This is a genomic window from Roseomonas sp. F4, assembly GCF_053891155.1.
Map to the genome: position 1 here is coordinate 166,615 of NZ_JBSSHK010000003.1, position 57,671 is coordinate 224,285.

At 71.1% G+C, this 57,671-nt stretch carries 46 protein-coding genes (2 of these 46 only partly in view); 11 read left to right on the forward strand and 35 right to left on the reverse strand.

Annotation, left to right across the window (positions count from 1 at the left end):
• The 3 genes from ACVFYP_RS13120 to gloB all read right to left on the reverse strand — a co-directional run.
• Positions 1–198, reverse strand: partial view of a cupin domain-containing protein gene (locus ACVFYP_RS13120; protein ID WP_499200632.1) — the beginning only. It extends 252 nt beyond the left edge of the window; 198 of the gene's 450 nt are visible here — the first part of the coding sequence; the start codon lies at positions 196–198; the stop codon falls past the left edge of the window.
• Between the two features lie 3 nt (positions 199–201).
• On the reverse strand, positions 202–801 hold the full coding sequence (locus ACVFYP_RS13125; protein ID WP_499200633.1) for a glutathione S-transferase N-terminal domain-containing protein: 600 nt from the start codon (positions 799–801) through the stop codon (positions 202–204).
• 170 nt (positions 802–971) lie between these two features.
• The gene (gene gloB / locus ACVFYP_RS13130) at positions 972–1,709 is read right to left on the reverse strand and encodes a hydroxyacylglutathione hydrolase (protein WP_499200634.1); all 738 of its coding nucleotides are present in this window, start codon (positions 1,707–1,709) and stop codon (positions 972–974) included.
• 63 nt (positions 1,710–1,772) lie between these two features.
• Between gloB and ACVFYP_RS13135 the strand changes: the two genes are divergently transcribed.
• Together ACVFYP_RS13135 and ACVFYP_RS13140 are read left to right on the forward strand one after the other, a co-directional pair.
• Positions 1,773–2,480: a class I SAM-dependent methyltransferase gene (locus ACVFYP_RS13135; protein WP_499200635.1), complete on the forward strand. Its 708-nt coding sequence runs from the start codon at positions 1,773–1,775 to the stop codon at positions 2,478–2,480.
• A gap of 96 nt (positions 2,481–2,576) precedes the next feature.
• Positions 2,577–3,188 carry a hypothetical protein gene (locus tag ACVFYP_RS13140; protein WP_499200636.1) on the forward strand — a complete coding sequence of 204 codons (612 nt, stop codon included), beginning with the start codon at positions 2,577–2,579 and terminating at the stop codon, positions 3,186–3,188.
• A gap of 6 nt (positions 3,189–3,194) precedes the next feature.
• On the opposite strand, the gene ACVFYP_RS13145 is transcribed toward ACVFYP_RS13140, so the two are convergent.
• From ACVFYP_RS13145 to ACVFYP_RS13155, 3 genes are all read right to left on the reverse strand, one after another.
• The gene (locus tag ACVFYP_RS13145; RefSeq protein ID WP_499200637.1) at positions 3,195–5,684 is read right to left on the reverse strand and encodes a calcium-binding protein; all 2,490 of its coding nucleotides are present in this window, start codon (positions 5,682–5,684) and stop codon (positions 3,195–3,197) included.
• Positions 5,685–5,824: 140 nt separating this feature from the next.
• Entirely contained in the window at positions 5,825–7,000 is a 1,176-nt protein-coding gene (locus ACVFYP_RS13150) for an acetyl-CoA C-acetyltransferase (protein WP_499201270.1), read from the reverse strand.
• A gap of 78 nt (positions 7,001–7,078) precedes the next feature.
• Positions 7,079–8,332, reverse strand: a complete 1,254-nt coding sequence (locus tag ACVFYP_RS13155; RefSeq protein ID WP_499200638.1) for an alpha/beta fold hydrolase — start codon at positions 8,330–8,332, stop codon at positions 7,079–7,081.
• A gap of 550 nt (positions 8,333–8,882) precedes the next feature.
• Between ACVFYP_RS13155 and phaR the strand changes: the two genes are divergently transcribed.
• A complete protein-coding gene (gene phaR / locus ACVFYP_RS13160; RefSeq protein ID WP_499201271.1) occupies positions 8,883–9,464 on the forward strand; it encodes a polyhydroxyalkanoate synthesis repressor PhaR in 582 nt (193 codons plus the stop codon).
• 164 nt (positions 9,465–9,628) lie between these two features.
• Positions 9,629–10,060 (forward strand): helix-turn-helix domain-containing protein, encoded by a 432-nt coding sequence (locus ACVFYP_RS13165; protein WP_499200639.1) that lies wholly within the window; start codon positions 9,629–9,631, stop codon positions 10,058–10,060.
• A gap of 41 nt (positions 10,061–10,101) precedes the next feature.
• On the opposite strand, the gene ACVFYP_RS13170 is transcribed toward ACVFYP_RS13165, so the two are convergent.
• The 3 genes from ACVFYP_RS13170 to ACVFYP_RS13180 form a co-directional block, all read right to left on the reverse strand.
• On the reverse strand, positions 10,102–10,497 hold the full coding sequence (locus ACVFYP_RS13170; RefSeq protein WP_499200640.1) for a hypothetical protein: 396 nt from the start codon (positions 10,495–10,497) through the stop codon (positions 10,102–10,104).
• Positions 10,498–10,526: 29 nt separating this feature from the next.
• On the reverse strand, positions 10,527–12,401 hold the full coding sequence (locus tag ACVFYP_RS13175) for a potassium transporter Kup (protein WP_499200641.1): 1,875 nt from the start codon (positions 12,399–12,401) through the stop codon (positions 10,527–10,529).
• A gap of 66 nt (positions 12,402–12,467) precedes the next feature.
• Positions 12,468–12,917, reverse strand: coding sequence for a MerR family transcriptional regulator (locus tag ACVFYP_RS13180; protein ID WP_499200642.1), 450 nt, complete (start codon positions 12,915–12,917; stop codon positions 12,468–12,470).
• A 95-nt stretch (positions 12,918–13,012) separates the two neighbouring features.
• Here ACVFYP_RS13180 and ACVFYP_RS13185 point away from each other — a divergent pair, with 95 nt between their 5' ends.
• Positions 13,013–15,175 carry a heavy metal translocating P-type ATPase gene (locus ACVFYP_RS13185; protein WP_499200643.1) on the forward strand — a complete coding sequence of 721 codons (2,163 nt, stop codon included), beginning with the start codon at positions 13,013–13,015 and terminating at the stop codon, positions 15,173–15,175.
• A 45-nt stretch (positions 15,176–15,220) separates the two neighbouring features.
• Here the strand turns inward: ACVFYP_RS13185 and ACVFYP_RS13190 are convergent, their stop codons facing one another.
• The 4 genes from ACVFYP_RS13190 to ACVFYP_RS13205 form a co-directional block, all read right to left on the reverse strand.
• Positions 15,221–16,015 carry an amino acid ABC transporter ATP-binding protein gene (locus ACVFYP_RS13190; RefSeq protein WP_499200644.1) on the reverse strand — a complete coding sequence of 265 codons (795 nt, stop codon included), beginning with the start codon at positions 16,013–16,015 and terminating at the stop codon, positions 15,221–15,223.
• Positions 16,016–16,038: 23 nt separating this feature from the next.
• Entirely contained in the window at positions 16,039–17,181 is a 1,143-nt protein-coding gene (locus ACVFYP_RS13195) for an amino acid ABC transporter permease (RefSeq protein WP_499200645.1), read from the reverse strand.
• 108 nt (positions 17,182–17,289) lie between these two features.
• Positions 17,290–18,495, reverse strand: coding sequence for an amino acid ABC transporter permease (locus tag ACVFYP_RS13200; protein ID WP_499200646.1), 1,206 nt, complete (start codon positions 18,493–18,495; stop codon positions 17,290–17,292).
• Between the two features lie 260 nt (positions 18,496–18,755).
• Entirely contained in the window at positions 18,756–19,784 is a 1,029-nt protein-coding gene (locus ACVFYP_RS13205) for an amino acid ABC transporter substrate-binding protein (protein WP_499200647.1), read from the reverse strand.
• 232 nt (positions 19,785–20,016) lie between these two features.
• Here ACVFYP_RS13205 and lhpI point away from each other — a divergent pair, with 232 nt between their 5' ends.
• Positions 20,017–20,946 carry a bifunctional Delta(1)-pyrroline-2-carboxylate/Delta(1)-piperideine-2-carboxylate reductase gene (lhpI, locus tag ACVFYP_RS13210; RefSeq protein ID WP_499200648.1) on the forward strand — a complete coding sequence of 310 codons (930 nt, stop codon included), beginning with the start codon at positions 20,017–20,019 and terminating at the stop codon, positions 20,944–20,946.
• 15 nt (positions 20,947–20,961) lie between these two features.
• Here the strand turns inward: lhpI and ACVFYP_RS13215 are convergent, their stop codons facing one another.
• On the reverse strand, positions 20,962–21,222 hold the full coding sequence (locus tag ACVFYP_RS13215; RefSeq protein WP_499200649.1) for a hypothetical protein: 261 nt from the start codon (positions 21,220–21,222) through the stop codon (positions 20,962–20,964).
• Positions 21,223–21,339: 117 nt separating this feature from the next.
• Between ACVFYP_RS13215 and ACVFYP_RS13220 the strand changes: the two genes are divergently transcribed.
• Both ACVFYP_RS13220 and ACVFYP_RS13225 read left to right on the forward strand, forming a co-directional pair.
• Positions 21,340–22,929 (forward strand): alpha-amylase family glycosyl hydrolase, encoded by a 1,590-nt coding sequence (locus ACVFYP_RS13220; protein WP_499200650.1) that lies wholly within the window; start codon positions 21,340–21,342, stop codon positions 22,927–22,929.
• Between the two features lie 68 nt (positions 22,930–22,997).
• Entirely contained in the window at positions 22,998–23,705 is a 708-nt protein-coding gene (locus ACVFYP_RS13225; protein ID WP_499200651.1) for a ribonuclease activity regulator RraA, read from the forward strand.
• Positions 23,706–23,762: 57 nt separating this feature from the next.
• Here the strand turns inward: ACVFYP_RS13225 and ACVFYP_RS13230 are convergent, their stop codons facing one another.
• The gene (locus ACVFYP_RS13230) at positions 23,763–24,665 is read right to left on the reverse strand and encodes a LysR substrate-binding domain-containing protein (protein ID WP_499200652.1); all 903 of its coding nucleotides are present in this window, start codon (positions 24,663–24,665) and stop codon (positions 23,763–23,765) included.
• 102 nt (positions 24,666–24,767) lie between these two features.
• Between ACVFYP_RS13230 and ACVFYP_RS13235 the strand changes: the two genes are divergently transcribed.
• A complete protein-coding gene (locus tag ACVFYP_RS13235; RefSeq protein ID WP_499200653.1) occupies positions 24,768–25,916 on the forward strand; it encodes a mandelate racemase/muconate lactonizing enzyme family protein in 1,149 nt (382 codons plus the stop codon).
• Between the two features lie 37 nt (positions 25,917–25,953).
• Positions 25,954–26,934, forward strand: coding sequence for a tripartite tricarboxylate transporter substrate binding protein (locus ACVFYP_RS13240; protein ID WP_499200654.1), 981 nt, complete (start codon positions 25,954–25,956; stop codon positions 26,932–26,934).
• Positions 26,935–26,946: 12 nt separating this feature from the next.
• Here the strand turns inward: ACVFYP_RS13240 and ACVFYP_RS13245 are convergent, their stop codons facing one another.
• The 20 genes from ACVFYP_RS13245 to ACVFYP_RS13340 form a co-directional block, all read right to left on the reverse strand.
• The gene (locus tag ACVFYP_RS13245; protein WP_499200655.1) at positions 26,947–28,473 is read right to left on the reverse strand and encodes a formylglycine-generating enzyme family protein; all 1,527 of its coding nucleotides are present in this window, start codon (positions 28,471–28,473) and stop codon (positions 26,947–26,949) included.
• 17 nt (positions 28,474–28,490) lie between these two features.
• Positions 28,491–29,672 (reverse strand): FtsX-like permease family protein, encoded by a 1,182-nt coding sequence (locus ACVFYP_RS13250; protein WP_499200656.1) that lies wholly within the window; start codon positions 29,670–29,672, stop codon positions 28,491–28,493.
• Positions 29,673–29,676: 4 nt separating this feature from the next.
• On the reverse strand, positions 29,677–30,411 hold the full coding sequence (locus ACVFYP_RS13255) for an ABC transporter ATP-binding protein (protein ID WP_499200657.1): 735 nt from the start codon (positions 30,409–30,411) through the stop codon (positions 29,677–29,679).
• Positions 30,408–32,324: a hypothetical protein gene (locus tag ACVFYP_RS13260; protein WP_499200658.1), complete on the reverse strand. Its 1,917-nt coding sequence runs from the start codon at positions 32,322–32,324 to the stop codon at positions 30,408–30,410. The genes ACVFYP_RS13255 and ACVFYP_RS13260 overlap by 4 nt, the downstream gene beginning before the upstream one ends.
• 70 nt (positions 32,325–32,394) lie before the next feature.
• Entirely contained in the window at positions 32,395–33,567 is a 1,173-nt protein-coding gene (locus tag ACVFYP_RS13265; protein ID WP_499200659.1) for an SEL1-like repeat protein, read from the reverse strand.
• A 13-nt stretch (positions 33,568–33,580) separates the two neighbouring features.
• Entirely contained in the window at positions 33,581–36,262 is a 2,682-nt protein-coding gene (locus ACVFYP_RS13270; protein WP_499200660.1) for a virulence factor SrfC family protein, read from the reverse strand.
• Positions 36,255–39,326, reverse strand: a complete 3,072-nt coding sequence (locus ACVFYP_RS13275; RefSeq protein ID WP_499200661.1) for a virulence factor SrfB — start codon at positions 39,324–39,326, stop codon at positions 36,255–36,257. The genes ACVFYP_RS13270 and ACVFYP_RS13275 overlap by 8 nt, the downstream gene beginning before the upstream one ends.
• Positions 39,327–39,357: 31 nt before the next feature.
• Entirely contained in the window at positions 39,358–40,362 is a 1,005-nt protein-coding gene (locus tag ACVFYP_RS13280; RefSeq protein ID WP_499200662.1) for a vWA domain-containing protein, read from the reverse strand.
• A complete protein-coding gene (locus ACVFYP_RS13285; protein WP_499200663.1) occupies positions 40,359–41,663 on the reverse strand; it encodes a DUF2135 domain-containing protein in 1,305 nt (434 codons plus the stop codon). Before ACVFYP_RS13285 ends, ACVFYP_RS13280 begins: the two co-directional genes overlap by 4 nt.
• Before the next feature lie 9 nt (positions 41,664–41,672).
• Entirely contained in the window at positions 41,673–43,451 is a 1,779-nt protein-coding gene (locus ACVFYP_RS13290) for a S1C family serine protease (protein WP_499200664.1), read from the reverse strand.
• 42 nt (positions 43,452–43,493) lie between these two features.
• On the reverse strand, positions 43,494–44,303 hold the full coding sequence (locus ACVFYP_RS13295) for a PEP-CTERM sorting domain-containing protein (RefSeq protein ID WP_499200665.1): 810 nt from the start codon (positions 44,301–44,303) through the stop codon (positions 43,494–43,496).
• 17 nt (positions 44,304–44,320) lie between these two features.
• Positions 44,321–44,830, reverse strand: coding sequence for a hypothetical protein (locus tag ACVFYP_RS13300; RefSeq protein WP_499200666.1), 510 nt, complete (start codon positions 44,828–44,830; stop codon positions 44,321–44,323).
• Positions 44,830–45,471 (reverse strand): YMGG-like glycine zipper-containing protein, encoded by a 642-nt coding sequence (locus ACVFYP_RS13305; protein WP_499200667.1) that lies wholly within the window; start codon positions 45,469–45,471, stop codon positions 44,830–44,832. The genes ACVFYP_RS13300 and ACVFYP_RS13305 overlap by 1 nt, the downstream gene beginning before the upstream one ends.
• Positions 45,472–45,805: 334 nt before the next feature.
• On the reverse strand, positions 45,806–46,921 hold the full coding sequence (locus tag ACVFYP_RS13310; RefSeq protein WP_499200668.1) for an NADH:flavin oxidoreductase/NADH oxidase: 1,116 nt from the start codon (positions 46,919–46,921) through the stop codon (positions 45,806–45,808).
• 17 nt (positions 46,922–46,938) lie between these two features.
• A complete protein-coding gene (locus tag ACVFYP_RS13315; RefSeq protein ID WP_499200669.1) occupies positions 46,939–47,733 on the reverse strand; it encodes a DUF2272 domain-containing protein in 795 nt (264 codons plus the stop codon).
• A 2-nt stretch (positions 47,734–47,735) separates the two neighbouring features.
• The gene (locus ACVFYP_RS13320) at positions 47,736–49,610 is read right to left on the reverse strand and encodes a hypothetical protein (protein WP_499200670.1); all 1,875 of its coding nucleotides are present in this window, start codon (positions 49,608–49,610) and stop codon (positions 47,736–47,738) included.
• 279 nt (positions 49,611–49,889) lie between these two features.
• On the reverse strand, positions 49,890–51,290 hold the full coding sequence (locus ACVFYP_RS13325) for an NAD(P)H-dependent flavin oxidoreductase (RefSeq protein WP_499200671.1): 1,401 nt from the start codon (positions 51,288–51,290) through the stop codon (positions 49,890–49,892).
• Between the two features lie 118 nt (positions 51,291–51,408).
• Positions 51,409–53,643: a polyribonucleotide nucleotidyltransferase gene (gene pnp, locus ACVFYP_RS13330; RefSeq protein ID WP_499200672.1), complete on the reverse strand. Its 2,235-nt coding sequence runs from the start codon at positions 53,641–53,643 to the stop codon at positions 51,409–51,411.
• Positions 53,644–54,020: 377 nt separating this feature from the next.
• The gene (locus ACVFYP_RS13335; protein ID WP_499200673.1) at positions 54,021–55,199 is read right to left on the reverse strand and encodes a DUF5666 domain-containing protein; all 1,179 of its coding nucleotides are present in this window, start codon (positions 55,197–55,199) and stop codon (positions 54,021–54,023) included.
• Entirely contained in the window at positions 55,196–56,038 is an 843-nt protein-coding gene (locus ACVFYP_RS13340; RefSeq protein WP_499200674.1) for a DUF6502 family protein, read from the reverse strand. Before ACVFYP_RS13340 ends, ACVFYP_RS13335 begins: the two co-directional genes overlap by 4 nt.
• A gap of 127 nt (positions 56,039–56,165) precedes the next feature.
• Between ACVFYP_RS13340 and ACVFYP_RS13345 the strand changes: the two genes are divergently transcribed.
• Positions 56,166–57,671: the 5' portion of a glycosyltransferase family 2 protein gene (locus ACVFYP_RS13345; RefSeq protein ID WP_499200675.1), read on the forward strand. Its footprint extends 312 nt past the window's final position; 1,506 of the gene's 1,818 nt are visible here — the first part of the coding sequence; its start codon is at positions 56,166–56,168; its stop codon lies beyond the right edge, outside the window.

A 57,671-nucleotide genomic window follows, 5' to 3' on the forward strand; every position in this document is an offset into this window, starting at 1 on the left:
TTCGGCGGCATCCACCCGGTGCCAGTGGCTGCGCTGCCCGGCTTCCAGCAGGAAATGGATCGCGGTGCCGGCACCACGCCCGCCCTCCGCCGGCACGTCGCGCCAGACCTCGCGGTAATGCCCGCCTTCCGGATGCGGGGCGAGGCCGAGCCCCGCCACCACCTGCGCCGCCGTCAGACGGGGATCAGTCAGGTCCATCGCTCAGCCGGGCGGGGCGGTGCGGGCCAGGGCCGGCAGGCGGGAGACCTCGGCGAACCAATCGGCCAGCCGCGGATGCCCGGCGCGCCAGGGTTCGTCGGCGAAGCGGAAATCCAGGTAGCCCAGGGCGCAGGCCACCGCGACTTCCCCGATATCGGCCAGGCCCTGGGGCGGATCAGCCTCCAGCGTCGCCAGCCCGCGTTCCACCGCCGCCTTCTGGCGGGCGATATAGGCAAGGCGGGTGTCGTCCATCGGCTTGCCGAAGCGCATCCGCCGCGCCACCGCCGCATCCATGATCCCATCGGCCAGGGCATGGCGGATCTGGGCGGAGAGCCGGGCGAGGCTGCCCGGCGGTGGAAACAGCGGCACGGCCTCTCCCACCGTGTCGAGGTATTCGCAGATCACCCGGCTGTCGAAGACCGGCCGGCCGTCATCGGTCACCAGCGTCGGCACCTTGGACAGCGGGTTGTCCTGCAACAGCTCGGCGGGCGAGGCATGCGGGTCGGTCACGATGATCTCGATCCGCCCCTCGATGCCGCGCAGGATGGCGCAGGCCATGACCTTGCGCGCGAAGGGGCTGGCATGGGCGTGGTGCAGTTTCATGAGGCGTTTCCCGATTCAGGCCGCGGCAGAGCGCCGCCGCGCCGCCTGTGCGCCGCAGCATCGCAGGCATCTGTGCCGCAGGGAAATGAAAGCTTGGCGCGACTCAGAGCCTGTTCCGAAAGGTCGGCGGTTGAGGGCCGGACCGACCCGCCGACCTTTCGGACGGGCTCTCATCCCTTGAAGTAGTTCTTCGCCTCGCGCCGCGCGGTGAATTCGGCCAGGTCGCGGGCGCGGAAATAGGGGTTCGCCGCCAGTTCCTGCGCCAGGGTCGTCGGCACGGTGGGCCGCCCCGCCGCGCGCAGCGCCCCGGCTGCCTCGGCCTCCGCCCGCAGCACCTTGTTCTCGGGCTCAACGGTCAGGGCGAAGCGGGCATTGGCCTCGGTATATTCATGGCCGCAGCAGAAGCGCGTCTCCGGCGGCAGCTTGGCCAGGCGGCGGAAGGATTTGTACAGCGCCTCCATGCCGCCTTCCTCCAGCGGCCGCCCGCAGCCCAGCGCGAAGACGACATCGCCGCACAGAAGGAAGTGGTCGGCGGCGAAGTGGAAGGCGATATGGCCGGTGGTGTGGCCGGGCAGGTGCATCACCTTGGCCTCGGCGGCGCCGAAATGCACCGTGTCGCCCTCATCCACCGCCAGATCCAGCTTCGGCAGCCGGTGCGCATCCGGCTTGCCGCCGATGATGCGGGCCTCCGGAAAGCGCGCCTTCAGCTCCGCCACGCCGTTGATGTGGTCGCCATGGTGGTGGGTCAGCAGGATCAGATCCAGCCGGCCACCCGCTGCCTCCACCGCCGCAATGGCGGGGCCGGCCTCGCCGGGGTCGCAGATGGCGATCGCGCCGGTCGGCGCATCGCGCAGCAGCCACAGGTAGTTGTCCTCGAGGCAGGGAACCGCCTCCACCTTCACCGACATGCCGTGACCCTTCCCTGACGGATACCCGGTCCAAACGGGACCGTTCTCTCCTATATCCCCGGCATGACGACTGAGGTCCATGGTTTGCTGGCCTTCTATGCCAGTCCCGGCGGTGCGCTGGCGGCGCGGCTGCTGCGGGAACGGCTGGCCGTGCTCTGGCCGGCCCTGCCTGGGCTGGACGTGCTCGGCATTGGCCATGCCGCGCCCTATCTCGGCCTTTGGGCGCGGGAGGCGGCGCGCTGCATCGCGCTGACGCCGGCCCAGGGGGCGCTGGCGCCCTGGCCGGCGGAGGGCCGATCCGCGGCCCTGCTGGCGGAGGAGGAGCAACTGCCCTTCCCGGATTCCAGCTTCGACCGGGTGCTGCTGGTGCATGGGCTGGAGCAGGCGGACAATGCCCGCCGCATGCTGCGGGAGGTCTGGCGCGTGCTGCGCGACGATGGGCGGCTGATGGTGGTTGTGCCGAACCGCCTCGGCCTCTGGGCGCAGATGGAACGCACGCCCTTCGGCCATGGCCAGCCCTATTCCCCCGGCCAGCTCTCCCGCCTTCTGGGGCGGCACCTGTTCCGGGTGGAGCGGCGGGAGTCGGCGCTGTTCGTGCCGCCCTTCGGCCTGCCCCTGTTCAGCCCCCTGGCGCGGCCCTGGGAGAGGCTGGGCCGGCAGCTTTGCCCGCGCCTGGCCGGCGTCGCGATCGTGGAGGCGGAGAAGGACCTGCACGCCGTCATCCCGGCCGGGGCACAGCCGGTGCGCCGGCGGGTGGTGGTCCCGATCTAACAGCCCATTCGGCAACGGCTTGTTCACCGCCCCGCGCCATAATCACCCACCACGCCATGCGATCGGACGCATCGCCGGCGCCACGGGGATCAAGGCATGTCTGTGACGATCGATCCGACCGACACCATTCGCGACGCCGTGCGGGCGGAGCTGCATCCGGCGCTGGCGGATTTCCAGCGCTTCGTCGATCGCCGCATCGCCGAGCTGAGCGCGGAGCTGCATGCCAGCGTCGAGATCTCCGACATGGGAGAGGAGCGGGTGACGAAGGAGCTCGCCCGCATCCACGATCAGATCGGCCAGCTCGTCGCCGTGCCCGCCGCCGCCACCCGCAACAGCGGGCTGGAGCTGGAGGCGGTGGTGCAGGCCACCGAAGCCGCTGCCAATACCATCATGGAAGCGGCGGAGGCGATCCAGGACTGGGTCGCCAAGGGCGGCAAGGACAAGGACGCGGTGGCGGCGATCGCCGAGCGGGTGAACTCGATCTTCGAGGCCTGCAGCTTCCAGGACGTCACCGGCCAGCGCATCCGCCGCGCCATCCAGCACCTGCAACAGGTGGAATCGATGCTGGAGACGATGATCCCCGGTGACGCGCGGCCGGAAGTGCCCCGCGAGCAGGTGGAGGTGAAGACCGCCATCCGCACCGTCGAAACCCCGGCCGGCGGCGACCTGGCCCAGGCCGCGATCGACGCCCTGCTGGATGATTTTTGACCAGCCCTACAGGATGAAATCGTCCGCCGTCAGCACTGTCTCCGTCGCGAAGTTCAGGCTGATGCTGCTGCCGCCGGAGGTGGTGACGACCACATAGGGATATTCATAGCCGGGCGGGCTGGAGGCGATCTCAAGCGCCGCGAAATCGGCATAGCCAAAGGCGCTGAGGTCGATCAGGTCCTCGCCCTGCTGGAAATCCTGGATGCTGTCCTGGCCATGGCCGGGGGCGAAGCTGAAGATGTCCCCGCCGCCGGCGCCGGCATAGATCTGTTCCCCGGCGCCATCGATGAACAGGTCGCCCTGGTTGGTGCCGACGAAGCTCTCGAAGCGCAGCACGCTGGCGCCCACCTGGCCGTCCAGCGTCAGGGTGAAGGCCTGAAGGTCCAGCACGGCCGCGAAATCCTGCACGTCGATCAGGTCCAGCGTGTCGCGCCCGCCCTCGCCATCGAAGCGGTTGCCGGCGAAATCCAGCGAGATCTCGTCGCCTTCCAGGAACAGGGCGATCTGCAGCAGGTCGTCGCCGCCGCCCAGTGCGATCAGATTGTCCGCCAGCACGATGCGGGCCACGCCCAGCGCGCCCTCCTCGCCATCCGCGCCGGCGATGCCGAGGCGGTTGGTGACCAGGATGCCGCCTTCCTCGAAGGTCCCGACATCGGCCTCCGACCCGCCGAAGCCGCCCCAGCCGCCAAAACCACCCCAGCCGGCATGGGCCAGGGCCTCCAGACGCACCGTGGTCGCGGCCTCGCCACCGGCGCCGATCCGGTTGCCGACCAGCGCCGCCACCGCGTCCCCGCCGTCGCCGCCGTCGCCGGCATCGCCGCCGATATCATTGCCCTCGTCGCGGCCGCCGAAGCTCTCGCCGCCTACATTGTCCTCCGAGCCGCTGCTGCCGAAGCCGGAATCGCCGCCCCAGCCGCCATCGCCGCCGCGACCGCCATAGGCCGCGACTGCCAGCAGCCAGTCCGTGCCGGTCGCCAACTGGGCCTCCAGCCCGCTGATCCGGGCCATGGCATCGCCGCCTTGGCCGCCGGCGCCCCCGGCGCCGCCCTCACTGCCGTCGATCCCATCCGTCAGGTCGATGTCGAAATCGCCCCAGCCGCCATTGCCGCCCCGGCCGCCATCGCCGCCGTGACCGGCCCTCGCGGTCGCTGTCAGCACATGGTTGGCGCCGGGACCGTCATTGCCGAGGAAGCCCAGGATCTCGGCCTGCGCATCGCCGCCCGCCCCGCCGGCGGCCCCGGCGCCGCCGCTGCCGCCCTGGTCGGCGGTGTCGTAGAGCCCGCCGGCGACGTTGCCGTCCTCGTCCAGCACCATGACGTCCCATTCCGGGGCGGAATCGCCGCCCCAGCCGCCATCGCCGCCGGCTCCGCCCTCACCGCCCGTGGCTGCCATGCGCAGCGCTGATTCGTCGCGCCCGGTGAGCGCCCCCTTCAGCCGGGTGCCCGCCCCGTCCGCGATGGCCGAGGCGGCGCCGCCGGCACCGCCCGCGATACCATCCGTGCCATCCTCCCCGCGCGGGGTGATCCGCGTGTGCTGGGGCGAGGTGTAGAGATAGATCTCGGCGCCCGCGGCACCGTCCGTGCCGGCATTGCCGGCGCCGCCTTCGCCGCCCTCGGCCAGTCCCTGGCGCTGGACCCGGTCCGCCTGCTGGCTGCCGGTCAGCACATCGTCACTGTCGAACAGCGTGGCCTGCGCCGCCGCGCCGGCCTGGCCCATGGCGCCATCGGCGCCGATTTCCTGCCGTGTCTCGTCGATGTCGAGCGGCTCTCCCATCGGGCCGAACAGCAGATTGCCGGCATCCAGGCTGGCCAGGCTCGTCTCGCGCAGGGTCAGCCGCACGCCGCCCTCGAGGTCGATCCGCACCACGCTGCCGATCTGCGTGGCCGATCCCAGCAACCCTTCCAGCGTCAGCCCGGCGAAGGCCGAAAAATCGATCAGATCCTCGCCGGCCGCGAAGTCCACCAGCACCACCTGGCCGGCCTGCGGCCCGATGCGGAAGACATCGGCACCCGAGCCGCCCGTCAGCCGGTCATTGCCGCCGCCGCCCTGCAGCGTGTCGGCGCCATCGCCGCCGACGATCGTGTCGTTGCCGAGCCCGCCGCGCAGCAGGTCGTCGCCGCCACGGCCCACCAGGCGCAGGCTGTTGGTCATGCCGGCGGCCTCCACATTGAGGCTGGCGGTGGCGATCCGGGCCAAGGTGATGGTGGTGGCCGGGCTCAGGGCGGCGTCCGCCGCGGCGCCGAGCGTCAGGCTGATGCTGTCGGCGGCCCGCAGCACCACCTGTTCGAAGCCACGCAGGCCGAGAAAGGCCGCGTCATCGACCTCCAGCGGGCCGGCGGCGACGATGCGCAGCGTGTCGCGCCCCGCCCCGGCATCCTGCATCAGCCCGGGGACGAAGAGGTTCGCGGTGCCGACGGTGTAGAACAGGTCGGCGGCCGAAGTGCCGTCCTGTAGCAGCGGCCCGCCGGTCAGCGGGTTGATCCGGAACAGCGCCATTCTTTCCCCCCACCGCCGCGCCCGTTTCGGTTTCGCGGCGTAAGGAGCTTAGGCGTGGGCGGGGCCGCGTCCAGCGCGAAGCTTGCCGAAATGGCACCGCGCGAAACACGGTTTCGCGCGGTGCGGTGCGGGGGGAGCCCTCAGACACGCTCCAGGCACATGGCGACACCCATGCCGCCACCGATGCACAGCGTGGCCAGGCCGCGCTTGGCATCGCGCCGCTGCATCTCGAACAGCAGGGTGTTCAGCACCCGCGCGCCGGACGCGCCGATCGGATGGCCGAGCGCGATGGCGCCGCCATTGACGTTCACCCGCGCCGGATCCCAGCCGAGGTCCTTGTTCACCGCGCAGGCCTGCGCCGCGAAGGCCTCATTCGCCTCGATCAGGTCGAGCGAGGCGATGTCCCAGCCCGCCTTCTGCAAGGCCTTGCGGCTGGCCGGGATCGGGCCCGTGCCCATGATGGAGGGATCGACGCCGGCCGTGGCCCAGGAGGCGATGCGCGCCAGCGGGGTGATGCCGCGCTTCCGCGCCTCCGCCGCCGTCATCACCACGGCGACGGCGGCGCCGTCATTGATGCCGGAGGCATTGCCCGCGGTCACCGTGCCATCCGCGCTGAAGGCCGGGCGCAGCTTGGCCAGGACCTCATAGGTCGTGTCGGGGCGGGGGTATTCGTCATCGCTGATGACGGTATCGCCCTTGCGGCCCTTCACAGTGACCGGGACGATCTCGTCCTTGAAGCGGCCGGCCTTCATCGCCTCGCCAGCCTTACGCTGGCTATTGGCGGCGAATTCGTCCTGTTCCTGGCGGGTGAGCTGGAACTTCTGGGCCACATTCTCCGCCGTGGTGCCCATGTGGTAGCCGTGGAAGGCGTCCCAGAGGCCATCCTTGATCATGGTATCGACCATGGAAAGGTCGCCCATCTTCTGCCCGGCGCGCAGGTTCGCCGCATGCGGCGCCTGGGTCATGCTTTCCTGGCCGCCGGCCACCACGATGGCGGCATCGCCACAGGCGATCTGCTGCGCCGCCAGCGCCACGGCGCGCAGGCCGGAACCGCAGAGCTGGTTGATGCCGAAGGCGGTGCGTTCCACCGGAATGCCGGCGGCGACCGCCGCCTGGCGGGCCGGGTTCTGGCCGGCATTGGCGGTCAGGATCTGGCCGAGGATGACCTCATCCACCTCCGCGCCCCTCAGCCCGGCGCGGGACAGCGCGGCCTGGATGGCGATGGTGCCCAGCGCATGGGCGGGCAGGGTGGCGAAGGCGCCGTTGAAGGCACCGACGGGGGTGCGGGCGGCGGAGGCGATGACGATATCGGACATGCTGGCGGACATGGGCCCTGGGGCTCCTTGGCTCGGGAGACTGGTCGTTGACGCCAGTGTGGGACGGCGGGCCGGCCGCTACAAGTCGCGCAACCATGCCAGCAGCGGCCGCCACAGCGCCGCCTCCGCCCCGCTGCCGGCGGTCATGCCGATATGGCCGCCGGCGGCGACATGCATCCGCACCCGGCCCAGCCGCGCGGCCAGCGCCTGGGCCGAGGCCGGCGGCACGATGCGGTCGCGCGCCGGCACGGCGCAGAAGGCGGGCATGGTGAGCGTGGCCGGATCGACCACCGCCCCGGCCACCCGCCAGGCGCCGCGCGCCGGGGTATTGGCGCCGTACCAGCCGCCCAGCGCCTCCCGCGCCACAGGCGCGGCCAGCGGCACGCCGTCATTCAGCCAATCCTCCAGCGCCACGAAGTTCCGGGCGCGGTCGGAGTCCGGGTCCAGCCGGGCGAAGGCACGGAATTTCTGAGGGATTCCGAAGGGGTCGAGGCCGGCGAACAGGGTCTGGATGGCGTCGGTGGGCAGGGTGCCGCCGGCCTGCATCAGCGGCTCCAGCCCCGGCAGCAGGGCGGCGACGGTGCGGGCGCGGGTGGTCTCCGCGGCATCGCTGTGAAAATTCCACGGCGTGGCGAGCAGGGCCAGGGCGCGCACCCGGTCCGGCCGGCGCAGCGCCGCGGCCAGGGCCAGCAGCCCGCCCATGCAATAGCCCACCAGCACCACCGGCCCGGGCGCGGCCATCAGCGCCCGTTCCAGCCTGCCGGCGATGTAGTCGGTCAGGGTGAAGCCGCGCTCCGCCTCGCCGGGCCAGCCCCAGTCGAGCAGCAGGGGGCGGGTGCCCTGGCCGGCCAGGAAGCGCAGCATCGACCGGCCCTCGGCCAGGTCCAGCACCTGGGCGCGATTGATGAGGGAAGGGACGAACAGCAGCGTCGGGCCGGACCCGCCATAATCCAGCAGCCGCGTGTCGCCTTCCGCCCAGATCGCGGGCGGGTCCGGCAGGGTCCGGCTGTAGGGGTGGCGGCGATAGGCGGCGATGCCCGCCAGCAGCGCCCGATCGGCGCGCAAAAGGCGGCGCAGGATGGCGGCCCGAAAAGCCTCAGGCGGCTGGTTTGCGGCGGCGAGGGCGGCGGCGATCCGGCGCATCTCCACCTGGCCTGCCGGGGAGATCGGGCGCGCCGGGTTCGAGGGAGGCCAGCCGCCGTTCCAACTCATCGAGCCGTCGGCGGAGGGCAGCATCGCCGTGCCCGCCAGCGCCGCCATCCCCCGGCTCGCTCCCAGGATCAGGTGCAGCGGCAGCGGGCGCGGGCCGCGGCGGCGCAGCGGGGCCGTCATGCGGCGGCATGCCCGGCCAGGCGGCCGGCGGGAAGGGTCCCGTTGGAAAAGGCCCGGTGGGAAAAGGACCCGGCGGAAAGGGGGAAGGATAGGGCGGGGCGCGGCCGAAGGGCGGTGCGGTCGCGGCGCGCAGCCAGGCGGCGCCCAGCGAGGCCCAGGCCGCGCTCATCGCCGCCCAGCCCTCCGCCGCCTCCCGGTCCGCGGCGAGGCCGGCGATCTCGCTCTGCCACAGCGTGATCCAATCTTCTGCCAGCCTTTCCAGCTCCGCAGCAGGGTCGGGAGTTCCCTCGGTAGTATCCTTGGGGCCGGTGCCGGACATCAGCCTGTCCCACGGCCATTCGCGCCCGAGTCAGATTTCCGCGACTCAGCACGATTTTCGGAATCATCGGAATCAGGTGTTTCGCACCGCAGCGCAGCGCATGTTAGGATTGTGGCAGCGGCAGGGCCGCCAGGGGAAACAAGACGCATGGCGCAGGATACGATCCAGGCAGGTGCGGGCCAAGCAGGCGCCAAGACGGCGACTGGCCAGGCCGGTGCGGGGCCCGATACCATGGACGGCCCGGCAATGCCGCCCGTGGTGGTGAAGAAATACGCCAACCGCCGACTCTACAACACCGAATCCTCGTCCTACGTCACGCTGGAGGATCTGGCGGTGATGGTCCGGAACGGCCGTCACTTCGTGGTCTATGACGCGAAGTCCGGCGAGGATATCACCCGCGGCGTGCTGACGCAGATCATCGTGGAGGAGGAATCGAAGGGGCGGAACCTGCTTCCCACCTCCTTCCTTCGCCAGATTATCGGCTTCTATGGCGACAGCATGCAGTCGCTGGTGCCGCGCTACCTGGAATCGGTGATGGGCGCCTTTTCCCGGCAGCAGGACCAGGTGCGCAAGACGGTCGAGCAGACCATGGGTGGCTTCATGCCCTTCCCGAACCTGGAGGAGATGAGCAAGCAGAACATGGCGATGATGGAACGCGCCATGACCCTGTTCTCCCCCTTCCGCCCCAGCATGGACCCGCCCGAGGCCCCCTCTGACGCGGCGCGCCTCGCGGCGCTGCAGGCGGAGCTGGAGTTGCTGCGGCTGCAACTGGAGCAGTACAAGGCCGCGGCGCGGCGCGGGGACAAAGGCTGAATCCGGCCTGCTTTGGCCGGACCACGCACATTGTGATCGTCCCAGTATCGTCAGCGCCCCCTTCTGGGCGATAATCGCGGCCTTGTCATGCGCGCCAGAGGCGAACTGCGGGGCATTGTCCCCCGCCGTTAACAGTGATGCGCTGCATTGCAGGAAAGATGAACATGTCAACCATTGAGATTGAGGAAGAGGTCGGGACCGGGCAGGGCGAGGAACGTCCGGGCCAGCGCGCGAGCGCGGCAGATCGGCATGTGGGCGCACGCATCCGCGAGAGGCGGGTGATGATGGGGCTGTCGCAGCAGCAGCTCGCCAAGCTGATCGGCGTGACCTACCAGCAGGCCCATAAGTATGAGCGGGGACTGAACCGCATTTCGGCGGGACGGCTGTTCGAGATCGGCCAGGTGCTGGGCGTGCCCGTCTCCTGGTTCTTCGACGGGCTGACCCCGGACAGCGTCGGGCTGGAAGTGTCTCCGCGCCAGCGCATGTGCCTGGAACTGGCCCGCAACTTCGCGCTGATCGACAATGAGAAGCACCAGGAAGCGCTGAGCCAGATGGCCCGCGCGCTGGCGGCCCAATCCGGGCGCGGCGAGGACTGAACCGAAGAGGCTGAACAGAAGCCCGGGCCGGACCGCCGCGTTCAGCCCACCGCCACCACGCGCCAGGCTGCCGCGCTGCCGTCCGGTTCCTTGATGGTCACGATGCTGCCCGGGCGCAGCCAGCCGGACAGGCCCTGAAGCCGGAAGAGCGGCGCCTCGTCCAGGGATTCGCCGGGGACGGCTAGGCGCAGCGCCCAACCCTCCTCCTCATGCACCACGTCGCCGAACAACGGCGGCGCCTCCGGTGCCTCCCGCCGCGCGGGCCAGGGGGCGGGATCGGCCAGATAGGCGGCTGGATCCGGCTCGCCCTGGGCGTCCAACGCCACCGAGAAGATGATGCGATGCCCCTCATGGCCCTGCGGCTCCGCAGGGCTCCAGGTCATCACCAGCGTCACCTCCACCACATCCGCCCCCACCGGCAATCCTCCCGCGACCATGCCTGTAACGCGGGCCGGTGCTGCCCGGTTCAGATGGCCACCCTAACGCCAAGCTCCACCACCCGGTCGGAGGGGATGCGGAAGAATTCCGTGGCGGGCAGCGCGTTGCGGCTCATCAAAGTGAACAGCCACTGGCGCCAGCGGGGCATCTTGGGCACGGCGGCGGCCACAACCGTCTCCCGACCCAGGAAATAGCTGGCCTGCATCGGCTCGAAGGGAATCCCGATGTCGCGCAGCGCCTCCAGCTCCCGCGGGATATGGGGGCTTTCCAGGAAGCCGTAGCGCAGGATCACGCGGTGGATGTCTGGCGCCAGTTCCGTCACCTCGCGCCGGTTCTCGACGCGGGGAATGTCCTCGTTGATGACGGTCACGAACAGCACGCGCTGATGCAGCACCTTGTTGTGCTTCAGGTTGTGCAGCAGCGCGCCGGGCACGAAATCCGCCTGCCCGGTCATGAACACGGCGATTCCGGGCACCCGGGTGGTGCGGGATTGCGGCAGCCGGGCCAGGAAGGACTTCAGCGGCAGGCTGTCCTGGCGGAAGCGCGCGAACAGCAGGTCCCGCCCGCGACGCCAGGTCAGCATCATCACGAAGATCAGCAGCCCCAGGATCAGCGGCACATAGCCACCCTCCGGGATCTTCAGCGCGGTCGAGATGAAGAAGGCCAGGTCCAGCAGCAGCAGCGGGCCGAAGATGCCGATCACCAGCAGCCAGGACCAGCCATAGGCACGGCGGAACACCAGCAAGGCGAGGCAGGAGGTGCAGACGAAGGTGCCGGTGACCGCCAGCCCATAGGCCGCCGCCAGGCTGTCGCTGTTCCGGAACTCCAGCACCAGGATCACCACGCCGATCAGCAGCAGCATGTTGACCTGGGGCATGTAGATCTGCCCCTGCTCCGTCTCGCTGGTGTGATGCACCGTCAGCCGGGGCAGGAAGCCCATCTGCACGCATTGCCGGGCGATGGAGAAGGCGCCGGAGATCATCGCCTGGCTGGCGATGATGGTGGCCATGGTCGCCAGCACCACCAGCGGCAGCCGTGCCCATTCGGGCGCCAGCAGGAAGAAGGGGTTTTCGATCGCCGCCGGGTCGGACAGCAGCAGCGCGCCTTGGCCGAAATAGTTCAGCGCCAGCGCCGGCAGTACGAAGGCGACCCAGGCGAGCTGGATCGGCCGGCGGCCGAAATGCCCCATATCGGCATAGAGCGCCTCCGCCCCCGTCACCGCCAGCACGACGGAGCCGAGCGCGATGAAGGCGGCCAGGTGGTAGTGGACGCAGAACTGGATGGCATAGGTCGGCGACAGGGCCACCAGCACCTGCGGTTCCTGCACGATCTCGATCAGCCCCAGCAGGCCGATCACGCCGAACCACACCGCGCAGATCGGCCCGAAGATGCGCCCCATGCTGCCGGTGCCGCGCCATTGCACCAGGAACAGCGCCAGCAGGATGCCGAGCGCGATCGGCACCACCGCCTCCTCGAAGGCGGGGGAGATGACCTTCAGCCCCTCCACCGCCGAGAGCACCGAAATCGCCGGCGTGATGATGCCGTCACCGAAGAACAGGCTGGCGCCGGCGATGCCGATCAGCGCCACGATCCAGCGGCCGCGCTCGGTCCGCGCATGGCGCTGCGCGAGCGCCATCAGGGCCAGGATGCCGCCTTCGCCGCGATTGTCGGCCCGCAGCATGAAGACCACGTATTTGATCGTGACGGTCAGCACCAGGGACCAGAAGATCAGGCTGAGCAGCCCCAGGATCTCCCACCGCTCGATGCCATCCGCCGAGAAATGCAGAAGGGAGGCCCGCAGGGCATAGAGCGGGCTGGTGCCGATATCGCCATAGACGACACCCAGGACACCGATCAGGGCCGCCGTGGTGACGGGACGCGCGGCCGCGGGGGTATGGCTCAAAATGTCGCTCCAAGCGCGCAACAGCCGCACGCATAGGCCGGCGCGCCCATGCCACGCAAGCGCGACCTATCGCGGCGGCGGCGCCCTGCCATGGCTGGCATCGGTGCAATGGCCATGGCCGAAATCGGCCAGGGTTTCGATGATGCGGCAATCGCCGACCGACCCGCCCTCGCAACTCGTCGCCATCCGCGAAAGCTCCGCCCGCAGCGCGGCCAGCCGGTGCAGACGGGCGTCGATCTCGGCGATCTGGGCGGTGGCCAGGGCATGGGCCTGGGTGCAATCCGCCCGCGGCTGGTCGGCCAGATCCAGCAGCGCGCGGATCGCCTCGCTGTCGAAGCCCAGCTCCCGCGCATGGCGGATGAAGCCCAGGCGGCGCAGATGCGCGGGGCCATAGGCGCGGTGGCCGCCGGCGGTGCGGGCCGGTGGCGGCAGCCAGCCCTCCTGCTCATACCAGCGGATGGTGGTGGCCTTCACGCCGGTGGCACGGGCCAGGTCGCCGATCGCGTAGCTCTGCATCGCGGAATCTCCTGCTCAGGAGATTGGGGCGGGGGGCTTGAACTTCCAGCCACTGGAGGTCCCATAACAGCGCCCATCGACGAAGGATGCGGCAGATGGGCGCGATGGAACGGCGGAGCTGGCGGGTGGAGGGCATGGATTGCGCCGCCTGCGTCGCCTCCGTGACCCGGGCGGTGGAGCGGCTGCCCGGGGTCAGCGAGGTCGAGGTGAACCTGATGGCGGAGCGGCTGTCCCTGTCGCTGGCGCCGGGCGGGGCGACGCCGGCGGCGATCGTCGGGCAGGTCGCGGCCCTCGGCTTCACCGCCACCACGCTCGGCGATGACGCGACGGCCCCGAGCCCGGGCGCGCACAGCCATCACGACCATGACGATCCCGCGGATGCCCAGAAGCCCTGGTGGGGCACATCCAAGGCCAGGCTGGTCTGGCTGCTCGGCGGGCTGGTCGGTGCCGCCTATGGGCTGTCGCTGCTGCTGCCGGCCCATCTGACCTATCCACTGTTCGTGGTGGCGACGCTGGTCGCGCTTTGGCCCTTCGGCCGTCGCGCCTGGGCGCTGGCCCGTGCCGGGTCGCCCTTTTCCATCGAGACGCTGATGGTGGTCGCCACCAGCGGTGCCACGCTGATCGGCGCGGCGGAGGAGGCGGCAGTGGTCGTGCTGCTGTTTGCCCTCGGCGAGATGCTGGAGAATGTCGCCGCCGGCCGCGCCCGCGCCGGCATCCGCGCCTTGTCCAGCCTGATGCCGCGCACGGCGCTGCGCCTGCGCGCCGACGGCAGTACGGAGCAGGTCGCGGCCGGACTGCTCGCCGTGGGCGATCGGGTGCTGGTCCGCCCCGGCGACCGCCTGCCCTGTGACGGCGTGATCGAGGAGGGGACCTCCGCCTTGGATGAAAGCCCGGTGACTGGCGAAAGCCTGCCGGTCAGCCGTGGGCCGGGGGAGGCGGTGGTGGCCGGCGCCATCAATGCGGAGGGCGCGCTGCGCATCCGCGTCACCCGCGGCGCCGCCGACAACACCATCGCCCGCATCATCCGCATGGTGGAGGAGGCCACCGCCAGCCGCGCGCCGACGCAGCGCTTCATCGAGCGGTTTTCCGCCTGGTGGACGCCGGGGGCGATGCTGGTCTCGGCGCTGGTGATCCTGCTGTCGCCGCCGCTGCTGGGCTGGGACTGGGGCACCAGCCTCTATCGCGGCCTGGCGGTGCTGCTGATCGCCTGCCCCTGCGCGCTGGTGATTTCCGTGCCCGCCGCCATGGCCTCGGGCCTTTCGGCCGGGGCGCGGCGCGGGCTGCTGGTCAAGGGTGGCGCGGCGCTGGAGGCCATTGGCGGGGCGCGGACGGTCGCCTTCGACAAGACCGGCACGCTGACCGAGGGCCGGCCGCGCGTCACCGACCTTCTGGCCGCGCCGGGCATGACGGAGGCGCAGTTGCTGGGCTGGGCGGCGGCGGTGGAACAAGGTTCTGCCCATCCGCTGGCCGCCGCCATCCTGGCCGAGGCTGTGGCACGCGGCGTGATGGCACCCCTTGCTCGCGAGCATGCTGCCATCCCGGGCAAGGCCGTGACCGCGCTGGTGGAGGGCCGCCGCATGGCCATCGGCAGCCCGCGCTATGCGGCGGAGAAAAACGTGGATTTCGGGGCGTTGGACGGCGAACTGCCGCGGCTGGAGGGGGAGGGCAAGACCGTCGCCGCGCTGCTGGCCGGCGACCGCCTGCTCGGCCTGATCGCGCTGCGCGACGAGCCGCGCCCGGATGCGCAGGCCGGCATCTCGGCGCTGCGGGCGCAGGGGCTGCGGCCCGTGATGCTGACCGGCGACAATGCCCGCACCGGCGCCGCCCTGGCCGGCGCGCTCGGGCTGGAGGTGGAGGCGGAACTGCTGCCGGAGGACAAGCTGCGCGCGATCGCTCGGCTGCGGCAGGACGGCGCCGTCATCATGGTGGGGGACGGCATCAACGACGCGCCGGCGCTTGCCGCCGCCTCGGTCGGCGTCGCCATGGGCGGCGGCACCGACGTGGCGCTGGAAGCCGCCGACGCCGCTGTGCTGAAGGACCGTGTGACGGGGGTGGCGGAGCTGGTGGGCCTGTCCCGCGCCACCATGGCCAATGTGAAGCAGAATGTGGCGGTGGCGGTCGGGCTGAAGGCGGTGTTCCTGGTGACCACGCTGGCGGGCCTGACAGGGCTGTGGCCTGCCATCCTGGCCGATACCGGCGCCACCGTGCTGGTCACGCTCAACGCGCTGCGGCTGCTGCTGTGGCGGCCCGCCGCGTGATGCGCAGGGCCCGCCTCACCCCAGGGGGTAAGGCGGGCCGGACGCTCAATGCCCGCGCAGGATCTGGCTCAGGAACAGGCGCAGGCGGTCGGTCTTCGGGTCGTTGAACAGGGCTTCGGGTTCGCCGCTTTCCACGATCTCGCCGCGGTCCATGAAGACCACCCGGTCGGCAACCTGACGCGCGAAACCCATCTCATGGGTCACGCAGATCATGGTCATGCCGGTCTCGGCCAGCATCACCATGGTGTCCAGAACCTCCTTGATCATCTCGGGGTCGAGCGCGCTGGTCGGCTCGTCGAACAGCATGATCTTGGGCTTCATGCACAGCGCGCGGGCGATCGCCACGCGCTGCTGCTGGCCGCCGGAAAGCTGGCCCGGATACTTCTTCGCCTGTTCCGGGATTCGCACCCGTTCCAGGTATTCCATCGCCAGATCCTCGGCTTCCTTCTTCGGCATCCGGCGTACCCAGATCGGCGCCAGAGTGCAGTTCTCCAGGATCGTCAGATGCGGGAACAGGTTGAAGGACTGGAACACCATGCCGACCTCGCGCCGGATCGCGTCCAGGCTGCGCAGGTCGTCGGACAGCTCGATCCCATCGACGATGATCTTGCCCTGCTGGTGCTGTTCCAGCCGGTTGATGCAGCGGATCATGGTGGACTTGCCGGAGCCGGAGGGGCCGCAGACCACCACACGCTCCCCGGTGGCGACGGAGAGATTGATATCGCGCAGCACATGCAGCGCGCCGAACCATTTATTGACGTCCTGCAGCAGGATGGCCGGCGGGGCGTCGGCCCGCACCGCGGAGGCGAAGCGGCCTTCGGTTTCGATGGTTGCACCCATGTTCAGCTTCCCTTGGTACCGGTTCAGCGGCGCCGATGTTGGTTGAGATCGCGTTCCAGAGCCTGGCTGTACTTCGACATGGCGAAGCAGAAGACCAGGTAGATCGCGCCGACGAAGACATAGACCTCCACGCCGAAGCCCTGCCAGGCAGGCTCGACGATCGCGGTCTTGCCCGCCGTCAGCAGGTCGAAGATGCCGATGATGAGCACCAGACTCGTGTCTTTGAAGAAGCCGATGAACGTGTTCACCAGCGGCGGAATCACCAGCCGCAGCGCCTGCGGCAGGATGATGAAGCCGGTCTTCTGCCAATAGGACAGGCCCAGCGCGTCCGCGGCCTCATACTGCCCGCGCGGCAGGGTCTGCAGCCCGGCGCGCACGACTTCCGCCAGATAGGCGCCGGCGAAGAGCGTGATGGCGATCTGCGCGCGCAGCAGCTTGTCGATGTTCATACCCTCCGGCAGGAACAGCGGGAACATCACGCTGGCCATGAACAGCAGGCTGATCAGCGGCACGCCGCGAATCAGCTCCACATACAGCACGCAGAGCGTCTTAATGGCCGGCAGGTTCGACCGTCGGCCGAGCGCCACCAGGATCGCCAGCGGAAAGGCGAAGGCGAGGCCGAAGGTGGACAGGATCAGCGTGATCGGCAGCCCGCCCCAACGCTCCTGCGGCACATAGCTCAGGCCGAAGACGCCGCCCCACATCAGCACGCCGATGACGGTCAGCGTGACGACCCAGATCGGGACCAGCACCCAGGACCAGAAGCGCCGCATGGCGGAGACGATGTACAGGCCGATGAACAGCGCGCAGACCAGCAGCGGCCGCCAATGCTCGTCATAGGGGTAGGTGCCGAACAGGATGAAGCGGTGCTTCTCCCCGATCACGGCCCAGCAGGCGCCGGAGCCTTCCAGGTCGCGGCAGGCCTGCGTCTGCGGGATGTTGCCCTGCATCGGCACCGACCAGATGGCGTTCAGGAAGGCCCAGTCGATGAAGCCGATCGTCCAGCGGATCAGCAGATAGGCCATCACCAGCGTCAGCGCGGAGCTGAGCCAGGAGGAGAACAGATTGGCCCGCAGCCAGGCCACGGCGCCGATGCTGGCCATCGGGGCGGTGCGAGGGGCGGCTTCCGGGTTGGCGGTGGCCGCATTCAGCGTGACATCGCTCATGCTCAGCGCTCCACCAGGGCGATGCGGGCGTCGTGTCCAGCCGCAGGCTGGATGCGCCAGGACAGGAATAGTGCGCCGGAGGCGGCGCTGCCTTGCCGAGCCATGGTGCTACCGCTCCACCAGCGCGATGCGCGCATTATACCAGTTCATGAACAGGCTGATCGACAGGCTGATGGTCAGGTAGACCGCCATGATGATGGTGATGCCCTCGATCGCCTGGCCGGTCTGATTCAGGGTGGTATTGGCGATGCTGACGATGTCCTGGTAGCCGATGGCCACGGCCAGCGAGCTGTTCTTGGTCAGGTTCAGATACTGGCTGGTCATCGGCGGGATGATCACCCGCAGCGCCTGCGGCAGCACGATGCGCTTCAGGATATCGCCTCGGCGCATCCCCAGCGCCTGGGCGGCTTCCCACTGCCCCTGATTCACCGCCTGGATGCCGGCGCGGACGATCTCCGCGATGAAGCCGGCCGTATAGGTCACCAGGCCGATCAACAGGGCGAAGTATTCCGGCGTGACGGTCAGCCCGCCCTGGAAGTTGAAGCCCCGCAGTTCCGGGATGTCCGGGGTGAAGGGCGCGCCATGCGCCAGCCAGACCAGCAATGGCAGGCCGAGCATCAGGCCGAGCGCGGCGGGCCAGAGCTTTCGCGGCTGGCCATCGGCATATTGCCGGGCGCGCAGGGCGCGGCCGACCAGCAGGGTCAGCACGAAGCCCACCACCAGCGCCAGCAGCGCCATACTGTGTGCAGGCAGCCATTCGATGAAGGGCAGCTTCATGCCCCGGTTGGACAGGAACACGCCCTCCACCGGGTTCAGCGCCCGGCGCGGCACCGGCAGGGTCTGCAGGATGGTGTACCAGAACAGCAATTGCAGCAGCAGCGGCAGGTCGCGGATGACCTCCACATAGACACCGGCGATCTTTGACAGCAGCCAGTTCTGCGACAGCCGGGCGATGCCGACCAGCGTGCCGAGGATGGTGGCCAGCACCACGCCGACCACTGCGATCTTCAGCGTGTTCAGCACGCCCACGGTCAAGGCGCGGCGATAGGTGTCGGTGGGGTCGTATTCGATCAGGCTCTCACCGATCGGCAGCCCCGCCTCCCGCCCCAGGAAGCCGAAGCCGGTGGCGATGCGGCGCACTTCCAGATTGTGCACCGTGTTGGACCACAGCCAGTAGACGATCGCCACGACGACGCCGACGACCAGCACCTGCCAGACGATGCCGCGTAGGCGTTCGTCGGACCAGGACAGGCGAAGCGGGCGTCGGGGCGGCCCGGCCTTGCTCAGGCGCGGATCGACGGTCGAGGAGGACATGCGGCATCCCTGTAAAGGATCGTGCTCCGGCAGGTTGGCTCCCGCCGGTGATATCGGGTCGAGGGACGTGGGGTCCCGGTGGAGGAGGGAGGGGGTGGCATGCCTGGCCGGCCATGCAAAAGCGGGGCCGCCGCCCCCTCAGAGCCTTGTACTGATCGCGTTAGTCAGACTTTTCGGCGATTCCGCCTCAAGCCATCACGCTCGGGCGGCCAAAGGCCGCCCGGGCAGGTTGTCGCGCGGCCGGGGCCGCGCGCAACGGTTCAGCGCAGCGGCGGGGCGTATTGCAGGCCGCCATTGGTCCACAGCGCGTTCGGGCCGCGCTGCAGGCCGATCGGCGCCAGGTTGCGCTCGAAGATCTCGCCGTAATTGCCCAGCGTGCGGATGATGTTGACCATCCACAGGTTGTCGACGCTGAGCATCTGGCCGAGCTCACCGCTGCGGCCGAGCATGCGCTGCACGTCCGGACGCGCATCGGACTGGGCCGCCTGCTGCACGTTGGCGGCGGTGATGCCCAATTCCTCGGCACCGACCAGACCGAAATGAATCCACTTCACCAGGTCGGCGAAGCGCTGGTCACCATGGCGCACTGCCGGGCCAAGCGGCTCCTTGCTGATGACATCCGGCAGGATCAGATGGTCCGCCGGGCGCGGCTGGGCCGAGCGGGTGGAGGCCAGGCCGGAGACGTCGGTGGTATAGGCATCGCAGCGGCCGGCGACATAGGCGCCCACCACTTCTTCCAGCCGCTCGATCACCACGGGGGTGAAGCGGATGCGGTTGGCGCGGGCCCAGTCGGTCAGGTTCTGCTCGGTGGTGGTGCCGGGCTGCACGCAGATGGTGGCGCCGTTCAGGTCGCGCGCGGTGCGCACGCCGGCGGCGGTCTTCACCATGAAGCCCTGGCCGTCGAAGAAATTGATGCCGGTGAAGTCGAAGCCCAGCGAGGTGTCGCGGGACAGCGTCCAGGTCGTGTTGCGGGACAGCATGTCGATCTCGCCCGACTGCAGCGCCGTGAAGCGGTTCTGCGCGGTGGTCGGCACGTAGCGGACCTTGTTCGGGTCGTTCCACAGCGCCACGGCGACCGCGCGGCAGTAATCCACGTCGAAGCCGCGCCAGACGCCCTGGCTGTCCGGCTGGGCGAAGCCGGCGAGGCCGGTGTTCACGCCGCAGATCAGCGTGCCACGGGCGCGGATCGCGTCCAGAGTCGGTGAACCGGGTGCCTGCGCGAGCGCCGGCGTTGCCATCATGGCCACGCCGCCGAGCACGGCCGTCAGGGCCAGGCGAAGAGCTTTCATTCCGAGCACTCCCATTATTGTCTCAAGCCTCACTGTCCGGCCGATACGCCGGCGCGATGTTCCCCGCGGGAGACATGCTGCGCCAGCCCCGGGCCGGGATCAACGCGCAACATGGCACGCCGAGGCACTTCGCCTAGGGTGCCGATCAAGGCCTGTCAAACGCGGCCGCTTCCCCGGATGCCCGGCAGGCGCCAACCTGTCGCCGACACGGCGTGGGTTGGGATGTAACTGAATGCGTATCATTTCGGCTGACCAGATACGGGCGGACCTGCCCTGGGCGGAGCTTGAGGCAGCGCTGGAGACGATGTTCCGCCAGGGCTGCGATGCGCCGCTGCGCCACCGCCACCCGCTGCCCGCCGTGCACGGGGCCGCCGAAGGGATGCTGCTGCTGATGCCCGCCTGGTCGCGTCATTACACCGGCGTGAAGATTGTGCATGTCGCCCCCGGCAATGGCGCGCGCGGCCTGCCGGCGGTGCAGGCGGTCTATCTGCTGTCGGATGCCGAAACCGGCCAGCCGCTGGCGATGCTGGATGGCGGGGAGCTGACGGATCGCCGCACCGCCGCCGCCAGTACCCTGGCGGGCCGCTTCCTGGCCCGAAAGGACAGCCGGCGCCTGCTGGTGCTGGGCGCCGGCCGCGTCGGCGCGGCGCTGGCGGAGGCCTGGTGCGACCGCTTTGCGCTGGAGCATGTCGCCATCTGGTCCCGCAACCCGGCCCATGCCCAGGCCCTGGCGCAACGGCTGGCGGCGCATGGCCTGCCGGCGGTGGCGACCGGGAACCCGGACCCGGCGGGCTATGACATCGTCTCCGCCGCCACCCTGTCCGAAACGCCTCTGGTGCGGGGTGCGGCAGTTTCGCCCGGCACGCATGTCGACCTGGTCGGTGCCTTCCGGCCGACCATGCGGGAAAGCGACGGCGCGCTTCTGGCCCGCGCCACCCTGGTGCTGGACACTCGCGCCGGCGGGCTGGCGGAGGCTGGCGACGTGGTGCAGGCGATCGCCGAGGGCGCGATCACCGAAGCCCATGTCGCCGCCGATCTGGCCGAACTGTGCCGTGGCGAACACCCCGGCCGGCGCGATGCGGCGGAGGTCACGCTGTTCAAATCCGTCGGCTGGGCCGGCGAGGATCTGGCCGCCGCCGTACTCGCCTATCGGGCGGAATAGCGCCCCACCGGGGCTTCAGCGCCGGCGCAGCCGCTCCGGCGCGATATCCACCGGGCCGCCGCGCAGCTGGGCCTGTTCCATGCGCTCGCCCGGCTGGGTTTCGCCGGGCTGGATCGGGTCGTCGATCTGGCCGGCGGCACGATCATCCACGTCATCGGTCACGGCATCCTGCGCATCGCCGGTCTCGCCCTCACGCACCCTTTCGCCGCCGGGCAGGGTCGGGCGCAGCGCGTCCTCCGCGCCTTTTGCTTCGCCCATCCGGTCCTTGTCGTCCATATCCCGCGCTCCTCATCCCGAGGCAGCCTCAACGCCCGGGGGCATGGCCGGGTTCGCGGCAGGGAACCCAGGGCCGGGAAACAGGCTTTTCACAGGCGAAACGCGCGGAGCGGATGCATGACGGCATGGTGGCAGGGTGCGGTGATCTACCAGGTCTATCCGAGGTCCTTCCGGGATTCGGACGGGGACGGGGTGGGTGACCTGAGCGGCCTGCTCGCCGGGCTGGACCATATCGCCAGCCTCGGCGTGGACGCGCTGTGGCTCTCGCCGATCTATGTCTCGCCCCAGGCGGATTTCGGCTACGACATCGCCGACCACTGCGCCATCGACCCGGCCTATGGCACCATGGCGGACTTCGACGCCCTGGTGGCAGGCGCCCATGCGCGCGGCCTGAAGGTGATGCTGGACCTGGTGGTGGGCCATACCAGCTTGGAGCATCCCTGGTTTATCGAAAGCCGGGCGCGGCGGACCGGTCCGCTGGCGGATCGCTACATCTGGGCCGATCCGCGGCCGGATGGCACGCCGCCGAACAACTGGCTGTCCGTCTTCGGCGGCCCCGCCTGGCGCTGGGAAAGCCGTCGCCGGCAATACTACCTGCACCACTTCCTGGCCGAGCAGCCGGCGCTGAACCTGGCCGAGCCCGCCACGCGGGATGCGGTGGGGGAGATCATGCGCTTCTGGATGTCGCGCGGAGTCGACGGCTTTCGCATCGACGCGCTGGACTTCATGCATCGCGACCCGGCGCTGCGCGACAATCCCGCGGCCCCGCCGAAGCCAGAGATTCCGTCCAAGCTTTTCGGCATGCAGCTGCACCAATACGACATGATGGGGCCGGAGACGCCGACCATCCTGCGGCATTTCCGCGCCACGGCGGATGCCTTTCCGGATCGCGCGCTGCTGGGGGAGCTGTCGTCGCAGCCCGGCGCCCATGCGCGGGTGGCACGCTCCACCGGGCCGGGGCTGTTGCACATGGCCTATACGCTCGCCCCGCTGCGCGGCGCCTTCGACCATACGATCGCGAGCCTGCTGGTGCAGGCGGCGGCCAATCCGGATGGCTGGGCCTGCTGGTGCTTCAGCAACCACGACGTGGTGCGCGCCGCCAGCCGCTGGGCGCCGGGCGGCGTGGCGCAGCCGGCGGTGACGCGGCTGCTGCTGGCGCTGCTGCTGACCCTGCGCGGAAGCATCTGTCTTTACCAAGGCGAGGAGCTCGGGCTGCCCGAGGCGGAACTGCCCTTCGAGGCGCTGCGCGACCCCTTCGGCATCGCCTTCTGGCCGGATTTCGCCGGCCGCGACGGGTCCCGCACCCCGATCCCCTGGCAGCGGGAGGCCCCCCATGCCGGCTTCACCACCGGCACGCCCTGGCTGCCAGTGCCGGAGCCGCATCTGCCCCTGGCGATCGATGCGCAGGAGGCCGATGCCGAAAGCCCGCTGCACTTCACTCGTGCGCTGTTGAAACTGCGCCACGAACATCCGGCGATGATCACCGGCGACCTGGTGCCGCTGGATCTGCCGGCGCCACTGCTGGGCTACGACCGGGTGGATGCGGCCAGCGGCGCGACGCTGCGCTGCCTGTTCAACCTCTCGGCCAATCCTGCCCCGGTGCCGCCGGCGCTGCTGGAGGGCGCGCGGCCGCTGGCGGACCATGTCCTGCCCGATCCGCAGGGCACGCTGCCCCCCTGGGGCGTGGCGCTGGCCCGGATGCCGTAGGGCGGGTGGTCTGGACGGCGGGGCCGGACCGCGCTTCAAGCTTCGGCATCGAAGCACGGAGCCTATCCATGACCCCCGCCCAGCGCGACGCCCTGATGGGTGTGACCACCGCCACCCTGACCACGGTGCTGCTCAAGAAGGGCGTGCGCTTCTGCTACATCGCCGGCAGCCGCCCGCTGGTGCCCGGCCCGACGAAGCGCATCGTCGGCCCCGCCTTCACCCTGCGCTTCACCCCGACGCGCGAGGACTTGGCCACCGTCGATAGCTGGGCCTCCCCCACCTCCACCCGCGCCGCCATCGAGGCGATGCCGGAAGGCGCCGTCGCCGTGGCGGATGCCATGGGCAGCACCGCCGCCGGTATTTTTGGCGACATCTTGTGCGCCCGCATGGCCAAGAAGGGCGTCGCCGGCCTGGTCACGGACGGCATGGTGCGCGACGGCGCCGGCGTGATCGGCACCGACCTGCCGGTGTTCTGCCAGGGCTATGTGGCCCCGGCCTCCGTCGCCGCGCTGAATTTCGTGGGCTGGCAGGAGACGATCGGCTGCGGCGGCGTGACCGTGGTGCCGGGCGATATCGTGGTGGCCGATCAGGACGGCGCCGTGGTGATCCCGGCTGCGTTGCTGGATGCCGTGGTGGATGCGGCCGTCGAGCAGGAGCGGCTGGAGGCCTGGATCATGGTGGAAGTCGGCAAGGGCGTCGCCCTGCCTGGCCTGTACCCGGCCAATGCCGAGACCAAGGCCCGCTACGAGGCCGACAAGGCCGCCGGCCGGGCGTGAACGACGGGACGTGAACGACGGGACGTGAACGACTGGGCGTGAGCCACTGGGCGCGCGTCACGGCGCGCGCCCTTCCTCCGCCACCACCCCATCCAGCACCGCCACAAAATCCTGCTCCAGCCGCGACGGTGCGCGGTGACGCGGCCGGAGCAGGCTGACGGCCAGCCGCGTGCGCGGCAGCAGCTTGCGCACCACCAAACCCAGCGACCGCGCCTCCCGCAGCCCCACCCCATCCAGCACCGCGATCCCCGCCCCTTCCCGCACCAGGGCGCAGGCGATGGCCGATTGCGAAACCTCCATGGCGATCCGCCCGCTGCGCCCGGCCTCCGCCAGCGCCCGGTGCAGTACCGCGCCCACCGGCTGCTGCGGACCCAGTGAGATCAGCGGCTGGTCCAGGATATCCGCCAGATGCAGCGCGCGTTTCGCGGCCAGCGCATGCCCCGGCGGCAGGGCGCAGCCGATTTCCGAGGTGAACAGGCTGCGCGCCTCCGTCCTGGCATCCGGCGTGGTGCCGAGGATCAGCGCCAGGTCGGCGCGGTGGTCCGCCACCAGATTCACCGCCTCGATCGCCGTCACCGCCCGCAGCGCCAGAAACACCTCCGGCCGATTGCTGCGGAAACGCGCGATGGCGCGGGGCAGCAGGGTGGTGGTCAGCGCCGGCACCGCCACCAGCGTCAGCAGGCCGGAGCGTCCGCCGCGCAGATCCTCCGCCAGCCGGCCGAGATCATCCAGCGCGGTGAAGGCGCCGACCAGCTCCGGCAGCAGCGCATGCGCCTCCGCCGTCGGCACCAGGCGTTTGCGCTGGCGCAGGAACAGGGCGAAGCCCAGCCGCTCCTCCGCCTGTTGCAGCATCTTGCTGGCGGCGGGCTGCGACATGCCGAGGGCCGCGGCGGCGGCCGTGACGCCGCCCTGCTCCATCACGGCGCGGAAGACCTGCAATTCGCGCAGATTGAGGTTCATAGCCATATGCCTATGATGTCAGCAGCTATCCGTATTTGACAGCATGATCCCTTCGCCGCAGCTTTCGGGCCGAGCGCACCGCAAGCAGCGCCGGGGAAACGCATGAAAATCACCCGCATCCAGGGCTTCCATGCCGGATTCGCGCCGATGCCGGCGCTCGGCAACGCCTCCACCTTCATCCGCCGCCGCGACTTCCTGCTGGTCCGTATCGAGACGGAGTCGGGCGTGGTCGGCTGGGGCGAGGTCTTTGCCTCGCCCTTCGCCGCCGCCGCGCTGATCAAGGCGAAGCTGGCGCCGCTGCTGCTGGGCCAGCCGGTGCGGGAATACGGGCGGCTGTACCAGGCGATGCTGGGCACGCTGGGCTATGATCGGCGCGGCCCGGCGATGATGGCGGCTTCCGCGATCGACATGGCGCTGCATGACGCCGCCGCGCGCAGCCAGGGCATCAGCGTGGCGGCGATGCTGGGCGGGGCGCTGCGCCAGCGCATGCTGGCCTATGCCAGCGGCCCCTTCATCGCGGAAGGCGCTTCGCCCTACGGCGCCTATCCCGAACAGATCGACGCCCTGCTGCGCCGGGGCTTTCGCGCCATCAAGCCCCGCGCCGGCTTCGACCCGCGTGCCGATGGGGTGATGACCAGGGCGATGCGCCAGCAGGTGGGCGACGACGTCGCGCTGATGGTCGATATCAACCAGGGCTACGGCGTCGGCTCCGCCATCGAATCCGCCAAGCGGATGGAGGAGGCCGGGCTGCTCTGGATCGAGGAGCCTTTGCAGCCGGAGGACATCCCCGGCTACCAGACCGTCGCCCGCGCCGTGCCCTGCGCCATCGCGGGCGGGGAGGCTTTGGCCAGCCCGGCGGCCTTCCGCGACTTCCTCGCCGCCCGCACCTTCTCCGTCCTGCAACCCGACCTGACCGTCTGCGGCGGCTTCACCGGCTTTCGGAAGGTCGCGGCGCTGGCCGATGCCTATGACCTGCCGGTGATGCCGCATGTCTTCGGCACGCTGGTGAATTTCCACGCCGCCTTGCAGATGGCCGCCCTGCTGCCGGCGCGGCGCGGCGGCGGGCCGGCGCCCTATCCCTTCATCGAATACGACGCGACGCCCAATCCCTTGCTGACCCTGCTCGGCACGCCGCAGCCGGATGCGGAGGGGATGCTCGCTTTGCCGGAGACGCCGGGCATCGGGCTGGAACTGGACCCCGAGCGCCTCGCCCCCTGGCTGACCGACCAGTGGAGCCTGAGCCGCGACTGATCCGCCCCAATCAAGAAAAACACGGAGGAAACCGCCGATGACCATGATGACGATGCGTCGCCGAGTCCTGCTCGGCACCGCCCTGGCGGCCGGGCTGGCCGCGCCAGCCCTGGCACAGACCTACCCCTCCCGCCCCGTCCGGCTGGTCGTGCCCTATCCGCCCGGCGGCGCCACGGACATCACGGCCCGGCTGCTGGCGCAGGAATTGTCGCAATCCCTCGGCCAGTCCTTCGCGGTGGAGAATCGCGGTGGTGGCGCCAGCGTCACCGGCACCCAGGCCATCGCCACGGCGCCACCCGATGGGCACACGCTGGGCGTCATCGACAGCGCCTTCGTGGTCAATCCGGGCCTGCTCGGCAGCCGCCTGCCCTATGACACGCGGCGGGATTTCAGCTTCGTCTCCGTCCTCGTCCGCTCGCCGCTGGTGTTGGTGGTGCCGGCCAGCGCGCCCTGGCGGGATGTGGCGGCGCTGGTGCGGGAGGCGAAGGCCAAGCCGAACGAGCTGACCTTCGGCTCCGCCGGCAATGGCACGGCGGTGCATATGGCCGGCGAGCAGTTCCGCCTCGCCGCCGATTTCACCTTCCTGCACGTGCCCTATCGCGGCGGCGGGCCGATGATCACGGACCTCATCGCCGGCCGCGTCCACATGGCCTTCGGCACCATCCCCGCCATGGCGGAACATGTGCGCGGCGGCAGGCTGCGCGCCTTGGCCATCACCGGCGCCACGCGCGCCGCCCTGATGCCGGAGGTGCCGAGCATGGCGGAGGCCGGCTTCCCGCAGGTGAATGCCGCCTTGCTGAACGCCCTGATCGGCCCCGCCGGGCTGCCGGAGCCTGTGGTGGTCCGCCTGGCCGAGGCCGCCCACCGCGCCATCACCAGCCCCACCACCCGCGCCCGGCTGACCGAGCTGGGTTTTGATACCGTGGGCAGCACGCCGGAGGCGGCGCGGACGGACCTGCTGGCGGAGATCGCGCAGTGGGACGAGGTGATCCGGGCGGGCGACATCAAGGTGGATTGAGGGCCGGCCCACTCAATCCGGGATGCCGACCAGCAGGCGGCGATAGGCCTCTTCGCGCGGCACGCTGCGCCCGGTTCGCGCCGCCTCGACCTCCGCGGCGAACATCGTGGCGAAGTCGCGCAGCCGGTCGAAGCCAGGCTGCGTGGTGGCTTCCTGGCGCCAGACCTGAAGCTGCGCCTCCACCAGGGCCTGCGGGGTATCGACCTGCTGCAGGACCAGGCTGGCCAGGATGGTGAAGACAGAGTCGCGCACACTGTCCATGCTCGCGATGGTTTCCCGCAATACCGGGTTCGGCCGGTTGCCGGCGTTGCGGAGCTCCGCGCGCAACTCGGACCCGGTGTGGTGGTAGGTGCGCATCACGCGAATCAGCGCGGCGCCGGCGCCGATGGCGCTGCGGGCGCCACGCTCCTCGGACTGCACGCGCGCGGCGCGTTCGCCTTCCACCGCCGCGCGCAGCGCCGCTAGGCGCTGGCGCTCCGCCGGGTCCACCGCCGCCTGTTCCAGCTGCTGCACCATTCGACGTGGATCCGCGCCCGGCTCCGGGCCTGCCTGACCGACCTCCTCCTCCCAGTTGCTGCGCAGGCGGGCGATGGCGCTGTTGTCCACGACGACGGGCAGGCCGATCGCCATCCGGAAGCCCAGGCTGGGCAGGCTGGTCGGCGTGCCATCCGGGCGGAACGGCGCGCGTTCCACCCGCTGGCTGGTGCGGATGCGGTCGGGCGCGATGTTGATGTCGCCGCCACGGGTGACGAGGCCGCCCGCCCGCCCGCCGGCACGCCCGCCCCGCGTCAGGCGGAACGGGTCCATCACCATCTCCTCGGCATTGCCGAGCATATCATACAGCCCCAGCCGGTCCGGCTGCAGCAGCCCGACGGGCACGGGACTGGACCGCGTGCCGGTGCGTCGCAGCTGCGCCCAGTTGGTGACCGGTCCCTCCATCGGCGGCAGCCGGCCGCGGAACTCGGCGTCGGAGACGGTCGCACCGCCGCGCACGGCATATTCCCATTCCGCCTCGGTCGGCAGCCGCAGGAAGCCGCGCACGCCGCGTTCCGCGGGCATGGCGTTGTTCGGGTCGCGCAGCACGTGCCGGGTCGCGGCCTCGGTGAAACGGATCGCGTCGAACCAGGACAGGTTGGTCTGCGGCAGGCGGCGCTGGCCGGGGCTCAGCCCATGCAGCGCCTCGCAGCCGCGGATGACGGCGGTGTACTGGCCGGCGGTGACCTCATACTTCCCGATCCAGTAATGCACCTCCGCCTCGCTGCCGAAATTGCCGGCGACGAAGGCCTCCCGCACGAATTCGAAGAAGGGCGATTCCGCATCCTCGTCGCCCAGAATGGCGCGGCGGTCCGCCAGCAGACTGCTGGAGAGCGGGGTCAGCACGCGGCGGAACACCAACCCCTGGCCGCAGGGCAGCGACAGCACCAGGTCACCCTCCGGCGCCGGGCGGGGGTTCCAGTCCGGCGCGGGCTCCTGGGACCGTGCGGGCAGGGCCATCAGGCCCAGCATTGCCGCCGCCATCAGAATCACCTTCCGCATCATGTCGCTGCCCCGCCTTCTCATCCGTCCCGCAACCCTTCCGACGGCGCAATCCGCAGTACCGGACGCACGGCGAGCCCGCCGGCCAGCAGCCCCAGCAGCAGCGCCCCCAGCGTGGCCGCGGCCAGATGCCAGGCCACAACACGGGCGAGGGTAGGCACGCCCTGCGCCTCGGCGAACAGCGCATTGATGATGGCCGCGCCGCCGGCGGTGGCGCCAGCCGCCAGCGCACAGCCCGCCAGCACCACAAGCCCCGCCTGGACCAGCGGGAACAGCGCCAGTCGCGCCGCCGGCATCCCCATCAGCCGCAGCAGCGACAGCGATCGCCGCTTGCGCACGACATTGCTCCACAGCGCCGCCGCCAGCGCGCCCGCCACGCCGAGGCTGGCGCAGCCGACCAGGACCAGGAACAGCAGCGTCAGGTTGCGGTCGATGCGGAAGGCGAAGGCGATGCGTCCCGCGTCGCTGTCCACCTCCATCCCCTGCGATTCCAGATGCCGTTGCAGCCCGGCCACATCGGCGACGTCACGCGCATAAAGACGGAAGGAGGCAAAGGTCCGCTGTGCCGGGATGTCGGTGGCACCCTCCCGCTCGCCCAGATCCTCCAGCAGCCCGGCCAGGCTGGCGGTGCCGAAGACATGGCGCTGGTCGCTGGCGCCGGCCGGGGCGATGGCGGCCACGCGCAGGCGCTGTTCCACGCGGCGCGCGGCAGCGCCGGCGCGGGGGGGGATGGGACGCCACAGCAGCAACTCGTCGCCCGGCCGCAGCCGCGCCTCCTCCGCCACCCGGCGGCTGACCACCACCTGCCCCTCCGTGACCAGGGCGGCGGTGGCCCCCAGCAATGGATCGCCGCGGCCGGAAGCCATGATATCCGCCTGGCGCGCCCGCAGCGGGTCGTCGGCCCGGGCATATTGGATGGCGGAGCCGAAGGTGCGGACGCGCGGCACGACGAAGGCCACATCCGGCCGCGCGCGCATCGCCTCGAACCAGGCGGGGGACAGCGCTCCGTTGCCGCGCAGACGCAATTCCACCGCCCCGGGATCGGCGCGCAGATCCGCGATCATGCGCTCCACCAAACCGGTCTTGAGGCTCAGCAACAGCAGCAGCGGCAGCAGCACCGCCGCCACGGTCAGGGCGGCGCAGGCGAACAGAAGTCGGTCGTGCAGCGCATCCGCGATGGCGAGCCGGATGACGAGGCGCATGCGCTCAGCCCGCCACGATGCGGGCGGCGGCCCCATCGGCGTCACGAAAGGCCTCGAAGCGCAGCACCGGCAGGGCCAGGCGCGCCACCGCGGCGTGGTCGTGGCTGGCCAGCACCAGCGCCGCGCCGGCGGCCGAGGCCTCGGTCAGCAGCAGGTCCATCACCTCCATCGCCAAAGCCGGGTCCACGGAGGCTGTCGGCTCATCGGCCAGCAGCAGCGCCGGGCGGTGCACCAGCGCGCGCGCGATGGCGGCGCGCTGCCGCTGCCCGACGGAAAGCGCCGCCGGCAGCTTGCCCAACTGATCCGCGATGCCGAGCCGCGCTGCCAGTTCACGCACCCGCATCTGTACCGGCCCTGGCGGCGCGCCGCCGCCGAGTTTGGCCTGCAGCGCGATATTGTCGCCGATGGTCAGGAAGGGCAGCAGCGCGCCAGTCTGCAGCACATAGCCAACATGCCGCGCCCGCCAGGGATCCAGGCTGCGCCCGCCCTGGCGCCAGGCCGCGGCCGCATCCAGCGCCGGCTGGGCGGGGCTGAAGCGGAACAGCGCGGCACGGTGCGGGGCGGAGGCCAGGGCCAGCAATTCCAGCAGGGTGCTCTTGCCACTTCCGGAGGCGCCGAGCAGCGCCAGCCGCGCGCCACGGTGCAGCAGCAGGTCCGGCACTTCCAGCCGGAAGCCCTCCGTCCCGCTGCCGCGCCGCATCACCACTTCGCGCAGCTCCAGCAGCGGCGGGTCATTCACGGCAGAAGGTCCAGCGGCACTAGGAACATCTGCTCCCCGGTCTCCCGCGCGTCGCGCGGATTGGGCGGCCACCAGAGCTGCGGGGCGTTGTTGAACTCCTCATAGGCGCGGATGCGGGAATCGAGCTCGTTCAGAATCTCGTCGCGCTCACCCGGCTCCATCTCCCGCCAATCCTCCCGCGTCAGCGTGGCGATCAGGCTGCGATAGGGCAGGCCGTCGATGAACTCGCCCAGCAGGTCGCCCAGCCGTTCCAGCCCGCGCTGGCGTAGTTGCTCCGGGTCGCGTGCCAGGGCCGCGGCGGTCTGGCGCAGCCGGTCATACATCGCATCGGTGTCGAGCATGCCGGAGCGCCCGGCCTGGAGGATCGCGCGCAGCGACTGGCCCAGCGTGTTGAGCTGGTTGCGCGTCAGCAGCACCCGCACCTCCAGATTCTCGGGCGGGTTGCCCTGGCGGTAGCGGTCGGTGGCCCAGGCGCGCAGCACATCCGGCGCCGCGACGCGGTCCCGGCGGCCGAGCCAGGCCAGGCGCATGGCATGGCCGATCAGCGCCGCGCTGTCCTCCGGCGCGCGCTGGGCCTGGGCGGTGGGCGGGGGCGCGGCCTCCGCGATGCGGGCCAGGCCGCGGATCACGCCGCGCACCTGCTGGTCCAGCGCCGCCGGATCGCCGTTCTCCACCGGGAAATACTGCGCCCCGAGCGCCGGCAGCGGGGCCGCCGAAAGCTGGCGGTACTGCTGTTCCGCGAAGCGATGGTTGTTGCGGCCCTGCGGCGTCTTCAGGTGCAGCACCATGATCGCCACCTGCTGTTCCAGGGCGAAGGCGCCGAGCTGCGCCGGGCCCATGCCGGTGGCGGAGAAGCGGTCGGTGGAGACACGACTGCCGGCATCGGTGACCAGCACGATCAGCTTGCCGTGGCCCTGGCCCCAGTCCAGCTCCTTGATCGTGCCCTGGATGGCGCCGAAGCTGTCCTCGTTGAAGGACAGGCTGTCGACCTCCGTCGCGCGCATCTCGGCGGCGCGGCGGGCGAAGTCCGCCGGGTCCTGGTTGTCGGCGAAGCGGGCGAAGGGGCGCACCAAGTATTCCAGCCGCGGCTGCGCTTCCAGGCTGTTGCGGAAGCCGACCAGGGCGTAGCGGGTGCGGCGCTGCGGCGTGGCCGTGCCCGCGGCGATGATCTGGTTCAGCGCGCCGCGCACCTGGTCGATATAGGGCTGCATGGACAGCGTGGTGTCGACCAGGAAGGCGACGTCCAGGGTGAAGACCTGCGGGGCCGGCGGCGGCGACTCCCCGACCGGGATCGAGGCCACTTCCAGCGCGCGGAATTCACGGTTGTCCTGGAACACGATGTGGTCCGCCTGGAGGATCGGCAGCAGGTAGAATTGCCGGCGGATGTCGATATGCGTGGCCGGCTCCGACGCCACCACCGGGAAGCCCTCCGGCACCGGCGGCCGTGCGGCGGTCGCGGCCAGTTGCTGCGCCTCCGCGAAGGGGTTCTGGCCCCCCATCAGCGCGATCAGCGGGTCGCGGCGCTCGAAGAACAGGGTTGGCGCGCGGCCGGCCGGGTTCTGGAACACCGCCGTCATGGTGTGCGCCCAGTCGATCGCCTCGGCGGCCGGAATCCAGCCCAGCGTCGCACCCTCCGACGCGCGGCCGACCTCGATCCAGGGCTGGCCGTCGGGGCCGGGCTGGCGCGCGAAGACGAAAAGCGGGCTGAGCGGCGGCAGCCTCTCCCCGGCGGCCGGCGCGCCCGGCCTGGGCCGTGGCACCGCGGCGGGGCGGGTCAGCACGCGCTGGCGCAGCGTGCGCTTGCCTTCCATGAGCAAGGCCATGCGCGGTGTGGTGGGGGCGGGCTGGGCCTGGCCCGAGGCGGGCAGCAGGGGGGCGGCGAGCCCGGCGGCAATCAGATCTCGGCGGCGCATGGCAATCTTCCCTGGCTGTTGCGGAGGGGCACGGGCCGGAAACCCCGCGAAGGGCGGATCGCCACGGCGGCTATTCCAGACCGGCCTGGCGCAGGATGGTGCGCGCTCGGTCGGCGGTGGCGCCTTCACCCTGTGCCTCGCTTCGCAGGCGCTGCGCCAGGGCGTCCCGCGCCGGGCCAGCCTCCGCCACCGCATTGCCGGCGGCATCGCGATACAGGTCGAGCGCCCGCGCCGGATTGGCGTTGGGCACCGCCCCACCTGGCACGAAGCTGGCCGGGTCATAAAGCCGCGCCAGCGCCATCTGTGCCGGGCCGTGACCATTGCTGGCGGCGGTGATGAGCAGTTCCAGCGCCAGGCCCAGGGAGGGCCGCCCACCACGTTGCAGCAGCCCCTCCGCCAGCCGCAGCTGGACCTCCGGCGCCAGCGTCGCCAGCCGCGACCGTGGGCAGTCCGGCGTCAGGATGGTGGCCACATCCAGACAGGCATCGGCCTGGGCCGGATCGGGCTGGGCCGGGACTGGCTGAGGCGCCGGCGTGGCCGCCTGGGGTGGCGGTGCCGGCGAGGGTTGCGGCGCCGCCTCCTCGACCGTCGGCGAATCGCCCCGGCCCTGAAGCCACCAGGCAGCCGCGCCGGCCAGCAGCAGCAGCGGGACCAGCAGCAGCAGCCATCCCCGGCGCGGCGGGCTGGCTGGCCCTGGCGGCGGCCGGTCACCGCCACCCACGGGCGGGACGACCGGTCCGGTCACCCCTGGCCCTGGGCCGGGCGCTGGCGGCCTTTCGATCGGGGGTCGCGGTGGTGGCGGCGGCGGTGGGGGCGGTGGCTGCACCACCGTGCGGTCCTGGCCCGTGCCGTCCTGGCCGGACATCTCCTGCCGGTCGCCGTCATCCAGGCTGGGCATGACGGTGGGTGGCCGGCCACGCGGGATCGCCGGCCAGATCGCCTTGCCCGACAGGCCGCTCGACATCTCCGTCACCGCGACCGGGGTGCCGCGTTGCAGATGCCACGACAATTGCGAGCCGAACATCAACCACAACTCGCCGCCTCGCCGTTCCACCAGCCGTGGCCGCAGCCCGTCCGAGGCCACCGCCCAGCCGCGCGGCCCCAGCATGCCCTCCTTCGCATCGGGGCGCTGGATCAGCACCAGCGCCGTGCCGGGGGTGGTCTCGACCGGGCTGAAGACGATCGCGCAGGTGATGTCGTCATCCCGCCCCGGCAGCGCCTGGATCCGCATCTGGGTGGCCATGCCGCTTTGTCCTTCAGTCCAGCAGACGGAGCACGGCGCCGACCGCGGCATTGTCCTGCTTGTCGAATTCACCGCCCTGGCCCTGGGAGCGCACATTGCGGCCGACCGCGTCCTGCAGCGCCACCAGCCAGTCGAGGCCGAAGCGCTGGCCCGCCGACTCGGCTTCCTCCGGCACTTCGAGTTCGCCGCCGGGCGGCGGCGGCGGGGTGAAGACCTCCGGTTCCTCATCGGCGGCGCGCGGCCTCCGGGGCAGCAGGCGCCCCTGCTCCATCAGGCCCAGATAGCTGACAAGGTCGTTCACCTCCTGCGCCCCGGCGGCGGCGCGGCCGGCGGCGGCCTGTACGAAGCTCAGCGTGCCCTGCACCTGGCCCAGGCGGCGGGCGATGCGGTCGGTCAGGCCGCAGCGCTGGGCGGTGGCGATGACCTCGGCCACCAGCGCATCGGCGGCGGAGGCTTCCAGCCCGAAGGCGCCGCGCTGCACCGGGTCCTGCGCGAAGCGGCGCAGCTGCGCGATCCAGGCGCTGACCAGGCTGGCAGCCCATTCCTGCGTCCGGTCGTTGCCGGCGGGCAGCGGCGGCGGCGGCGCCGCGGTGGCGGCCTTGGGCGGCCGCAGCATCGTCCGGCGCAGCATCTCCAGATTGCTGAGCGGCGCGGCAGTGGAGGCGGGACCAGATCCGCCGGTGGGTCCGGCGGCGTTCCCGGTGGGGGTCCCCGTGGCAGGTGGCGTGGCCGGGCGGCTGAGCGGCGTCGGGCTCAGGATCACTTCCGCGGCCTCGCCCGGCCCCAGCTGCAACTGTCCCAGCAGCAGGCCGAAGCGTCCGGCGAAGATGGCTTCCGCCAGGGCTTCCAAGGCTGGGTTCAGCTTCTCCAGCCGCTGCTGTTCCTGGAGGTCGAGATCGTCGCTGACATGCCAGAGCTGCAACTGGCGGCGCAGCGCCGCACGCAGCGCATCCGTCTGGTTGGCGACCTGCTTGCGCTTGTTCTCCGGCACGCAAACCGGGGCCAGCGACTGGACCAGGTGGCTCATGCCCGCATCGTTCAGCCTAAACACCTCGGACCAGGCGCGGGCGGGATCGGCGACATAGCGGCGGACATCCGGATGCCGGGCGAATTCCGCGCCCCAGCGCCGCAGCTTCTCCTCCACCCCCGGCGCATAGGCGCCTTCCTGCCCGTCTTCCGTCAGGATCGACAGGGACTGCGACTTCTCCGGATTGCGCGCCAGCAGCGTGTTGGTGAAGGGCTGGCCGGGATGCCAGGCATCGAGCCAGCCCTGCGATTCCGACAGCGGCTGGACGATGGAGGCGGTGATCCGCGCCTGCCACAGGTCGTCCGACGGCGCATCCTCGTCCCGCCCCGGCGTCCTGTTGAAATGCATGTCCATGCGGGTCAGCAGGATGAACAGCGAGGTCGGCACCCGCGCGCGGTCTTCCGGCGTCTCGCCATGGGTGCGCGCGATCCAGCCGCGGATCGAGGCGCGGATGGTGCTGTCGAAGGGGTTGTTGCTTTCTTTGATGCAGAGCAGCAGGGCGTTCAGTTCCCGCTCATCGGCGTAGCGGTCGAACAGATAGGCGACCTTGCCGCGCAGGTAGTACAGGCCGAGCTTCATGGGGTCGCTGCCGATTTCCTCGGCATGGTTGCGGCCCATGCGTTCGCGGGCGCCGGGGAAGTCGAGCAGGTCGGTGGTGGCCAGCACCGGCCAGGGCAGTTCCGACATGGTGATCTGCAATTCGGCGATCAGCGCCGTCAGTTCCGGCCGCGTCATCTGGCAACGCTGGCCGCCCTCCGCCATCACCTCGATCGTCGCGGCCTTCTGGTCGTGCAGGTGGTCCAGCGAATCCACCTTCAGCACGCTGTCGGTCTTCGGCACGAGTGCTGCGATGGGCATCCAGGCGTCGCGGGCGAAGCGCAGGTCGCGCAGCCGCCCGACCAGCCGCCGCAGCAGGGTAGTGAAGGGTTCGAAGCGGTTCCACAGCAGCGCATAGACCTCGCAGCGCTGCTCCATCGGCAGCCGCGGCACGAGCATGGCCGCATGGTCCCAGAAGACGCCCTTGAACGTCTCCCGCATCGCATCGCTGCCGCGAAATTCCCGTTCGCAGTAGTTCTGCAGGTCCCACAGGTCTTCCTGCGCCACCTCGCCCAGCTCGGCCCCGCCGGCCTTGCCGCGCAGCGCCTCCAGCGCCTCCGTCACCGCCTGGGGCGACTGGTAGCCGGCCAGCTCCGCGTCGCGGGCGTCGCGGAACCAGGAATTGGCCAGGATCTTCACCAGGTCGATCTCGGTCAGCAGCCGGATGCGCGCCGGGAAGCCGGGCGGGCCGATCTCCGGCCGCATGGTGAAGCGGGTGACGAGCCCGGTGGCCTCCTTGTCGCTCTCCGGGTTGATCTCGGCCAGGAAGGGCCGCGGCCTGTCGAGGCTGGCTGTCAGCTGCTTGCCTTCGGGCCGCGCGAGGGTCGAGATCAGATAGGATTTGCCGGCCTGCGACAGGCCATAGACGCCGACGGCCATCGGCCGGGCGGCGGCGGCGCGCAGCTTGCGCGCCTGCACCGCGGCCAGGCGGAATTCGCGTTCCAGCGCCGGGCGCTGCTGGGCGACGCGCGCCGGGTGGTCGCGAATCCAGGCCAGGGCGCCCTGCGCCGCGTTTTCGGTCTGCTCGCAGCGCGCCACCAGCGCGGCGGTCGCGGGATCGAGGTCAGCCACGGGCGCCCATCCCCAGCATCGCGTCCAGCGTTTCCAACTGGCCGGAGTCCAGCCAATGGCTGCCCTCGTCGCCCGGCGTGGTCTGCAGGCTCAGCACGATGGTGCCGCGGCGCAGTGGCTTGCCGTCCCGGTCCATCACCGAACCCTCCACGATCTTGAATTTTAGCCCGCTGTCGCCGCCGCGCGGATCAGCCTTCTGGTCCCGCCGCAGCCGCACCGTCACGGGCATGGAAATGCCCTGCGTCGTCACGCCGGGGCCGAAGGCAAGACGGTACAGCCGCGTGGCCGGCCAACGCTCCGCCGCGAATTGCCGGAAGCCCAGGAAGCAGTTGCCCGGGAAGGTGACGGATTGCTCCTCATCCACCTCGACATCCGAATCCAGATCGACCTTCCGGAAGAACACCTCCTCCGGCCGGATGCGGCCATTGCTCTCGACCTTGCCGATGTAGCGGGCGGTGGAGCGGGTGCCGAACTTCTCCCGCATCGCGAGGTTGTCGAGCTGCCCGCCGCGCAACAACCGCTGCAACATGGCGCCGACCGCGACGGTGGTCTTCGGGTCCGAGATCCGCCCCGCCGCGTCGGGGAAGGGATACCAGGCGCCGACCCGGTGCTTGTGCATCGGATGCACCCGATGCGGCGGCACCGCCATCGACCCCGTCACCAGTTCCAGCGTCGCCGGCCAGCGGGACCCGCGGCCCGACAACAGAATGGCGTCGCAGTCGAAGCGCTGCACGATCTCGCAGAGCGGGTCGAGCGCCTCCCGCAGGGTCTGGCGCACTGTCTCATGCAGCGCGGCGACCTCGCTCAGCAGCCGCACCCGGTCCAGCCGGAACTGTGGGGCGCCTGCGAGCTGCGCGCGTTCTTCCAGCCATTGGCTGGCACGGCCCGCGGCGCTGTCGCGGTTGCCGCGGCCAGCCGTGTCGCGCGGCAGCTTCGCGGTCCGCCCGCCTTGGCTCGGCGCCAGCAGCTCCGCCAGCGTGCGCATCGTGGTTCCGGCCGGGGACAGCAGGTCCCAGGCCTCGTAATCCGCCATCAGCGCGACCGCGGCTGGCGCCAGCACATGGTTCAGCACCAGGCGCCGGGCTTGCCGTTCCGGCTCGGTCGGCAGCGGGCCGCGAAAGGTGCCGATGACGAAGGCGCGGGCGCGTTCGGGCGTGAGACCGGCCTCCACCAGCGCCTGGGTCAGGCCGGGCATGACGTGGCGCATCACCACGTTCTCCAGCACGTCGTCGCCGGCCAGGCGGAAGCCCTCGCGGAATTCCTCGGTCGGCACCACCACATTGTGGTCCAGCCCATAGGTCTGGATCGCCAGATCGGTGGTGCCGCCGCCGACATCGATCGAGGCGATGCGCAGCGAGGGTTGCGGCGTCGTCTGGCCCGGCTGCGTGCGCGGCCGCCCGGCGATGTTCAGATACAGCGGCGCGTCGCCGCGATAGACCTGCGAGATCTGGTCATACAGGTAGACGATCTGGGTCGCCGTCGCCTCGTCCAGCTTGGCCTCGATGCCGATATCCATGCGCTTCTCACGCACCGCCTCGGCCGCCGCCTCCAGCGAGCGGGGGCGCGCCCCCATGCCGAGCGTGACGTCGCGCAGCAGGTGGATCGCCGCATCGGCGCGGGCGCGCACCGCCTTAACCTCTTCCAGAGGCATTGCCGGCGGCAGGGTCAGCACCAGGCTGACCAGCCGGCGCGGGACCAGCTTTTCCATGCGGCCCTCGCGCACCGCGAAGCTGTTCATCTGCGCGCGCGCCTGCAACAGCACTTCCAGCAGGTAGAAGGTGAACAGGCTGGCGCGGCTGAACAGCGCGCTCATGGAAATCTCGCCGGAGCCGGTGGCCGACAGCACCGCGCCATCCTCGCTGACATGTTCGAGGAAGGCGCCGATCACCAGCCCGTCCGGCGAGGTCGCCAGATTGTAGCGCCAGGGGCTCAGTCGCTTCCGGTCGTCCCACAGGTAGCGCTTCGGGCTCGACAGCCCGGTCTGCCCCTCATTGCCGCGATTGAGGCTCGACAGCCGCACCGCTTCCGGCCCGATCCGCACCGGCGAAGGCCAATCGAAGGCGCCAGTGCGGCCGGAGGCCTCGGACCAGTCATCCTTGCCGAAGCCCGGGCGGGCGAATTCGACGCGGCTTTCGAAGGGCAGGTCGGAGGTTTCCTCCGGCCGCGTCAGCTCCCGCAGTTCCAGCCGATAGGCATCCGTCACCCGGCGCGCCTGGCCGGGCACCTGTTCGATCAGGAAGGCGCAGCCGCGGCTGTTGCCCAGATCCAGCACCAGGTCGACATCGACATAGTTCTGGTCCTCCGTCAGCCGCAGCATGCGGACGCGGGTGAAGGCCCCGCTGGCCTGGAGGACTTCCAGAAAGGTGAGATAGGCCGCCAGGTGTTGCAGCCCGATCGGTGTCTGGGGATCGATGCGGTTCCCCTGGCCGTCACGCTCGCGGTACAGCTCCTCCAGCCATCCGGGCAGCCAGGCTGGATCGCGGTGCGGATCCAGCAGCCAGGACACTTCCTCCAGCGTCGAGGCGAGGACGAAGTCGCCGGATCGCCCGTCGCGCGGCGCCAGATAGGCGCCACCCGCGGGCTGGGTGCCGGTGTCGAAGGCCAGCACGGCGCGATGGCTCTGCCCGCCGGAATCCGGGCGCGTGAGCTCGACGATGCGGATGCGCACCCAGTTCTCCGGCCCCGGCGCCAGCTTGCGGCGGCCCGGTTCGCCCGGCGTCATCACCTCCAGGAAGGGCAGCGGCACCCACTTGCCCAGGAAGGGCGTCAGCGCCGTCCTGGTCGCGAAATCGTAGAAGCGTGGGTCGTCCTGCTGCGATGGCTGCGGATAGCGCCGGCCTTCGGGGCGGTCATAGTAGCGCCGGTTGTCGGCCTCGTTCACCTCCAGCCTGCGCAGCACGACGCGGCCTTCGCCGTCCGGCTCCTCGAACCATTCGGTCTCGATGTTCACCGAGCTGAGCTGGATCGGCAGGTCGATGAACTGGACGCCGCTGTTGGGCACCAGCGCGACGTCGTTGGGGCCGGACTGGTCGGACAGGGCCGGAAGGTCGTTCGCGCTTTTCATGATAGGGAGTGTGCTTCGTCCTCAAGTCGGGTCAAGCCGGACGTGGAATGCAGGCGCGCGGCGGCGGCACGCGCAGAATCTCGGCCATGGCGCGGCCGATATCGCCGCCGGCGGCGGGGCTGAAGACGCGCCCGCCGGTGGTCTCCGTCAGGCAGGCCAGTTGCTGGTTCGCCGCGATGTCCACCACCGAGATCTGCAGGCCGGGATCGGCGGTGCGCGCGGCGCGCACCGCGGCGCAGGGGTCGCCACGGCAGGTTTCCAGCCCATCGGTGATGATGACGACCATGCCCGGCGCGCCCTCCGGCCGGTTGCGCACGGCGGCGGAGGCGCGCTCGATGGACAGCGCCAGCGGAGTGCCTTGCGCATCCGGGCGCAGCCCGCGTAACGCGGCGGTCAGCCGGGCACGGGTGGCATTCTCGTAGCTGCCGACCGGCGTCACGGCGCAGGTTCCCACGGCGGGGTTTGCCGGGTTGACGCTGGCATAGGAAAATAGCTGCACCCGCGCCCGCGCCGGCATGGTCTGTACCGCCGCCAGCGCCGCCTGGCGCGCCTGTTCCATGCGCTGCTGGTCCGGCGGCGCCGCATTCAGCGCGGCCAGCAGCCGCTGCCGTCCGGCCGGCTGATCCAGCGGCCCGGCCTCGGCCACGATCCGCCGCATCAGCGCCTCCTCGGCGGCGGCATCCATGTTGGCGGGGAAGCGCATGGAGATGGAGGTATCGACCACCACCGCGACATCCACCTCCTCCACCGCGGCGCAGAGCGGGCACCAGGCCCGGCGCTGCGCGATCTCGCCCTCCAGCTCGGCCAGGCGGCGGCGCAGCAGCAGCGCCTCCTCCCGCAGCGCGGCGTTGGAAGGCGGCACCGGGCAGGCATTCGCCCGCAGCGTCGCCGGCGTGCCGGCCAGCGCCGCCTGCACGCCGAGCCAGGCCGCGAAGCCCGCCAGTGGCAGGCCCAGCAGCAGCGACGCCACGGCGAGGCTGATGAGGAAGGGGCGCTGGCGGAAGCCGGCGCGCGCCCGGTCGCGGTTCTGGCTCATGGTACCCTGAATTCCGTCGGGGGTGGGCCTTCGAGGGTGCTGGCGACGCCCGAGACCTCTCGCACCTGGCCGGCGGTGACGATCCTCAGGCGGAATGGCACCGGCCCGCGGCGCCGGGCGACGTCGTAATAGACCACCCGGATGCGGTAGGTGCCCGACGGCGGCGGCGCATCCCAGGCGATGTTCTCGACCGGGGTGGTGGAGCGCGCGTCGCCGGCATTCATGTCCAGGTTCAGCCGTCCGCCGCAGGCCGCCGGATTGCCGTGGAAGATCGTGCCGCCGCCCGGGCAGTCCACATGCAGATCGAGATCGGCCACGCTGTCCCAGGACAGGGAGACCGAATATTCGCTGCGTGGCACGCCTTCGCGTTCCAGCCGCCGCTCGATATCGCTGCGCTGCGCAGGCGGGGGAGCCGGTGTCGGGGCGGGCGCGGCTGTGGGGGGCGCGGGCGGTGCCGGCCGTGGGGGCGGTGCCTGGGCGATGCGGCATTGCAGGACGCGCCCGGCATAGGCGCGTTCCAGCTCCGCGATCCGGGCGCGCAGCCGCGCTTCCTCATCCTGCAGATTGGGCAGGCCGGATTCCGGTGGCAGGACGCAGACCGGCGGTTCGGGCAGCCGGAAGGCCAGCAGCACCCCTGCCAAGGCGGGCAGTTGCCAGGCCAGCAGGCCCGCCATCAGCAGCAGCGCGGCGGACAGCGCCAGCAGTCGCAGGGGCCAGGGCCACGCCGGTTCCGGCGGCGGTTCGACCGGGGGCGGCGGCAGCGCCTCCGGCTCCGGGGCCGCCGGCATGACCGCGGGCACGAAGACGCCGAGCAGGTCCGGCACCGGCGGCCGCCCTTCCGGCGCGGCCAGGCCCCAGCCGGCCAGCACATAATGCTCGACCGCCCGGGACTCGCTGCTCGCGGCCGCCTCGGTGAGAATCCAGAGGTCCGACCAGAGGATGCCGCGCGTCGCGGCTTCCAGCACTTCGGCGAGCCGGCGCTGCGCGTCGCTGCCGGCGCGCAGCCGCGCGGCCTCGTTGCGGATATCCGCCAGCAGCGCGCCCACGGTGTCGCGCAGCCTGGCCTGGTCGGCCTCGTCGCGCTCCGAGTAGCTGGAAGGCTCGCCCTCCAGGGTGGTGTGCCAGCGGATGCGGTCCGGTGTCAGGGTCGCTTCGGCGAAGAGGTCGGCATGCTGGCCGAGCGATTGGCTGCGCAGATGCCGGACCAGCTGGCTGCGATAGCCGATGACGGTGCCATCCAGCGCGCGTTGCGGCAGGCGCTCGGCGATCCCGGTCTCGGCGAGGAGGCGTGGCTTGGCCATCACCGGTCCTCAGGGCGCCGCGGCGGCGGGCGGGGCCGGCGCTGCGGGAGGGGCGGGCGGTGGCGCGGCGGCCAGTGGCACGCAGGCGTCGTCCACCGCATCCGCCGCCAGGCTGTTGCCGCGCAGGAATTCCACCAGCGTCGCTGTCGGCAGGGCGTAGTCGACGCGATAGGCGGTTTCGCGATCGGTGCGGATGAAGGTGTTCACCCCTAGCACCCGGCCGCAGCGATCGACCACCGGGCCGCCGGAATTGCCACGATTGATCGCCGCGGTATGGATCATCACCGAATTGCCGCGGAACTGCTGCAGGCCGCTGATCTCGCCCGTGGTGAAATGCGCGGCGGGCGCGCTGCCTTCCTCGCCGCGCAGCAGGCGTTGGAAGTCGTCGCCCACGCCGGTGACGAAGCCCGGGAAGCCCACCGTCACCACCGGCACCAGCGGTGCCGCCGTGGTCGCCAGCCGAAGCGGCGGCAGGGTCCGGCCGGAGATCCGCAGGATGGCGAAATCCGGCTGGCCGAATTCATGGCTCGGTGTGCGCGCCACCACCTCCGCCGGCACTGGCTGGCCGAGCTGGCGGTTCACCACCAGCAGGCGCTCCGCCCCGTCCACCACATGCAGGTTGGTCGCGATCAGGTCGGGGGCGATGGCGAAGCCGCTGCCGGTGCTCAGCCCCTGGCGGCCATCGGCGGTCCGCTGCGGCGCCAGCACCAGCACCACCGATTCGGTCAGCAGCGTGGCCAGGTTGGCCGGCTGTGCCGGCGCGCCGGGGGGCGGGGGCGTGGCGGGGGCGACCGGCTGCCGCTCGATCGGCGGCGGCATCGCCGGCTGGCCCGGCCGCGCCTCCTGCCCCGGAAGGGCCGGCAGTTCGCCTTCCGGCATCAGGCAGACGTCGCCGCGTAAAGCGAGTTCCATCTGCGCGATGCGCTGGCGCAGGGCATCGTTCACGCCTTCCTGCAGGCGCTGCAATTCGGCGTCCAGGCTGGCATCGGGCGGCGGCGGGGTCTGCGCCTGCAGCGCTTCGACCAGCCGAGTCCAGCCGTAATAATAGCCGGCGGCGAGGGCGACCATGGACAGCAGCAGCACGACGAGCACCGCCGCCATCACCGCGCCGGCCGCATGCAGCACGCCCCCCCCGCGCGGCGCCATCGCCGAGGGCGCAGGCGGCGTTGGCGGGGCTGGCGGTGTGCCGCCGCCCGCCGCGATGGCGCTGGCCGGCCGGCCGGCCGCCTGCGGGGCTGGCGCCGCCGCCGACATCGTCGGGGACGGGGGTGCGGCAACCGAACGCCAGGGATCGAAGCTGGGCGGCGCATAGCGGCCGAGCGTCGCGGTGAAGTGCTGCGCCTGCGCCGCCGACGTGCTGCCGACGGAGGGTGGCACGACGCCCCAGTTCACCAGAACCGGCGCGTCGCCGCCCCAGAGCACATCATCCTCGCCGCGGATCAGCAGCGCCGCGCGCAGCAATGGCCCGCCTTCCGCTGTGGCCAGCAGCGGCAACAGGGCCTCGAAGCGCGCCCGCAGCATCGCTTCCGCGCGCTGGCGCTGATGCCCTTCCAGGCTGCGCAATGGTACCGGGTCCTGGATGGCGACGCCGTACCAGGTGATCCGGCGGATCGGCGCGCCAGCGGCCTCGTCGTAATCGGGCTTGGCGAACAGGTCGCCCAGGCTGGCCTGATGCCGCGACAGCAGCGCGGAAAGCCGCTCATGCTGCTGCACCACCGGCATGCCGGCAACCGGCACCAGTGTGAGTTCGCCGACTTCCAGTCCGGTGAGGAGGCGCTCTGAGGCCAAGGCTGAAACTCTCCGGAAGACGATGAGGCGGGGCTGCCAGACCTACAGCAGCAGGGACGGAAGCGGCGGCGGCGGCGGCGGGGCCGCGGGGGGCGTGGCGGGTGGCTCCGGCGGGCGCACCCCGGGGATGTCCACCTGCCGCAGGTTGGCGAAGCGGATGTTGTCGATCCCGAAGCCCTGTGGCTCCGGGCCGACCAGGTGGAATTCCAGCGCGGCGATCACCTCGCTGAGGTCGCTGCTGGCCAGCGCCAGGAATTCGCGGCCGATGCCCCGGTTGGCGGTGCGGCCGAGTTCCCGGCCGCGGCGGTCATAGACGGTGATGGCAGTGCCGTTCACCGCGTTGAAGTACCCGCCGAGCAGCCCGACCGCCGCGACGTCGCGGCTGAACAGGATGGCGATCGGCCCATTGAAGGTCGGCGTGCCGCTGAGCTGGACGTCTTGGACGGAGGGGCTGCTGTCGAACACGACGATGGTTGGCGGCGCGGCTTCGTCGATGCTGAGGGGCGCGCTGGGTGTGCCGCTCAGGCAGCCGGAAAGCGCGGCACCGCGCGGGCAGCTATCGAAGTCGCTCAGGCGGCGGCCGCGCAGATGACCGCCGAAACGCACCGTCGGGTCCTGCGCCGTTCCGCCATAGAGCGAGGGTGGATAGACCGGATTGCGGGTGCCGCGCGGCACCTCGCTGAAGGTGATCCGGCCAGCACCGGGACGGAACTGGGATTCGTTCAGCCGCACCACGCGCGACACCCCCTGCGCCGTGGCGGGAGGCGACAGGATGGACGGGATCATCAGCGCGCCGGCCAGCAAGGCGCGCCGCCCGCTACAACCCTGCTTTGCCTCGCCCGGTCCCGGCACCAATTGCCCCTTCCTGCCTATTCGCGGACCACGGCCCGGCCGATGTCACGGAACGTGCCTTCAAGGGCCTGGCGTCTGCGCTGCACATCGGCGAGCTGCCGCTGCGTCTCCGGTCCCGGCTGCTGGTTGCGCAGGGCCTCCTGCTCCGCCCGCAGCGTCGCCAACTGGCCCTCGATCGCCGCCAGCCTGTCCCGGTTGACGTTGCCCCGGGCGCGGGCCGCCGCGATGTCGCGCTCGATCTGTGTCGTGCGAAGCCGTTCGCTGGCCAGGTCGGACCGCAGCTGGGCGCGCTCCACCTCCACCGCATCGCGGCCCCTCCGGGCCGCGGCCAGTTGATCGGCGGCCAGGCGCTGGTCCGCCTCGGCCTGGCTGAGCCTGGCCTGCATCGAATCCACACGCTGCTGGTAGCTGCCGCTGAGCACGCAATTGCCGACCTGAAGGATGTTGCGATCCGCGCGGGGATCGCAGGGCTGGTTGGCGCAGGCGGCGATCAGCAGCAGCAAAGGCAGGGCGAGGAAACGTGGCATCAGATATTCACCTGGCCGAGGGCGCGCACCATGCGGTCCCGCGAGGCCAGGAGCGAGGCGTTGTCAGCCTCCATCTGCGCAAGCTGCTTTTCCATATCGGCGGTGTTCTGCCCGGCCGTCTTCAGCCGTTCGATCTGCGTGCGCAGTTCCGCGACCTGGCGGCGGCCGCCATCCAGGGCTGCCTGGGTGCGGTCCCGATCGGCCTGGGCGGTGCGGTACACCTCCATCTGCCGCGCATTCAGCGCGCGCCCCGCGGCCACCTGCTGGCGCAGAGGATTCAGGCTGGCCGCCTGCCGGTTGGCGGCGTTGCTGGCGGCCACCGCTTCCGCCCGCAAGGCGGCCGATGCCTGCCGCGCCTCCTGGGTGCGCGCCTGCAATTCCTGCTCGGCATTGGCATAGCCCTGCTGCTGGCCTTGCAGCGCATAGCCGATGACGCCGCCGATGCCGGCGCCGATTCCGGCGCCAATCGCCGCACTGCGGGCATCGCCGCCCAGCAGGGCGCCGAGTCCCGCACCGACGAGAGCCCCGCCACCCGCACCCTGCGCGGCGAGCGGCGCCCGGTTGACGGTTTCGCAGCCACCGAGCAGCACGCCGGCAGCCAGGAGAACCGCGAACCCGGTCGTCGAATTGAACCGCCGCATCCCACCGCCCCCAAAATCATGCCGTTTTCGCATCGCGAGCGGAAACTTTACGCCAACCCAATAAGTTGGCAACCCGAATAGAACGGTTGACGCATCGCAGCGCGGTATGGCGCCCTTGAGGCATGCGGCCCGGCAGGCGTTGTCTTGGGGGATGGATCAGGCAGGCTGCTGCTGGGATGGCAGCGCCGCTGCTGGCGCAAGGGCGCATCCTGCGGGCGAGTGGCCTCGGCGGGCGGCAGGGCGCTGAAGGTCGGCGGCGGTCAAACTCCCCCAACCCGCCTGCGGCGTTGCGGCGCTGCCGCAACCCTTCGCAGGCGTGGGGGAGGGCTCGGAGTCAGCCCAGCGGCGGCATCGGTGCGCCGGTTTCCACGCGCATGCCCATCCGCGCGATGCTGCCCCAGGCGCGGTCGTATTGCGGCGGCGTGCGGATGGCATCCACCCGGCCCAGCGCCACGGCGGCGCGCATCGGCCAGTAGGGGTCGCGCAGTGTGGCGCGGGCCAGCAGCACCAGGTCGGCGCGGCCTTCGGTGATGATCGCCTGGGCCTGCTCCGGCTCCGTGATCAGGCCGACGGCCGCCACCATCACGCCCGCGCCCTGCTTCACCGCCTCCGCCCCCGGCACCTGGTAGCCCGGACCGAGCACGATCTTCTGGGACGGGTCGATGCCGCCGGAGGAAACGTCGATCACGTCGATGCCGAGCGCGGCCATGCGCTTCGACAATTCGATGCTCTCCGCCGTGTTCCAGCCGCCCTCGATCCAGTCGGTGTGGGAGATGCGCAGGAACAGCGGCACCTCCTCCCCCACCGCTGCGCGCACCGCCTGGGCGATGGCCAGCGGCAGGCGGGTGCGGCCCTCGAAATCGCCGCCCCAGCGGTCGTTACGGGTGTTGGAGATGGGCGACATGAACTGGTGCAGCAGGTAGCCATGCGCGCCATGCAGCTCGATGATCCTGTAGCCGGCGGCCAAAGCGCGCTTCGCCGTGGCGGCGAAGGCGGCAGGCAGGTCGAGGATCTCGGCTTCCGTCATCGGACGCGGCGCGGCGAAATGGCCCATCGGCAGATTGCTGGCGGAGACGATCTCCCAGCCCGGCGTCGCCGGCTCATCCACCCAGGCCGGCGCCCGGCTGGCCTTGCGGCCGGCATGGCCGATCTGGATCGCCGGCACCGCGCCGGCATGGGCGATGGCGGCCGCCAGGCGGCTATGCGCGGCGATCTGCCCATCCTCCCACAGCCCGACATCGCCCGGCGTGATGCGGCCTTCCGGCAGCACGGCCGTGGCCTCCACCATCACCATGCCCGCGCCGCCCAGGGCGCGTTGCAGCAGATGCGCCAGATGCCAGTCGGTCGGCTTGCCGTCATCGGCGCAGCAATACTGGCACATGGGCGAGATGCCGATGCGGTTGGCCAGCGTCACGCCACGGATGGTCAGTGGGGAAAACAGATCGGTCATGTGGGCGAGAATCCTGTTCAAGGCGCGAAAGGCGGCAGGCGGCCGAGGCGGCTTTCCATTACCAGAAGAATGGGCGCCCGGCCCGCAGGCGCCGGCGCGATATAGCCCGCCGCATCCGCCGGGTAGCGCGTCAGGGTGACGGTATCCCCCACATTGCCGCCCACCACCTCCACCGCGCCCGGCGGCGTGGTGACGACGATGTCGCAATGCATCGGCCGCGGTACACCCGCCTCCGCCCGCCGTTCCGACCAGTGGCGCAGCCGGTTGCGGCTGCGGTCGAAGCAGACCAGGTCGCCCGGGCGCGGCGCATAGTCACCCGGCGCATGCGGCAGGAAGGGCGCGGTGGCCGGATAGGCCTCGGCATCCGCGATCAGCGCATCCAGGTAGAGCGAATGGGTGGCATTGGGCGGAAATTCCCGCGCATCCACCCCCGCCGTCCGGAACACCCAGGAGATGAAGGCCGCCGACCAGGCCGGGTTCGACCACAGCGTGGTGCCGCCCATGCCCCAGACCGCGGTGGCATAGATCTGCCGATTGTCGCGGATCGCACCCTCGTCATCCTCCACCGCGCGCCAATAGGCGAGCACGCGGGGAAAATTCGCCATGTCCGATTCCGGCGCCGGGCCTTCCGGCGCGGTGGTCCAGGCCTCCCGCACCACGCCGCCCCAGTCGCGCCATTCCCCGATCGTCAGGCGCAGCACCCTTTCGGCGGCGGCGGGCGGATAGGGCAGAGGCGCTGTCGGCGGCGCGGGGGGCGGCGTGCGCGCGGCACAGCCGGCCAGCAGCAGGGCAGCCAGAATCGCGCTTCGCATCGTCAGGCGGACACCGGCTGGCGCAGCATCGTCGCATCGGGCAGCGTCAGGCCCATCACCAGGGCGACCTGACCGGCCGGGTTCGGCGTGCCCCCCAAGGGCGAGGGCTGCACCACCAGCATGTCCCCGCGTGGCCGCACCAGCGGGCGCAGCAGCGCCACCGCCTTGCGGTGCAGCGCCTGGGCCTGGGTCACCGTCTCCATGGGCAAGGCCTCCGGCCGCGCTTCCGCGGCGAGCGCCACGGCGGTGGCGGCGCGGGCCACCAGGCCAAGAGTTTCCGCATGGCCACGCAGGGCGGAGGCGGCGCCGCCTTCCAGCAGCAGGCCTTCCAGCCGCACCGCGCGGCCGGCATCCAGCAACTCAGCCGTGCCGGGCTGCATCGCCGCCAGCGCGCGCCCGATCGGGCCGGCCAGCAGCAGCGGGTCCAGATGCGGCACGGCGCGGGCCAAGGCGAGCAGGGCCAGCGCATGACCGCCCAGCGACGCCGGTACATCGGGCCGGTCCTGGAATCCGCCGCCATGGCGCTGCAGGCCGATCAGCCGTTCGACCAGCGCGGCCAGCGGTGCCTTGGCGCCGGTGCGCAGCCGGGCCTCCGCCGCCAGAACCGCGGCGGCGAGATCCGCCAGCGAGGGCTCCCCTGCCTCCAGCGCCGCCATATGGCGGTCGAACCAGCCCTTCAACTCGGTCACCCGCGCGTCTGGCAGCGCCGCGCGATAGGCGCCGCGATGGGCGAGCAGCAACTGGGTGGCGACGGCATTCAGCGCCGCGCCGCTGGGCGGCAGCGGGTCCAGCTCCAGCCCCGCCATGCCGGCGGCGCCGGCGACGGCCATCATGCGCGCCGCATGGGCGGCGGTCAGGCCCGGGGCGAGCAGCCGGTCTTCCCGCACGACCAGCGATTCACCGGTTCGCAGCCCGACCGGGCCGTGCCGCAGGATCAGCCAGTGCAGAGCCTTCGGTCGTGCGGCGATGGCCTTCGCCGACATCACCTTGTCCGGTGCCGCCGGCCGCAGATGCAGGGTCGGACCACCCTCCGGCCATCCCGCGCGGCCCAGCGCCAGATGTTCCACCGGCTGCTTGTCGGCCCAGACCGTAACGCCCGCCGCCGCCGGCGGGCCGAAATCCCGCCATTCCGCCGCGCCATTGGACAGCCGGCTCTCCGCCATCTCCAGCCCACCGGCGCCGAGCTGGTCCAGCGCGGTGCTGAGTCGCAGCTTGCCGACCCGGCGCGCGGCGGTGAAGGTGACGGTCAGCCCCAGAACCGGCGAGCCGGGCGTGATGGCGTAGTCGTAGCGCAGCGTGCCGACCATCGCCTTGCGGGCGCTCAGCAGGCCGACCTTGCCGGTGATGCGGCTTTCATGGCGCAGGATCACCGCGCCGCCATCCCGCGTCACCGCGCAATCAGTGATGGTGTCCTCGGCATCCACGCCATTGCGAAAGCGGCCACCGCGGAATTCCACCAGATTTCCGGTATGGACCACCGGTGCCGCCGCCTCATCCACCATCTCCTGCCGCAGGATTCCGACGGAGAGGTCGCCGGTGAAGCGGTGGAAGGGGGTGCGGATTTCGAAGTTACGGGGATCGTCGCGCACCACTTCCGTCGCGCCCAGCGCGGCACGGCGGCAGGGTTGCGGCGCATCCGCCATGGCCATGACGAAATCCAGCACGCCATCGGCGAAGGCCGGATCGGCGTCACGGATCTCCGGCTGGGCCAGCAGTTCGGCCGCCTGCGCATTGGGGGTAACGGCGCAGAACCCCGCCGTCTCGGACTCCGCCAGCGCGATCCGCCGCTGCCCACCGACCGTCACCTCCCGCACCAAGGCGCCACGAAGATGGGCAACCAGGCGGTCGCGATCGGTCGCGTGGAGGAGGTTGCGCATGGTTCGGGCTTCATCTCCGGGCGGCGGGAACAGGATACCGTCCGGAGGGGGGGTGCGTGAAGGGCCAGACACAATCGGCAGCGGCCGACGGCCCTACGGTTCTGACCCAGGCTTCATCCCGCCGTCACGGAGCGGACAGCCCCGCTGGCCCAGCATGGTGACGTCCGGGCGGTGCCCCGACGTTTTTCTCCCGGCGGTTCCGCGCGCACGATGGCGCGGACCCTTCAACTGGCCCCGACGCCTTGAGGCGTCGGGGCCTTTCTTTTCAGCCCGCCGAGATCAGCGGCCGGTCATGATCCGCTCGACAAGCTGCTTCGCCGTCGGCACGAAACCGTTGGAATAGAAGGGGTCGCTGGCGAAGCGATAGGCGTTGTGGCCGGCGAACATCAGGTTGCGGTCCAGCGCCCCGTCATGCGCCACATCCTGCAAAGTCTTCTGGATGCAGAAGCTGCGCGGATCGGCCTTCTTGCCCGTGGTGAAATCGGGCTCGTTCTGCGTCCAGTTCGAGAAGCGGCAATGGCTGAGGCAGCCCATGCAGTCGATCTGGTCCTTGAGGATCTCCTGCGCCTTGTCGGGCGTGACGAAGATCAGCGTGTTGTCGGGCGTGCGCATCGCCTCGACATAGCCTTCCGCCTCCCAGCCATGCACCCGGGCACGGTCGTGCTCGGTCAGGTAGACCAGACGCTTGCGCGGGCCGACGCCGTATTCGGCGACATGGTCGCCCACCGGCTCGCTGGTATAGGCCACCTGGTGCTCGTTCCGGTCCTCCAGCTCCCGCAGGAATTCGTTGCGGATGGCGGAGGAGTAGAAGCCGGTGGGGGAGAAGGGCTGCAACGACACGTCGCCCGGCTTCAGCGTCAGCAGGCGCTGCTTCCAGGCCTCGCTGATCGGGCTTTCCTGGGTCAGCAGGGGGCGGGTGCCGAACTGGAAGGCGACGGGGCCGAGATCGGGGTTGTCGATCCAGTCCTCCCACTCCTCCAGCCACCAGACACCGCCGGCCATGATGATCGGCACGTCGCCCAGGCCGAATTCGCGCATCTGCTGGCGCAGCTTCAGCACGCGGGGGAAGGGGTCCTCCGGCCGCTTGGGGTCCTCGGAGTTCGACAGGCCGTTATGGCCGCCGGCCAGCCAGGGGTCCTCATAGACCACGCCGCCCAGCCATTCCCGGGTCTTGGAATAGGCGCGCTTCCACAGCGCGGCGAAGGCGCGGGCGGAGGAGATGATGGGGTAGTAGTGGATCCCATGGTCCCGGGCGATGTCGGCCAGGCGATAGGGCATGCCGGCGCCGCAGGTCAGGCCATGGATGAGGCCACGGGCGCCTTCCAGCATGCCGCGCGCCACACGTTCCGCCCCGCCCATTTCCCACAGGATATTGGCGTGGATGCGGCCCTGGCCGTTGGAACGCTCATGCGCTTCCTTCGCCTGGGCGATGGCGCCGGCGATCCCATAGGCCACCAGCTCCTCATGCCGGTCGCGCCGGGTGCGGCCGGAATAGGTCTGGGGGATGACCCTGCCTTCCGCATCGTAGCTGTCGGCGTTGACGGCGGAAAAGGTGCCGACGCCACCGCCGGATGCCCAGCCGCCGCAGGTCGCGCCATTGGAGACGGCGACGCCCTTGCCACCCTCAACGAGGGGAAGAACGTCCACGCCACCCATGCGGATCGGGTTGATGGCCTTCAAGGATTTGGGCTCCGGGACTCTATGGGTTGCGCTGCGCCACGCCTGGATGACGCATGCGTGACCCGAATATGGCGTTTCAACCGCCGCAGGGGGAGGGGTCCCCCTGCGGTTTGCTGAATCAGCCCTCGTCGCGACGCGGGCGGAAGCTGCGCTCGCCGTCGCGGCGCGGCGGACGGTCACCGCGCGGCGCGCGTTCGCCGCCACCGGCACCCTCGCCTTCCTCACGCGGCCGGCGGGCGCCGACCTGTTCGGAGATGTCGGCGCCGGTCGCCTGATCCACCATCCGCATGGACAGCTTCACCTTGCCGCGGTCGTCGAAGCCGATGACCTTGACCTTCACCGCATCGCCGTCCTTGACGATGTCGCTGGTCTTCTGGACGCGCTCATTGGCCAGTTCGGAGATATGAACCAGCCCGTCCTTGGCGCCGAGGAAGTTCACGAAGGCGCCGAATTCGGCGGTCTTCACCACCTTGCCGTTGTAGATCTTGTTGATCTCCGGCTCCGCGACGATGCCCATGATCCGGTCGATGGCCTTCTGGGCCGCCTCCACCGTCGTCGCCGCCACCTTGATGGTGCCGTCGTCGTCGATGTCGATCTTGGTGCCGGTCTGCTCGGTGATCTCGCGGATCACCTTGCCGCCGGAGCCGATCACGTCGCGGATCTTGTCCTTGTTGATCTGGATGACCGTGATGCGCGGCGCGGTGGCGGCCACGTCGCCACGGGCACCGGACAGGCCCTTGGCCATCTCGCCCAGGATGTGCAGGCGGCCGTCCTTGGCCTGGCCCAGGGCGATCTTCATGATGTCGAAGGTGATGGACGTGATCTTGATGTCCATCTGGAGCGCGGTGATGCCGTTCTCCGAACCCGCCACCTTGAAGTCCATGTCGCCCAGGTGGTCTTCGTCACCCAGGATGTCGGACAGCACGGCGAAGCCGCGGTCTTCCTTGATCAGACCCATGGCGATGCCGGCGCAGGGGCGCTTCAGCGGCGCGCCGGCGTCCATCAGCGCGAGGCTGGTGCCGCAGACGGTCGCCATGGAGGAGGAACCGTTGGATTCCGTGATCTCCGACACGACGCGCATCGTGTAGGGGAACTTCTCCTTCTCCGGCAGCAGCGGGTGAAGCGCCCGCCAGGCCAGCTTGCCATGGCCGATCTCGCGGCGGCCCGGAGAACCCATGCGGCCCGTCTCGTTCACCGAGTAGGGAGGGAAATTGTAGTGCAGCATGAAGTTCTCGCGGTACTCGCCCGCGAGGGAGTCGATGATCTGCTCATCCTGGCCGGTGCCCAGCGTGGCGACGCACAGCGCCTGGGTCTCGCCGCGGGTGAACAGGGCGGAGCCATGGGCGCGCGGCAGGATGCCGACCTCGGCCACGATCGGGCGCACGGTCTTGGTGTCGCGGCCGTCGATGCGCATGCCGGTGTCGAGGATGGCATTGCGGACCACATCGGCTTCCAGCGCCTTCAGCAGGCCCTTGGCGGCGCCGGCATCGAGGCCCTCGGCCTCCAGCGAGGCCAGGACGGCCTTCTTCACCGCGCCGACCTGGTTCTGGCGGGCCAGCTTCTCGGTGGTCTTGTAGGCTTCGACCATCGGCGCGCGGCCGAGCTCGGTGATGCGCGCGGTCAGGGTCTTCTGGCTCTCGCTGGCCTCGGGCAGCGCCCAGGGCTCCTTGGCCGCGACCTCGGCCAGCTCGATGATCCCCTGGATCACCGCCTGGAAGGACTTGTGGCCGAATTCGACGGCGCCGAGCATGACCTCCTCGGACAGCTCCTGCGCCTCCGACTCCACCATCAGCACGCCCTCGGCGGTGCCGGCGACCATCAGGTCGAGCTGGGACTGCTGCAGCTGGGCGGCGGTCGGGTTCAGCACATAGCCGCCGTCGATATAGGCGACGCGGGCGCCGGCCACCGGGCCGAAGAAGGGAATGCCGGACAGCGTCAGGGCGGCGGAGCAGCCGACCAGGGCCACCACATCCGGGTTGTTCTCCAGGTCATGCGACAGCACGGTCGCGACCACCTGGACCTCGTTGCGGAAACCCTCCGGGAACAGCGGGCGCAGCGGGCGGTCGATCAGGCGGGAGACCAGGGTCTCGTTCTCGGAGGGACGACCCTCGCGCTTGAAGAAGCCGCCGGGGATCTTGCCCGCGGCGAAGGCCTTCTCCTGGTAGTTCACCGTCAGGGGGAAGAAGTCCTGGCCAGGCTTCACGGAACGGGCGCCGACCACGGTGCAGAGCACGATGGTGTCGCCGAGCCGGGCCATCACCGCGCCATCCGCCTGGCGGGCAATCTTGCCCGTCTCCAGCGTCAGCAGCTGGCCGCCCCAGGAAATGTCCTTGCGGAAGTACTTGTCGAACATGAAACGTCCTTCTTGACCCCACCGGATGCGGGGCCACAGCGAAAGGCCACCGGGCGCGACGCGCGCAGGCGGCCGGAACGCGACGAAGGCGGAGGCCGGGGGACACCTAACCCGGGAGGACGCGGCGACTCGGGCGGCATGGGTCCCACCGCGACTGTCCCTGGACCTGTGCTTGTCCGGGCACGACGCGATGGGGACGGCGCTGGAAGCAGGCCGCCCATGTGGCCGGAGGCGCCGTCATCGCCCCACCCGGGCGCGGCTGGTCCGCGAGGCTTCCGCTGCCATCGCAGCGAAGGTCTTTCCCCCATCCGGGACCGACCCGCGCGGCCTATGGCATGCCGGGGCCTGAAAGGCCAGCGGAAAGGGGTTAACCGCCCTTAACGGCCCGGGCCGCCGCCACCGGGTCCGCCGCCTGGACCACCACCCGGGCCACCTCCTGGCCCGCCGCCTGGACCACCTCCGGGACCACCGCCGGGCCCGCCACCGGGTCCGCCCGCTGGCCCGCCAGCCGGCCCACCACCTGGTGGGCCACCACCGGGCCCGCTGCCGCGCCCACCGCCCAGGCCGGGCGGTGCTGGGCCGGCCAGGCCGGCGGGACCACCCGGCCCTTCGGCCCCCATGCCGCCCGGGTCGCGCCATCCGATGGCCAGGAACCGGCCATCCGCCTGGCGTGCCGCCTCCACCACCGCGCGGCGCGGCGCGGCGGGGGGGATCAGGGTGCCGCCGGCGGCCAGGGTTGCGCCGGAGGCCCCCAGTTCCAGGCCGCCCGTGATGGGGGCGATGAAGGCTTCCAGCAGCAGCCGCCCGATACCCGGGCCGAAATGCCCGGCCGGATCGGCCAGGGGCTGGTCCGGCACCAGCGACTCCAGCACCAGCCGCCCCTCCTCCAGCCGTCCCTCGGCGCGCAGCCGGGTGCCCGCCGGAAAGGCCGGCACCGGCCCCGCCAACGCCAGCCCGCCGAGCCGGGGCGCCTGCGGGCCGCCTTCCAGGACGCCGTGCCGCAGCACCCGCCCCGGCGTGCCGGGGTCGAGGCGCGTCGCCTCCACCCCCCCATCGGGCCGCGGCAGCCCGCTGACCGTGACCCAGGCGCCCGGCTGCCAGTCGCGGCCGCCGCGCAGCAGGGGGGCGAAGGTGACCGCCTGGCCGGCGACCACCAGCCCATCCGGCCGCACCGCCTCCACCGGCCCCGCAAGCTCATGCCGCAGGGCGATGCGCCGGGCGCGCAGGGCGCGGAGCGGGCCGGCGGCCTCGATCTCCACCACCTGGCCGACGCGCAGCCAGGCGGGGGCGGCGCCATGGTCCACTCGCAGGCCATTGACGCAGATGCTGGCGAAGCCGGTCACCACGCCGATGATCCCGGTGCCGCCGATGCCGCGATCCCCCGCCGCCAGCCGCGCCCCGGTGCCGCCGATTCCCCGGTCGCCCTCCGCGGCCAGGGACGCCAGAGGTGGGCCGTCATCGGGGCCGATGCGGCAGGTCGGCGCCGGTTCGGCCGGCCATTGGCAGCTCGCCAGCAAAAGCGCCGCTGCGGCCAGAATGGGCAGGTGACGGGTCATGCGCCCGTTGCCCCCGGCTCCTCTGTCTCGGCCTCCGCATGCAGATAGACGCCGAGATTGACGCGCTGCGTCGGCGTGCCGGGGGCGGGCGGGTCCTGGCCCTCCAGCAAAGCGAGCATTTCCCGGTTCAGGGCGACCAGCAGGCGCTCCGCCCCCTCCCGCCCCAGGGCCTGCATGCGCTGCGCCGCATCGGCCGGCAGCCGGTCGTAATGCACCGAGCGTTCCAATTGGCGCGGCGTGCCGCCGGCCAGGTTGTGGGTGGCGGCGGCGATATGGTCGTGCAGATTGCGGGCGAAGTAGTGCAGCTGCGCGGCGCTGCCGGCGCGCGGCAGGAAGGCCGCCTGCTGCAGCACCACACGCTCCGCCGCATCCAGCCGCACCAGCCCCTGCGCCTGCCAGTCATCCAGCACGGCGCGCGGCCGCACATCCCGTGTCACCCCGGCCACCAGGGCTTCGAAGCTCGGCTGGCCGGGTGGCGCGGCGCGCGGCAGCGGCAGGGGCTGGCCGGCGGCGTCGGAGAATTCCGCCATGCCGAGCCAGCGCGCGACGATCTGCCCGCCGAGCGACACCACTTCCGGCACCTCCGGCGCGTCGGGTGGCAGTTCGCGCAGGCGGCGCAACTCCTTGCGGTGCACGCCGGTCAGAAGGCTCAGCCGGCTATCCGTGCCGGCGGGACCAAGCTGTTGCTGCGCCACCTGGACATAAAGGCCCCGGACCAGCTCGGCGAAGACCGGATAGGTGATGCCCGCCCGGATCAGCAGCCGCAGCAAGGGGCGCAGCAGGCGCGCGACGGCGCGCAGCAACTCGGGCGCGGGGGGCGGTTCGGGCAAGTCGGGCAAGGTGTCCGGTCCTGCGGCCAGGGCGGTGTTGCACATAGCAGCCCAGCGCGTGGGAAAACAGCCCACATGCTTGACGTGGGAAAATTTCCCACACATGGTGGCGCCAGGATCACGAGGCCCCAGCGCCATGCCCGACCACGCCTTGCCCACCGTCTCCGGCCACAAACCCGAAACGCTGATCGAACGCCTGGACCGCCACCCCGCGCTGAAGGCCGGGCTGCGCCGGCTGCTCGGCCCTGCCTTGCCGATGCTGCGCCCCCATCTGGCCGGGCTGGGCTGGCCGGATGACGCGGCCTATCGCCGCTGGATCGACCGCCACGACACGCCCAGCGTGGCCGAACGCCTCGCCATGCGCCGGCAGATCGCCGCGATGCCCGAGCCGGTGCTGCTTTCCGTCGCCATGCCGGCCTGGCGCACGCCGCCCGATCTGCTGCGCCTGGCCATCGGGTCGCTGCGCGCCCAGATCTACCCGCATTGGGAGCTTTGCGTGGTCGACGATGCCTCCCCGGGCGAGGCGGTGACGGCGGTGCTGGCCGAGCAGGCGGCGGCCGATCCGCGCATCCGCTGGCGCCGCCGCGCCCGCAACGGCCACATCGCCGCCGCCACCAACGATGCCATCGCCATGGCGCGCGGCCGCTACGTGGTTCTGATGGACCATGACGACCTGCTGCCGGAACACGCCCTGTACGAGGTCGCGCAGGCGATCGAACGGCAGCCGGAGGTGGAGCTGATCTACAGCGACGAGGACAAGATCGACGGCCATGGCCGTCGCCATGACCCCTATTTCAAGCCGGATTTCGACGCCGACCTGCTGCTGGCCCAGAATCTGGTCAGCCATCTGGGCGTCTATGCGCGGGACCTGCTGCTGCGCATTGGCGGGCTTCGGGATGGCTATGCCGGCAGCCAGGACCACGACCTGGCGCTGCGCGCCGCGGCGGCGACGCGGGTGGGCGGCATCCATCACATCCCGCGCATCCTGTATCACTGGCGCCAGCAGGCCGGCAGCTTCTCCGGCCGTTCCGCCGCGCGCTGCGTTCGTGCCTCCCGCGCCGCGGTGCAGGACCATCTGACGCGGCACAGCCCCGGGGCCACGCTGCAGCCAGCGGCGCTGGCGCCTTTCTGGCACCGCGTGGTGCATCCCCTGCCGCGCCCGCTGCCGTCGCTCTCCGTCCTGATGGCCGGGCCGGGTGCCGCCGCTGCCGGGGTGGCGCTGCTGCGCCAGCTGCGCTGGCCGGCGCTGGAGGTTGTGGCGGTGGAGGCGGAGGCCTTCCTGGCGGCGCCCGGGCTGCGCCTGCTGGCGCCCGCGGGCCGGGATGCCCCCCCGGCGGCGGCGCTGAACCAGGCGGCGTCGGCAGCGCGGGGCCAACTGCTGCTGCTGCTGGATCCGGCGACGGAGGGGGTTTCGCTGGACTGGCTGCGGAGCATGGCGGCCCAGGCGCTGCGCCCGCAGGTCGGCGCGGTGGGCGCCCGGCTGCTGGATGCGGAGGGGCGGCTGCTGCATGCCGGCTACCGGCTCGATCCGCAGCGGGTCGTCACCCAGGCGCAGCCGGGCGCGCGGGCCGATGCGGTGGGCCATGGCGGCTGCCTGGCCCTGGCGCGGCAGGTCTCCGCCGTTTCCGGCGCCGCCATGATG

Excerpts from the sequence above, each read along its gene's own strand:
- ACVFYP_RS13305 (WP_499200667.1), bottom strand. The coding sequence starts at position 45,471 with ATGCGGCGGTTCAATTCGACGACCGGGTTCGCGGTTCTCCTGGCTGCC.
- ACVFYP_RS13250 (WP_499200656.1), bottom strand. The coding sequence starts at position 29,672 with ATGCGCCTCGTCATCCGGCTCGCCATCGCGGATGCGCTGCACGACCGA.
- ACVFYP_RS13275 (WP_499200661.1), bottom strand. The coding sequence starts at position 39,326 with ATGAAAAGCGCGAACGACCTTCCGGCCCTGTCCGACCAGTCCGGCCCC.
- ACVFYP_RS13240 (WP_499200654.1), top strand. The coding sequence starts at position 25,954 with ATGACCATGATGACGATGCGTCGCCGAGTCCTGCTCGGCACCGCCCTG.
- ACVFYP_RS13170 (WP_499200640.1), bottom strand. The coding sequence starts at position 10,497 with ATGGTCGCGGGAGGATTGCCGGTGGGGGCGGATGTGGTGGAGGTGACG.
- ACVFYP_RS13320 (WP_499200670.1), bottom strand. The coding sequence starts at position 49,610 with ATGCGCAACCTCCTCCACGCGACCGATCGCGACCGCCTGGTTGCCCAT.
- pnp (WP_499200672.1), bottom strand. The coding sequence starts at position 53,643 with ATGTTCGACAAGTACTTCCGCAAGGACATTTCCTGGGGCGGCCAGCTG.
- ACVFYP_RS13185 (WP_499200643.1), top strand. The coding sequence starts at position 13,013 with ATGGGCGCGATGGAACGGCGGAGCTGGCGGGTGGAGGGCATGGATTGC.
- ACVFYP_RS13300 (WP_499200666.1), bottom strand. The coding sequence starts at position 44,830 with ATGCCACGTTTCCTCGCCCTGCCTTTGCTGCTGCTGATCGCCGCCTGC.
- ACVFYP_RS13335 (WP_499200673.1), bottom strand. The coding sequence starts at position 55,199 with ATGACCCGTCACCTGCCCATTCTGGCCGCAGCGGCGCTTTTGCTGGCG.
- ACVFYP_RS13140 (WP_499200636.1), top strand. The coding sequence starts at position 2,577 with ATGTCTGTGACGATCGATCCGACCGACACCATTCGCGACGCCGTGCGG.
- ACVFYP_RS13165 (WP_499200639.1), top strand. The coding sequence starts at position 9,629 with ATGTCAACCATTGAGATTGAGGAAGAGGTCGGGACCGGGCAGGGCGAG.
- ACVFYP_RS13230 (WP_499200652.1), bottom strand. The coding sequence starts at position 24,665 with ATGAACCTCAATCTGCGCGAATTGCAGGTCTTCCGCGCCGTGATGGAG.
- ACVFYP_RS13205 (WP_499200647.1), bottom strand. The coding sequence starts at position 19,784 with ATGAAAGCTCTTCGCCTGGCCCTGACGGCCGTGCTCGGCGGCGTGGCC.
- ACVFYP_RS13280 (WP_499200662.1), bottom strand. The coding sequence starts at position 40,362 with ATGAGCCAGAACCGCGACCGGGCGCGCGCCGGCTTCCGCCAGCGCCCC.
- ACVFYP_RS13145 (WP_499200637.1), bottom strand. The coding sequence starts at position 5,684 with ATGGCGCTGTTCCGGATCAACCCGCTGACCGGCGGGCCGCTGCTACAG.
- ACVFYP_RS13150 (WP_499201270.1), bottom strand. The coding sequence starts at position 7,000 with ATGTCCGATATCGTCATCGCCTCCGCCGCCCGCACCCCCGTCGGTGCC.
- ACVFYP_RS13125 (WP_499200633.1), bottom strand. The coding sequence starts at position 801 with ATGAAACTGCACCACGCCCATGCCAGCCCCTTCGCGCGCAAGGTCATG.
- ACVFYP_RS13135 (WP_499200635.1), top strand. The coding sequence starts at position 1,773 with ATGACGACTGAGGTCCATGGTTTGCTGGCCTTCTATGCCAGTCCCGGC.
- ACVFYP_RS13260 (WP_499200658.1), bottom strand. The coding sequence starts at position 32,324 with ATGCGCCGCCGAGATCTGATTGCCGCCGGGCTCGCCGCCCCCCTGCTG.
- ACVFYP_RS13225 (WP_499200651.1), top strand. The coding sequence starts at position 22,998 with ATGACCCCCGCCCAGCGCGACGCCCTGATGGGTGTGACCACCGCCACC.
- gloB (WP_499200634.1), bottom strand. The coding sequence starts at position 1,709 with ATGTCGGTGAAGGTGGAGGCGGTTCCCTGCCTCGAGGACAACTACCTG.
- ACVFYP_RS13285 (WP_499200663.1), bottom strand. The coding sequence starts at position 41,663 with ATGGCCAAGCCACGCCTCCTCGCCGAGACCGGGATCGCCGAGCGCCTG.
- lhpI (WP_499200648.1), top strand. The coding sequence starts at position 20,017 with ATGCGTATCATTTCGGCTGACCAGATACGGGCGGACCTGCCCTGGGCG.
- ACVFYP_RS13235 (WP_499200653.1), top strand. The coding sequence starts at position 24,768 with ATGAAAATCACCCGCATCCAGGGCTTCCATGCCGGATTCGCGCCGATG.
- ACVFYP_RS13220 (WP_499200650.1), top strand. The coding sequence starts at position 21,340 with ATGACGGCATGGTGGCAGGGTGCGGTGATCTACCAGGTCTATCCGAGG.
- ACVFYP_RS13265 (WP_499200659.1), bottom strand. The coding sequence starts at position 33,567 with ATGGCCACCCAGATGCGGATCCAGGCGCTGCCGGGGCGGGATGACGAC.
- ACVFYP_RS13195 (WP_499200645.1), bottom strand. The coding sequence starts at position 17,181 with ATGAGCGATGTCACGCTGAATGCGGCCACCGCCAACCCGGAAGCCGCC.
- ACVFYP_RS13180 (WP_499200642.1), bottom strand. The coding sequence starts at position 12,917 with ATGCAGAGCTACGCGATCGGCGACCTGGCCCGTGCCACCGGCGTGAAG.
- ACVFYP_RS13245 (WP_499200655.1), bottom strand. The coding sequence starts at position 28,473 with ATGATGCGGAAGGTGATTCTGATGGCGGCGGCAATGCTGGGCCTGATG.
- ACVFYP_RS13155 (WP_499200638.1), bottom strand. The coding sequence starts at position 8,332 with ATGACGGCCCCGCTGCGCCGCCGCGGCCCGCGCCCGCTGCCGCTGCAC.
- phaR (WP_499201271.1), top strand. The coding sequence starts at position 8,883 with ATGGACGGCCCGGCAATGCCGCCCGTGGTGGTGAAGAAATACGCCAAC.
- ACVFYP_RS13190 (WP_499200644.1), bottom strand. The coding sequence starts at position 16,015 with ATGGGTGCAACCATCGAAACCGAAGGCCGCTTCGCCTCCGCGGTGCGG.
- ACVFYP_RS13315 (WP_499200669.1), bottom strand. The coding sequence starts at position 47,733 with ATGCGAAGCGCGATTCTGGCTGCCCTGCTGCTGGCCGGCTGTGCCGCG.
- ACVFYP_RS13200 (WP_499200646.1), bottom strand. The coding sequence starts at position 18,495 with ATGTCCTCCTCGACCGTCGATCCGCGCCTGAGCAAGGCCGGGCCGCCC.
- ACVFYP_RS13310 (WP_499200668.1), bottom strand. The coding sequence starts at position 46,921 with ATGACCGATCTGTTTTCCCCACTGACCATCCGTGGCGTGACGCTGGCC.
- ACVFYP_RS13215 (WP_499200649.1), bottom strand. The coding sequence starts at position 21,222 with ATGGACGACAAGGACCGGATGGGCGAAGCAAAAGGCGCGGAGGACGCG.